46 protein-coding genes, 1 pseudogene and 1 riboswitch (2 of these 48 cut by a window edge) are annotated in these 57,671 nt (G+C 45.5%); of the genes and pseudogenes, 17 read left to right on the forward strand and 30 right to left on the reverse strand.

The features are described from left to right. Positions 1 to 66, forward strand: the 3' portion of a protein-coding gene (locus tag QZY95_RS10850) for a Y-family DNA polymerase (protein WP_290923333.1). Its footprint begins 1,233 nt before the window's first position; only the last 66 of its 1,299 coding nucleotides appear in the window; its start codon lies off the left edge, out of view; it ends in the stop codon at positions 64 to 66. A gap of 77 nt (positions 67 to 143) precedes the next feature. On the opposite strand, the gene cobI is transcribed toward QZY95_RS10850, so the two are convergent. The 11 genes from cobI to QZY95_RS10905 all read right to left on the reverse strand — a co-directional run bounded on the left by cobI (position 144) and on the right by QZY95_RS10905 (position 14,663). Next, complete coding sequence (cobI, locus tag QZY95_RS10855) at positions 144 to 857, reverse strand: precorrin-2 C(20)-methyltransferase (protein WP_290923335.1); 714 nt, start codon at positions 855 to 857, stop codon at positions 144 to 146. Further along, positions 857 to 1,798: an ABC transporter substrate-binding protein gene (locus tag QZY95_RS10860; protein ID WP_290923337.1), complete on the reverse strand. Its 942-nt coding sequence runs from the start codon at positions 1,796 to 1,798 to the stop codon at positions 857 to 859. Before QZY95_RS10860 ends, cobI begins: the two co-directional genes overlap by 1 nt. After that, a complete protein-coding gene (locus QZY95_RS10865) occupies positions 1,731 to 2,546 on the reverse strand; it encodes an ABC transporter ATP-binding protein (RefSeq protein WP_290923339.1) in 816 nt (271 codons plus the stop codon). Before QZY95_RS10865 ends, QZY95_RS10860 begins: the two co-directional genes overlap by 68 nt. Beyond that, complete coding sequence (locus QZY95_RS10870) at positions 2,546 to 3,613, reverse strand: iron ABC transporter permease (protein WP_290923341.1); 1,068 nt, start codon at positions 3,611 to 3,613, stop codon at positions 2,546 to 2,548. The genes QZY95_RS10865 and QZY95_RS10870 overlap by 1 nt, the downstream gene beginning before the upstream one ends. Positions 3,614 to 3,615: 2 nt before the next feature. Then, a complete protein-coding gene (locus tag QZY95_RS10875; protein WP_290923343.1) occupies positions 3,616 to 4,509 on the reverse strand; it encodes a sirohydrochlorin cobaltochelatase in 894 nt (297 codons plus the stop codon). A 171-nt stretch (positions 4,510 to 4,680) separates the two neighbouring features. After that, positions 4,681 to 4,854: riboswitch (cobalamin riboswitch) on the reverse strand. A gap of 35 nt (positions 4,855 to 4,889) precedes the next feature. After that, positions 4,890 to 5,969: a nucleoside recognition domain-containing protein gene (locus tag QZY95_RS10880; protein ID WP_290923345.1), complete on the reverse strand. Its 1,080-nt coding sequence runs from the start codon at positions 5,967 to 5,969 to the stop codon at positions 4,890 to 4,892. Between the two features lie 484 nt (positions 5,970 to 6,453). Further along, on the reverse strand, positions 6,454 to 8,145 hold the full coding sequence (locus tag QZY95_RS10885) for a sigma-54 dependent transcriptional regulator (protein ID WP_290923346.1): 1,692 nt from the start codon (positions 8,143 to 8,145) through the stop codon (positions 6,454 to 6,456). Between the two features lie 3 nt (positions 8,146 to 8,148). Beyond that, positions 8,149 to 9,744 carry an ATP-binding protein gene (locus QZY95_RS10890; protein WP_290923348.1) on the reverse strand — a complete coding sequence of 532 codons (1,596 nt, stop codon included), beginning with the start codon at positions 9,742 to 9,744 and terminating at the stop codon, positions 8,149 to 8,151. Between the two features lie 52 nt (positions 9,745 to 9,796). Continuing rightward, the gene (gene amrB, locus QZY95_RS10895; protein WP_290923350.1) at positions 9,797 to 10,630 is read right to left on the reverse strand and encodes an AmmeMemoRadiSam system protein B; all 834 of its coding nucleotides are present in this window, start codon (positions 10,628 to 10,630) and stop codon (positions 9,797 to 9,799) included. Positions 10,631 to 10,667: 37 nt separating this feature from the next. After that, the gene (locus tag QZY95_RS10900; protein WP_290923352.1) at positions 10,668 to 13,544 is read right to left on the reverse strand and encodes a tetratricopeptide repeat protein; all 2,877 of its coding nucleotides are present in this window, start codon (positions 13,542 to 13,544) and stop codon (positions 10,668 to 10,670) included. Positions 13,545 to 13,637: 93 nt separating this feature from the next. Beyond that, positions 13,638 to 14,663, reverse strand: coding sequence for a sigma-54 dependent transcriptional regulator (locus tag QZY95_RS10905; RefSeq protein WP_290923353.1), 1,026 nt, complete (start codon positions 14,661 to 14,663; stop codon positions 13,638 to 13,640). Positions 14,664 to 15,370: 707 nt separating this feature from the next. On the opposite strand from QZY95_RS10905, the gene QZY95_RS10910 reads away from it, so the two are divergent. Both QZY95_RS10910 and QZY95_RS10915 read left to right on the forward strand, forming a co-directional pair. Continuing rightward, positions 15,371 to 16,150 carry an IclR family transcriptional regulator gene (locus QZY95_RS10910; protein ID WP_290923355.1) on the forward strand — a complete coding sequence of 260 codons (780 nt, stop codon included), beginning with the start codon at positions 15,371 to 15,373 and terminating at the stop codon, positions 16,148 to 16,150. Continuing rightward, a complete protein-coding gene (locus tag QZY95_RS10915; RefSeq protein WP_290923358.1) occupies positions 16,150 to 18,585 on the forward strand; it encodes an acetate--CoA ligase family protein in 2,436 nt (811 codons plus the stop codon). Before QZY95_RS10910 ends, QZY95_RS10915 begins: the two co-directional genes overlap by 1 nt. Positions 18,586 to 18,958: 373 nt before the next feature. On the opposite strand, the gene QZY95_RS10920 is transcribed toward QZY95_RS10915, so the two are convergent. The 5 genes from QZY95_RS10920 to QZY95_RS10940 form a co-directional block, all read right to left on the reverse strand. Then, positions 18,959 to 19,981 carry a tRNA-dihydrouridine synthase family protein gene (locus QZY95_RS10920; RefSeq protein WP_290923360.1) on the reverse strand — a complete coding sequence of 341 codons (1,023 nt, stop codon included), beginning with the start codon at positions 19,979 to 19,981 and terminating at the stop codon, positions 18,959 to 18,961. Positions 19,982 to 19,989: 8 nt separating this feature from the next. Then, positions 19,990 to 20,535 carry a phosphodiesterase gene (gene yfcE / locus QZY95_RS10925; protein ID WP_290923362.1) on the reverse strand — a complete coding sequence of 182 codons (546 nt, stop codon included), beginning with the start codon at positions 20,533 to 20,535 and terminating at the stop codon, positions 19,990 to 19,992. Positions 20,536 to 20,557: 22 nt separating this feature from the next. Then, entirely contained in the window at positions 20,558 to 20,920 is a 363-nt protein-coding gene (locus tag QZY95_RS10930; protein ID WP_290923364.1) for an Hsp20/alpha crystallin family protein, read from the reverse strand. 5 nt (positions 20,921 to 20,925) lie between these two features. Beyond that, on the reverse strand, positions 20,926 to 21,339 hold the full coding sequence (locus tag QZY95_RS10935) for an Hsp20/alpha crystallin family protein (RefSeq protein ID WP_290923365.1): 414 nt from the start codon (positions 21,337 to 21,339) through the stop codon (positions 20,926 to 20,928). A gap of 97 nt (positions 21,340 to 21,436) precedes the next feature. Then, the gene (locus tag QZY95_RS10940) at positions 21,437 to 21,640 is read right to left on the reverse strand and encodes a Trm112 family protein (protein ID WP_290923367.1); all 204 of its coding nucleotides are present in this window, start codon (positions 21,638 to 21,640) and stop codon (positions 21,437 to 21,439) included. Positions 21,641 to 21,891: 251 nt separating this feature from the next. Between QZY95_RS10940 and QZY95_RS10945 the strand changes: the two genes are divergently transcribed. Both QZY95_RS10945 and QZY95_RS10950 read left to right on the forward strand, forming a co-directional pair. After that, positions 21,892 to 22,758 (forward strand): PHP domain-containing protein, encoded by an 867-nt coding sequence (locus QZY95_RS10945; RefSeq protein WP_290923369.1) that lies wholly within the window; start codon positions 21,892 to 21,894, stop codon positions 22,756 to 22,758. Between the two features lie 11 nt (positions 22,759 to 22,769). After that, on the forward strand, positions 22,770 to 24,008 hold the full coding sequence (locus QZY95_RS10950) for a peptidase U32 family protein (protein WP_290923370.1): 1,239 nt from the start codon (positions 22,770 to 22,772) through the stop codon (positions 24,006 to 24,008). A 231-nt stretch (positions 24,009 to 24,239) separates the two neighbouring features. Here the strand turns inward: QZY95_RS10950 and QZY95_RS10955 are convergent, their stop codons facing one another. Then, complete coding sequence (locus QZY95_RS10955; protein WP_290923372.1) at positions 24,240 to 25,634, reverse strand: DEAD/DEAH box helicase; 1,395 nt, start codon at positions 25,632 to 25,634, stop codon at positions 24,240 to 24,242. A gap of 207 nt (positions 25,635 to 25,841) precedes the next feature. Between QZY95_RS10955 and QZY95_RS10960 the strand changes: the two genes are divergently transcribed. Beyond that, entirely contained in the window at positions 25,842 to 28,337 is a 2,496-nt protein-coding gene (locus QZY95_RS10960; RefSeq protein ID WP_290923374.1) for a glycogen/starch/alpha-glucan phosphorylase, read from the forward strand. A 60-nt stretch (positions 28,338 to 28,397) separates the two neighbouring features. Here the strand turns inward: QZY95_RS10960 and QZY95_RS10965 are convergent, their stop codons facing one another. The 5 genes from QZY95_RS10965 to QZY95_RS10985 all read right to left on the reverse strand — a co-directional run bounded on the left by QZY95_RS10965 (position 28,398) and on the right by QZY95_RS10985 (position 33,830). Further along, positions 28,398 to 29,285, reverse strand: a complete 888-nt coding sequence (locus QZY95_RS10965) for a DMT family transporter (RefSeq protein WP_290923376.1) — start codon at positions 29,283 to 29,285, stop codon at positions 28,398 to 28,400. Positions 29,286 to 29,466: 181 nt separating this feature from the next. Then, positions 29,467 to 30,660, reverse strand: a complete 1,194-nt coding sequence (tyrS, locus tag QZY95_RS10970; RefSeq protein WP_290923501.1) for a tyrosine--tRNA ligase — start codon at positions 30,658 to 30,660, stop codon at positions 29,467 to 29,469. Between the two features lie 92 nt (positions 30,661 to 30,752). Further along, on the reverse strand, positions 30,753 to 31,526 hold the full coding sequence (locus QZY95_RS10975; RefSeq protein WP_290923378.1) for a TIGR00282 family metallophosphoesterase: 774 nt from the start codon (positions 31,524 to 31,526) through the stop codon (positions 30,753 to 30,755). 15 nt (positions 31,527 to 31,541) lie between these two features. Then, positions 31,542 to 32,780 carry a gephyrin-like molybdotransferase Glp gene (glp, locus tag QZY95_RS10980; RefSeq protein WP_290923380.1) on the reverse strand — a complete coding sequence of 413 codons (1,239 nt, stop codon included), beginning with the start codon at positions 32,778 to 32,780 and terminating at the stop codon, positions 31,542 to 31,544. Positions 32,781 to 33,212: 432 nt separating this feature from the next. Then, positions 33,213 to 33,830, reverse strand: a complete 618-nt coding sequence (locus QZY95_RS10985) for a LysE/ArgO family amino acid transporter (RefSeq protein WP_290923382.1) — start codon at positions 33,828 to 33,830, stop codon at positions 33,213 to 33,215. Positions 33,831 to 34,067: 237 nt separating this feature from the next. Between QZY95_RS10985 and QZY95_RS10990 the strand changes: the two genes are divergently transcribed. From QZY95_RS10990 to QZY95_RS11000, 3 genes are all read left to right on the forward strand, one after another. After that, a complete protein-coding gene (locus tag QZY95_RS10990; RefSeq protein WP_290923384.1) occupies positions 34,068 to 34,955 on the forward strand; it encodes a LysR family transcriptional regulator ArgP in 888 nt (295 codons plus the stop codon). Between the two features lie 277 nt (positions 34,956 to 35,232). Continuing rightward, positions 35,233 to 36,549: an HD family phosphohydrolase gene (locus QZY95_RS10995; protein ID WP_290923386.1), complete on the forward strand. Its 1,317-nt coding sequence runs from the start codon at positions 35,233 to 35,235 to the stop codon at positions 36,547 to 36,549. 193 nt (positions 36,550 to 36,742) lie between these two features. Continuing rightward, on the forward strand, positions 36,743 to 37,141 hold the full coding sequence (locus QZY95_RS11000; RefSeq protein ID WP_290923388.1) for a desulfoferrodoxin family protein: 399 nt from the start codon (positions 36,743 to 36,745) through the stop codon (positions 37,139 to 37,141). A 257-nt stretch (positions 37,142 to 37,398) separates the two neighbouring features. Here the strand turns inward: QZY95_RS11000 and QZY95_RS11005 are convergent, their stop codons facing one another. Genes QZY95_RS11005 through QZY95_RS11015 form a run of 3 tightly spaced genes read right to left on the reverse strand, consistent with a single transcriptional unit; the run spans position 37,399 to position 40,859 of the window. After that, entirely contained in the window at positions 37,399 to 38,664 is a 1,266-nt protein-coding gene (locus QZY95_RS11005) for a dihydroorotase (RefSeq protein ID WP_290923390.1), read from the reverse strand. Between the two features lie 2 nt (positions 38,665 to 38,666). After that, complete coding sequence (locus QZY95_RS11010; RefSeq protein WP_290923391.1) at positions 38,667 to 39,620, reverse strand: aspartate carbamoyltransferase catalytic subunit; 954 nt, start codon at positions 39,618 to 39,620, stop codon at positions 38,667 to 38,669. Between the two features lie 45 nt (positions 39,621 to 39,665). Then, positions 39,666 to 40,859, reverse strand: coding sequence for an amidohydrolase family protein (locus QZY95_RS11015; protein ID WP_290923392.1), 1,194 nt, complete (start codon positions 40,857 to 40,859; stop codon positions 39,666 to 39,668). A 441-nt stretch (positions 40,860 to 41,300) separates the two neighbouring features. Between QZY95_RS11015 and QZY95_RS11020 the strand changes: the two genes are divergently transcribed. Together QZY95_RS11020 and QZY95_RS11025 are read left to right on the forward strand one after the other, a co-directional pair. Continuing rightward, positions 41,301 to 43,394 (forward strand): methyl-accepting chemotaxis protein, encoded by a 2,094-nt coding sequence (locus QZY95_RS11020; protein ID WP_290923394.1) that lies wholly within the window; start codon positions 41,301 to 41,303, stop codon positions 43,392 to 43,394. A 231-nt stretch (positions 43,395 to 43,625) separates the two neighbouring features. Continuing rightward, positions 43,626 to 44,792 (forward strand): metallophosphoesterase, encoded by a 1,167-nt coding sequence (locus QZY95_RS11025; protein ID WP_290923396.1) that lies wholly within the window; start codon positions 43,626 to 43,628, stop codon positions 44,790 to 44,792. 1 nt (position 44,793) lies between these two features. Here QZY95_RS11025 and QZY95_RS11030 read toward each other — a convergent pair whose 3' ends face one another. Next, complete coding sequence (locus QZY95_RS11030) at positions 44,794 to 45,750, reverse strand: aldo/keto reductase (RefSeq protein WP_290923398.1); 957 nt, start codon at positions 45,748 to 45,750, stop codon at positions 44,794 to 44,796. A 237-nt stretch (positions 45,751 to 45,987) separates the two neighbouring features. On the opposite strand from QZY95_RS11030, the gene QZY95_RS11035 reads away from it, so the two are divergent. After that, the gene (locus QZY95_RS11035; protein WP_290923400.1) at positions 45,988 to 46,917 is read left to right on the forward strand and encodes a DUF2333 family protein; all 930 of its coding nucleotides are present in this window, start codon (positions 45,988 to 45,990) and stop codon (positions 46,915 to 46,917) included. A 118-nt stretch (positions 46,918 to 47,035) separates the two neighbouring features. Here the strand turns inward: QZY95_RS11035 and glpQ are convergent, their stop codons facing one another. The 3 genes from glpQ to QZY95_RS11050 all read right to left on the reverse strand — a co-directional run bounded on the left by glpQ (position 47,036) and on the right by QZY95_RS11050 (position 50,645). Continuing rightward, positions 47,036 to 48,130 carry a glycerophosphodiester phosphodiesterase gene (gene glpQ / locus QZY95_RS11040; protein WP_290923402.1) on the reverse strand — a complete coding sequence of 365 codons (1,095 nt, stop codon included), beginning with the start codon at positions 48,128 to 48,130 and terminating at the stop codon, positions 47,036 to 47,038. Between the two features lie 154 nt (positions 48,131 to 48,284). Then, a complete protein-coding gene (locus QZY95_RS11045) occupies positions 48,285 to 49,358 on the reverse strand; it encodes a glycosyltransferase (RefSeq protein ID WP_290923404.1) in 1,074 nt (357 codons plus the stop codon). 9 nt (positions 49,359 to 49,367) lie between these two features. Then, positions 49,368 to 50,645 carry an O-antigen ligase family protein gene (locus QZY95_RS11050; RefSeq protein WP_290923406.1) on the reverse strand — a complete coding sequence of 426 codons (1,278 nt, stop codon included), beginning with the start codon at positions 50,643 to 50,645 and terminating at the stop codon, positions 49,368 to 49,370. An 818-nt stretch (positions 50,646 to 51,463) separates the two neighbouring features. Between QZY95_RS11050 and QZY95_RS11055 the strand changes: the two genes are divergently transcribed. Beyond that, entirely contained in the window at positions 51,464 to 52,651 is a 1,188-nt protein-coding gene (locus tag QZY95_RS11055) for an iron-containing alcohol dehydrogenase (RefSeq protein WP_290923408.1), read from the forward strand. A 507-nt stretch (positions 52,652 to 53,158) separates the two neighbouring features. Here the strand turns inward: QZY95_RS11055 and QZY95_RS11060 are convergent. After that, entirely contained in the window at positions 53,159 to 54,082 is a 924-nt protein-coding gene (locus tag QZY95_RS11060) for an amidohydrolase family protein (protein WP_290923410.1), read from the reverse strand. An 865-nt stretch (positions 54,083 to 54,947) separates the two neighbouring features. Here QZY95_RS11060 and QZY95_RS11065 point away from each other — a divergent pair. The 4 genes and pseudogenes from QZY95_RS11065 to QZY95_RS11080 form a co-directional block, all read left to right on the forward strand. Next, on the forward strand, positions 54,948 to 55,778 hold the full coding sequence (locus tag QZY95_RS11065) for a cupin domain-containing protein (protein WP_290923412.1): 831 nt from the start codon (positions 54,948 to 54,950) through the stop codon (positions 55,776 to 55,778). A 14-nt stretch (positions 55,779 to 55,792) separates the two neighbouring features. After that, complete coding sequence (gene pta / locus QZY95_RS11070) at positions 55,793 to 56,773, forward strand: phosphate acetyltransferase (RefSeq protein WP_290923414.1); 981 nt, start codon at positions 55,793 to 55,795, stop codon at positions 56,771 to 56,773. A gap of 56 nt (positions 56,774 to 56,829) precedes the next feature. Then, positions 56,830 to 57,102 (forward strand): ethanolamine utilization microcompartment protein EutM, encoded by a 273-nt coding sequence (eutM, locus tag QZY95_RS11075; protein ID WP_020000567.1) that lies wholly within the window; start codon positions 56,830 to 56,832, stop codon positions 57,100 to 57,102. A 40-nt stretch (positions 57,103 to 57,142) separates the two neighbouring features. After that, positions 57,143 to 57,671: pseudogene (locus tag QZY95_RS11080) on the forward strand (SLBB domain-containing protein) (its annotated part continues 410 nt past the right edge of the window); the annotation flags it as partial.

Consider the following 57,671-nt stretch of genomic DNA (forward strand, 5'->3'; position numbering starts at 1 on the left):
ATGAAGCAGGAGAACTTGTCCCCTAAGTATACTACAGATTGGAGTAAGCTTCAGGAAGTGGAGTAGGAAATATAGAGAAAAAGGCTGCCGTGAAGAAACACGGCAGCCTTTTTTAGGAAATACATACGGTGCGAAGAGTACTGTTACTTTTCGACCGGAATAAGCATGTGAGAAAAGTAGTGTGGTTTTTCTGGGGCATCATCAATATTACGAGCGATGATTTCTCCATCCATTCCAAGGCGTGATATGAAGATTGCAGCATCTTTTCTGTTTGTTTCCTGAAGAAGACTTTTGAGTTCTGCAAAGTTTTTATATGTCTTCAGGATAACAGCGTTGTCCACATGGCGGAGCAGTTCTTTTGTATCTTCAGTTGCACGTACGCCGGAAGCAAGCAGTAAGTTTTCCCCAGATTCGCAAAGAATGGTTCCGGTTCGGGCTGCTGATGCCTGATATGATGTGATCCCCGGAATAACAGAAATTTCAAACGAGGTATCAATGGCTTCAAGAGTTCGTTTGAGGTAGCCGAATGTTGAATAGATAAGAGGATCGCCAAGGGTAAGAAATGCGCAGTTTTTTCCCTGTTTCAGCAGGTCAGCAACAACTTTCGCATTGTGTTCCCACGCCTTGAGTAAAACCTTTTCATCACGAGTCATCGGGAAGCCTAGGTGTACTACTTCTACATCATTCTGCATATGCGGTTGCGCAATTGAGAGAGCCGTAGAGTAGTCGTTTTTTGTGGATGACGCAGCAAGAACAATATCAACATCAGCCAAAACTTTAGTGGCTTTTATGGTGAGCAGATCTGGATCACCGGGGCCGACCCCGATGCCGTAAAGTGTGCCAAAAGAAGCGGGCATTACATGTCTCCTGAACTATGGGAAGCCGGTTGCATTCGTGTCGGGTGCAGCAGCGTAGCCAGCTCTTCTACCGCGGTAACCGCACGTGGGCCGGGGCGGGAGTAGCTGGATTCATCAATAACGTAGACGCGGTTGTTTTTCACAGCAGAGATGGTGCGAAAATGGTTGCGGCTTTGTATTGGCTGAGGATTCGGATTCATGGCACCTTTTTGAATAAGGTACACTTCCGGATTACGCTTGATGACTTCCTCTTCGTTTATGCGAACCAATTTTACAGAGGCATCCATACTGTTGATGCCACCTGCATGGTTGATAATATCATTAACAATAGAGGCGGTTCCTGCACCGAGTAGGTTTGGATACCGTACCTCAAAGAAAACAGATGGCTTGTGTTCAACGACTAAAAGTTGCTGTTGAACATGATCAAGCCGTGCTTGCAGGGTGTTGCAGACACGTTCTGCCTGTTTTTCGGCATGGGTAAGCGTGCCGAGGCGCTTGATTACAGAAAAAAGTTCTTCAAAGGTTGTGATGGAGAAGAAAGCAACCGGTATATCAAGCTGTTCAAGCATGGTGACAGATTCCAGAGCCTTTTTCCTTCCTCCCATTTGAAGGACAATGTCCGGCTTTAGCCCCGCCACAAGTTCCGGATTGGGACGCATGTGAGTGCCGATAGACGGCTTGGCAAGAATAGAAGGCGGCAACGTATCTGCCTTAGTACGGGCAATGATGACATCTTCTTTTCCCAGCTCGGACAACATTTCGTTAAAAGCTCCATACAACGCGATGATTCGAGTTGCAGGGCGTTGCAACTCAATCGTCCTGCCAAGATCGTCTACGATTTTGACAGGTGCGGGGCGGGGTTCCGATGAGTTTTTATTCGCCAGTGCTGTGCCTGTTAAAAGCAGCAGCAGAACCGGGAGTAAAAAAAGCTTGAGGCGCATGGGTAACCGGATGCTTGAATGTATGGATTGGTGTGTCATAAATTGTTGTTAAGTTTTCGTCGGTAAAAACATCGTCGACAGTACCGTCAAGAATGACATGCCCCTGCTTGAGGAACACAAGGCGGGTGCAGTACAGAGCGGCAAGGTTGATGTCATGTATGGCTGCAACAACGGTAGTACCATTGTTATGGCGTTGTTTCAGCAGGTCAAAAATTTCAATTGTTCTGGCAATATCCAGACCGGATGTTGCTTCGTCCAGCAGTATAGTCTTTGCCTGTTGTGCAAGCGCACGGGCGATAAGTACTCGTTGAAATTCTCCGCCAGAAAGATCCCGCGCTGATCTGTACGCAAAATCATATGTAGCTGTTTCCTGCATACAGGAAAGGGCAATCTTCTTGTCATGATCACTGTAGCCACCAAGCGCAGAAATATATGGGTAACGTCCCATAAGTACCAACGAAAGAGCTTCAATATCAGGTGTTTCTCCTGTATATTGGGGAACAGAAGCTACCTGTGCCGCCCTTTTTTTGGGCGGAATTTGCAGCAAGTTTGTACCGTTCAGAGATACTGAACCTTCAAGTGGTTTACGCACACCGGACAGTGACATAAGAAGCGTTGTTTTTCCGCTTCCGTTTGGCCCGAGCAGCCCTACCATTTCACCCTTGGAAATCGACAAAGAGACATTGTGCAGGACTGGTGTTTTTCCGTATCCGGCAGAAAGATTTTCTATGGCAATGCGTGCAGACATTATCTGCTGCTCCGTTTCATTGTTCGATGGAGAAGCAGGCAGAAGAAAGGTCCCCCGAGAAGTGCGGTAACAACTCCTACGGGAAGCTCTGCACCTTCCGGTAAAATTGTGCGCGCAAGTACATCAGACCAGAGAAGGAGCAAGCCTCCGATAAAAGCAGAACTGACAAGCAGAGGACGGTGTTCTCCGCCTTGAACAAGTCGGACAAGGTGCGGCACGACAAGACCTACAAAGCCGATAACGCCGGACACTGCGACTGATGCGCCGGTAATCATACTGGCTCCCACAAGTAACCAGAGTCGGACACGGCTTGCGTTCATGCCCAATTGTTGTGCCTGTGTTTCTCCAAGAGACAGGATGTCCAATTCTCTCGAGAATCGCCAGATGATAGCCATTCCGATTGCGTACCAAGGAAGGATAAGTTGAACGTGCTGCCAAGTTCGACCTTGCAGGCTTCCCATGATCCAGAAAACAATTGATGCGACAGAATCTTCATCAAGAGATTTTACCAGAGAAATAAGAGCTGCGAGGAAGGTAGCCACAACAACACCGGCAAGTACCAGTGCGTCACGTTTTAACTGTCCGCCCATACTACCCAGAGTTATGACTGCTCCAAGGGCGAGCAGCGCTCCGGTTAGAGCTGCAAAAGGTACAATGCCTAGTCCGGCAAGGTAGGGCACTGTACCGGAAAATCCAAAAAATATTGCGACAGAAGCTCCGAAGGCAGCTCCACTGGAAACACCTATGGTGAACGGATCAGCCAAGGGGTTTCGCAAGATTCCTTGAAAAACGGTTCCGGCAACTGCTAGTCCGCTGCCGATAAGCAAGGACAGAATAATCCGGCTGAATCGAATTTCCCACACAACAATAGAGTTAGTCGTTTCAACGCCCTGAATTCCGGTAAAAATATGGTGAACCAGTGTATCGAGTGTTTGTTGTAGCGAAATATCGAGCGGCCCGTATGCTGAAGCCAGAACAGCAGACACCACACAGGCAACAGCTGTGATGCCTGCAAAGAAGACGCTGCGTTTGAAGCGGCGCTGAGCGATGTCTGCTGTTCCAGTCATAATTACATTGAGTCCAGAGCCTTAAAGGCCTCTTTAAGGTGTGCTACCCATTGGGCAACAACAGTATCATATTCCCCTGTACCCTTGAGGACAGTTTTAACGTTGAAGCCTTCTTTTGTGAGAATAGACTTCCAGCTGTCGTCTTCAGGGCCAGCCATATCGTTGCGTGCGTGGTCGCCGGCAACAGACATCAGAGGCATAAGCCAAACTTTTTTAATTCCTTTGGCTTTCAGCTTAGGGATGATGTTATCGAGAGCAGGGTATCCTTCAACAGTACCAACGTAGATGTTGGAGTCTTCTTCCTGAAGGTAGGTTGCAAGTCCCGGGTAGTAGATATTGCCCGGATCGTGAGTGCCATGCCCCATAAAGATTACTGCTTCGTTTTTCTTACGATCAGCTGGAACAGTCGCAGGCAGAACTTTTGCCATTGCAGCTAAGTCGTGCGGAGACGTGAGCAGCGGAGTGCCAATAGAAATGTGGCTTATGCTTTTAGGGATACCGTCAAACGCTTTTGCAGTCTTAGTAAGATCTGAAAATTCTTGTCCTGGAATGGTGTGCAGGGACTGTACTGCAACATGAGTGAATCCGTCATCGCCCATCTGTGCAAGGGCGGCAGCAGGGGAAGGAACGTTCATGTTTTCAGTGCGCTTAATTTTATTACGGATGATTGCTGCGGAGTATGCCCAGCGAATTTCAGTGTCCGGAAATGCTTTGGCAACTTTTTCACCAATGTTCTCTAAAGAGACACGGGCTTCAGGTACGGATGTACCGAATGCTACAAGCAGAATACCTTTTTTAGGGGATTCTACTTCTCCGTGACCTGCAAAGGCAGGACAGATAATAGTAAGAGTAAGCGCAGCAGCGAGTATGAGTCGTAAGGAACGACTGCGGATCATGGCAAAAGCCTCCAATGTTTTGGGGCGGGGATATGGCGCATGGACGGTGCACAGTGCGCACCGGTAGCGAAGTGTGTTTTGCAAGACAAGGCCCCGTGTCTGCTAAAACGTGCCTGATATCCACGTCTGCCGAAAGGAAAGGGGTTAGAATTCGAAGGCAGGTATGGTGTGGATATCTACAATGTTTCAGGCAGGTCTTCCGGCTTGTTCCTCTTTCTCCACCTTCCCGGTAACCCAGTGGTATATTGAAGAAAGATTGAATAGAACTTACGGCGGCGGGACCGCTCCCGACTTTAACGGGATTCCCTATTAGGCTTTATGAGCACCTGAAGTGAGGCACTGTACACGCAATAAAATTGAGCGGTCAAGGAGTGATATTGCTAACCTGCAAACCAAAGATACAGGGCTGTTACCAGAATAAGACTGCTGATGCGTAATGCTTGACTGGTAAGTAGCATTGGGAAGCCGATTTTAAAGGAGAAAACCCCAGTCTGTGATGGTAGTTGATGACGAAGTGCTCGAATAGGGGTGGCAACAATAGTACCCAGAACGAGTGCAAGAACAAGTTGGGAGGTCGTGAGCGCACCGCCGTCCAGCAAGGCACCTGCGGCTGCTATACCTGTTGTGAACTCTGCTGCTACGGCAAAGACAACAACGCTGACTGCTTCTACAGGAAGGTAGGCCGAGGTAACCCATCCGGCTGCAGCTGTGCGCAGGTATTCAAACATTCCAGCTTGATTGAGAGCATAAATTAAAAAGTAGACTGGAGCGGTGATGGTACAGATGCGTGTGAATCTTTTTTTGAAGGCACGCATAATTTTTGCCGCAGAGGTGGTTCGGTTGGCGCGGGCTTCTTCCGTTTGAGTTACTTTGGCTTGGGGGGCTAATGTTATTCGCGTCCAGATGAGTAACAGCAGAGTGCGCAGCAGCGCAGCAGCACCGTTTAATGACAGATAAATAATGCCCGCGGTACGTGTCATGGGGACGATAATAAAAAAAGTTGTGGGGAGATGCAGAAGAAATACCGGAAGCCCTGTATTAATGAGGTAGCTTAGCTTCATTTCCTGTAAGGAGATTTTTTCTTCTTTCCAGAACGTCATCAGCATAGTGTTGGCTGCAGTTCCAGAAAAAAAAGCAGTGGTGAATGCTGCGCCGGATTCGTCTTTTAAGTTACCGAACTTCATGACAGGGCGAACTAATGTCGCAAGAAGGGGAGCCCAGCCCATACCTTCAACTGCAATACCAACGATAAGACCTATTCCGAGAAATCCGAGCATCCGTAAGAGAGGACGGATGAGTCCGGGCCACGCTTTGTTCCATGACAGTAATGTTGGGTCATTGGATAAAATGACAGCAAGCGCTGTTAAGCAGCAGAGTGCTGCGATGACAAGTGCTTTAACTGGGCTTTTCGGCTTTCGCTTGCGTGGGGCGCAAGTGGTGGTTGCAGGTTTTTGTGACATGGAATCTCCTTGAGGAGGTGGTACGCCACACGAATAGGAATTTCAAGTAAGCATGTTGATAAGGCTGGATGTGTGTGGTTGGGAATAAAGTCTTTTCAGATGAAATGCTGTTAAAAAAAATCGCGCTACAGCATGCTGTAGCGCGCATTTTTCAATCGACAAAGCGATCAAGTAACCGGATAGCTTTCGCCGGTTCGAAAAAAGAAGTTCCCCCTAACTTTGTCCTACACACGGGGGAAAACCTTTTCAGGAGCAGACCATTTCTCCTGCACTGCCCTTCTCTATACCAAGAAGCGTGCCATTGTGTATAGTGTGCTGATATTAAACAGTAAAATATGATTTTGTGCTAAGTGATAATTGATGTCATCGTCTCGCAGGTAAAAAAACAAATTTCTGTCCGTAATAGAGGACTAATTTGTCCGCACTTGCGGACAAATTGTATTCTTTTATACGGAATACCGGAACGAGAGTAAAAAGTGATCTCTTATTTTAATGAATACTTCTTAAGAAGATCGTAGAGATAGGATCGTGATAGTCCGGATAATTTACACGCAGTCGCGACTTTCCCGTCGGATAACCTCATAAGATTTTGAAGGTATTGAGTGAAAACTTCATCTCGGAATTCAAAAAAAGGTTGAACGGTGTCTTGTGCGGAATGCATGTCCGCAATTGCGGACGAATTGTGTTTTTTGTCCGTAATTGCGGAAAGAGTACCTTTATGGTCAGTGCCAGAGTGCGAGTATATTTCAGTTGCCCCCGCCCCCTCATGGTTCGGGGGCATCGGAGTTTTTGAAATGTGATATTCACGATTTTCTGAAGAGACTTCAGCGGGTACGGCAGTCGGATTTATCTGCGTACGTTTTTGCACCGGCTGTGGTGGTGTTTGTACAACTGGTGAAGTCGCAAGACGGGCAGTATAGCTGTCTGAACTGTGTTCTGCCTCGGAGAGTGTGCAGAATGCTCCCTTGTGCAGTGGTATTTCTTCACGGTGGGTTCTGTCGACTGCTGCCCGTGCGATATTGATACGGATATGGTCAGGAAGGTGTCGGCTGAAAATTTTCGGTGTATCTTTAGCTGCAAGTACTGCTCGTTCCAAAGTATGAATGAGCTCTCGCACGTTGCCAGGCCATGAGTACTCTCGTGCAAGATCAAGAAGATCTGGTGAGATGCCTTTGGCTGGCATACCGTATTTACCACAAAGCTGTTTTACATAATGCTCGATAAGACGTGGCAGGTCATCGGTTCTGTCGCGAAGGGGAGGGAGTGCCATCACAACAGTTCGAATACGGAAGAGAAGATCACTTCTGAATGTTCCGCGTGCTACCATTTCATCAAGATTTCTGTTTGTCGCACATATCAGACGGAAGTCTGATGTTTTTTCTGTTCTCGCACCAACAGGGCGAAAGCGATGTTCTTGAAGTACTCGCAAGAAAATTTTCTGCATGGCAAGCGGCAGTTCACCCACTTCATCCAAGAAGAGCGTTCCGTTGTTCGCCTGTGCAACAAGTCCCTCTCTGTCCTTGTCCGCACCGGTGAATGCTCCCTTGCGGTGGCCGAAAAGGATTGAACTTGCGAGAGTTCGTGACATGGAGGCACAATCTACGGCGACAAAAGGCCCGTTTGCACGAAGGCTGTTTTCGTGAACTGCACGGGCAAAGACTTCTTTACCGACTCCTGTTTCACCCAGAAGCAGTGCTGATGCATCTGATGAAGCAGCTTCTGCTACAAGAGACAGGCATTTTTTGATTCCCGCACTGTCGCCGATGATTCCGCTACGCTTTAGCTTTACTACCCCGTTCTTTGCTGGACGCTTTCCTCTATAATCGATGGCACGGATGAGCGGAAGCACCATACGATCTACGGAACTTTGTTTTTCAACATAATCCCATGCACCGTTGCGGATAGCCTTTTCAGCTCCATCCGGAGTCGGTGTTCCTGTCATCACGATAATTTCAGGATGTCCGCGCATGGCGTTAAGTTGGGCAATGGCAAGCAATCCGTTTCCATCTGGCAGTTGGGTATTTAGATAAACAATATCCGTGTCATGCTTCCTGCCGGATGCAAAAGCTTCAGCAAGAGATTTTGCCTGTTTGCTGCGATGCCCGAGACCTGTAACGATGGATGCGAGAGTTTCGGAAAAAACCGGATCATTATCGATGATAAGAACGCGAGCCATTATCTACTCCTGAGAATCTTCAAGTGCAGATTGCACGAGCTGGAAAATATGGTTTGTATCTAGAGGCTTGTGTGTCAGTGTTAAGACGCCTGCACCAAGAGCAATTTCATTGGTGATAGGGTCAGCCGGATCAGCACACAAAACAAGTCTTGCTGAAGGATGCACACCAAGCAGAATACGTGAAAACTCAAGACCATTCATTTGCGGCATAGCAAAGGTAGAAACGATAAGGTCGAAAGAATCCGGTGATTCTAAAAAGAGGCGTAATGCTTCAACACTGCCGGAGACAGCTTCGATTCTATACCCAAGAGGGACAAGTAGGCTGCGCCATTTTCGAATTTCCTGTTCTTCGGGAGATACAAGCAGGATACGCTCACTGCCAAGGCGTGGTGACGGTGCAATTGGTTGAGATTGATCGACTTCCTGATCATAAAAAGGAATGTATAGGCAGAAGGTCGAACCAAGTCCTTCTTCTGAAAGAACTGTAATACCTCCGTCATGAGCACGGGCAATGCCATGTGCAACGGCAAGGCCGAGCCCCTGAGCTTTGTGGGAGCCGCGTGTGGTAAAGAATGGGTCAAAAATTCTTGGAAGTAATTGTTCAGGTATGCCTACGCCGGAATCCTGTACTGTGATGCGCAGATATTTTCCCGGGATCAGGTCTGCACGGAAGGCACCGGTACGTTCATCAAATTCCACTTCAGCCATGCGCACCATAATTTTACCGCTTTCTGGAATAGAAAGGCGTGCGTTTTCGAGCAGGTTGTCGATGATTTGGCGAATTTGTCCAGCATCAGCAAGTACCGTACGGTTATTGGCACTGATCTCTTCCAAAAGCTCTATATGTTCCGGAAGGGTAGAACGAAAATCGCTCAGCGCTTCATCAAGTACAGGCTGTAGTGTTGTTGGGCGCATTTCGCCCTGTCCTTGCCTACTTATAGTCTGGAATTGTTTAATTAGTGCCATAGCACTGTTGGCTGCACCAAGAATGGTGTTCAGATTACTCTGTACTTGTTCGTTACCGGAACTTTGCTTCAAAGCAGATTCTGTGCTGCTTACAATTGGACGGATAAGTGTGCTGAAATCCGAAGCAATGCCGCCAGCAAGGATGCCTATAGCTTCCATTCGTTGAGACTGGCGAATTTGTTCATCAATAATGGCTTGTTCGGTCTCAGCATCTTTACGCTGTGTAATATCTACAAGGGTTCCTTCGTAATATTTGATGGAGCCTTTAACGGTGTAGACAGTGCGGGCGTTAATAAGCACCCACATAAGCAGGCCGTCACGTCGCCTGAATTGCATTTCAAAATTTTTGACTTCCCCTTTATTTTTCAACTCAGTGAGAAGGTCTAGAAAACGACCGGCGTCGAGAGTCACCTTATCTTGATCGAGGGGAAAATTACGGATCATTTCTCCGGGGGAGGCATATCCAAAAATTTTTGCCAACGCAGGGTTCACTAAAATAAAGCGACCGTTGCGAGCCTTGCGAAACATTCCTTCAACTGCATTGTCAAAAAAACTGCGCAGTTCATTATCGTCCTTTGGGGAAGGACGTACATGAATATGACGGGAAGAATTATTTGAAGCGTTGCTTGACATAGGCGCACAATACGCACCCTGCCAGTACATGGCAATGCCGTAGATTGGCGGGTTACGGCCTGTCTATAACCACACCGGCATACCCGACAACTTGTGACAAGTCGCCTGTGACCGCGCCGGAGGAGGTATACTCAAGAATGTCAGCCCGTTTTGCACCAAGGGCTTCGCAGGCAATAAGTGCGGCTGTCATCGGCAGTACACCGCACATGCTGATGTTGTTTTGGGCAACAGTGTTTAGCAGCCCTTGAGCATCTACGGACTGAACATAGGAGAGGGCGAGTGCATCAAGTTTTTTTGCTGCATCTGCTGAAATATAGTGGCTCATATCTGAGCTTACGACGATGGAACTGTTGCTGTTTTGTTGTAAAGCCCCACCTAGCATGGCTCCGACAAACGCAAGCGTTTCCTGATTGCTGGTAGCAATCGCTATGGGAACAATGGTCGCTTCGGGGTTAGCAACTTGAATAAATGGAAGAAGAACTTCTAGAGAATGTTCGTTGATGTGCGCTAGTGTATCGGCTTCAAAAAACGCGCCTGAAGCGAGCAGGTTGTTTCTTGCAGAAATATTGATTGGTACAGTGCCGAGCGGAGTTTCCCAATCTCCGCCGCTCCAGACAGAAACAGGAGCTCCCCGACCCGTATGGTTCGGGCCGAAGAGATATATTGTATCGCGTAGATTACTTGTGCCCAGAGTGTATCCGGCTGTTTTGCCAGAATACATATAACCGGCATGGGGAGCCATCGCTAGAAGAGTGCTCGCTGTGCGTTTTGATCCGCGCTCAAGGTACGTTTCTACTTCAGCACGCAATTTTTGCGGATTAGCTGTGTAGAATTGTCCTGCAACAACAGGGGAACGTCTTGTTGCGGTTGCATCAGCACTATTCATGTGAGAACTCCTTATCTTTTTCGGTTAACTCCGCAGGCTACAAGTTTCCTGTAGGTGAGAATGAAGAAGCATCAATTGACAGGTTTTGTGTTGTCAAATCTGATTGAGCCATTCTACCGTACAGAGATTTAGGGTTGGCTTCTACGAGTTGTGTAAGGATATTTTTCCATTTCTCGGAGTCGCCAGTTTTTTTGTAAAGCGAAGCAATTCTGTAACGCATTGCTGGGTATCCCGGATCATTTTCCGGAACAGCAAGGGACAGTTCACGAGCCCATTCAAGAGCTTCCTGTGAACGACCTGTACGTTCTGTAATATCCATAAGAGAGTTTAACAAATCCCTTATTTTTTCATTATCAGCTTTTTCAGGATTTTTTGCAGCAAGTTCTTTAAAGGTACGTAAAGCAGCCATACTTAATTTGTAAGCAGGCTCGAACTCCTCACGTCGCTCGGCATCACGGGCGAGGAAGTAGTTGATGTAACCTTCTTTTGCACGCGGCATGTCCTCTACACCTTTGAGGCGGCTCCATAATTGAACAGCTTCTTCTGGCTGGTCGAGGTTCTCGTGTGCAAGAGCTACTGCATAATCAAGCTGATTCTTGCTTTCATCTTTCAGTTCCCACAGTTCAACACGGCGTGCCAGTTCGATGATGTCATTCCAACGCTCGTTATCCACGTACACAGAAAGAGCCAGACTTAAACCCATCTCTGAAAATTCAGGGATTTTGAGTTGCTGGAAGAACGGATCAAGAACTTTCAGTGCCTGACTTGGTTTATCTTTTTTCCACATGGAAAGAGCCAGAGCTACACGGCTTTCAGGAGTGAGTTTTGGTTCCTGATTGTGCACTATAGGGAAGTCATCCCAGATCTGAAGGATCTTTTCGTAGTTCTCTTCTTTAATGTTGTTCGCTGTCAGTACGCTGAATGAGCGCATGGCAACTTCTTTCATTCGTGGTGCAAGCTCATGGGTTGGGTGCTTTTCCATAAAAGAAGAAGCAGTAGCCAGAGCTTCAGGATGCTGGTTGTTCCACAGGTACCAGATAGCCTTTTTCAGTCGGGCAAGTGGAGCAAGCCTGCTTTGTGGATATTCTTTAATGATCTTAGAATAGATTTCCAACGGTTTCAGACTGTACGGTTTGTCGAAAACAGAGAACATGTCAGAAATAGTCGGAGTATCGTATTTCCCTTCTTCTGCTAGGCGCATAAGGGATACAAGACCACCATCTCGATCTGGGAATTTGCGTACGGCCTCTTCGTAAATCTCACGAGCCGCATCAAATTCTTCTGTTTCAAGATAGATGTCACCAAGACGGGCAAGCACCATATCGGCATCATCACCATCAGGATCAATGTTGTAGTATGTCCAGTAGTGCATACGAGCTTCATCTGCTTTGCCCAGACGGTACGCAACGTCACCCATTTGACTGAGGAACGGCGGGTAGTCGAGGTAGAAGCGAGGCCAGCGTTTTCCAACATAGTCAACAATCTGGTAAGCCTGATCGTAGTAAGCGAGTTGGTATAAGGATTTTGCAAGTCCTACACCTGCTTCACGAACAAACTTGGTATCCGGATATTTTTGAACAATGTATTGGAAATTATCCGCAGCTTTTTGCCATTCCTTTTCCTTGAAGTAGTGCTCGCCCCAGTAATAGTAAGTTGCTGGCACAAGGTCGTCTTTAGGATGGTTACGGCGCAGAATGTTAAAGTACGCTCCTGCTTCGCGGACGTTCCCGATTTTCAGATTTGTATAGCCGAGACGCAGCAGGTGGCTTGGAACTTTCGGGCTTTTTAAGTCGAAGTTCATTGCTTCTGTAATCGCGGCAATGATGTTTTCGTAGTTGTTGTCGAGATTATTTTTACCCATTGCATATAAGGTATCTGCAATGCCGTTCAGAACCTCGTCACGCTGTTCTTTGGTTAAGGTTGGTACACGCTTCAGCTCTTTGTATGTATCAAGAGCCTCTGAGTATACTCCATTGTTCAGCGCAGTTTTTGCTAATTTCAAAAGTCGCTTTGGGCTTGGCGGCGGGGCCACCTCGTTTCCGTTTTTATCCACCCATACAACTTCTGTTTTTTCTTCTTCAGAACTGACAACTTTTTCTAATTTTTTTTCAGGAACTGCAACTTTGCCGACTGGCGGCATAGGTTCTTTTACAGCTGCCTTTGTATTACTAGCCTGAAGAGGTTGCACTGTGTTCTGCTGCTGGGGAGCAGGAGATGTTGACGCTGGATCAGCTATAGGCTGAGCCTTTGACGGCTGTGCAATCCAAGTTTCCGGCCCACCTTTATTGATGCGTGATCGGAATACATTTTTTGGAGTATAAAAGGGTTGTTTTTCACCTGTACGGTTACGTGCCGCTTTAATGCGGGATTGAGCAGGCTGTTTTTCGGCAGCTGGGGAATTTGCACGTGCAGGCTGTGCTTTTGGCGAAGCAGGCTGAACGGCAGGTGCCGATTTTTTGGCAACAGCTTTTTTTGCAGAAGGCTTTTTACTGGTCGCAGGAGGAGTATATTTACCTTTGCGATCCGGATAAATATCAATTGCGATTTTGTTGTTATCTGCCCGGCTAGTTCTGAAGCGGAATCCATTGAGTTTTGTACGGATGCTCAATGTTTTTCCAGCATCTTTCGGGGCGGCAAGATAATCGGCTGTGTGGATACGACGCCCGTTCTTAATGGGCTTAAACGATTTGACAGCCTGTCTTTTTTGAGGCGTGACAAACGTAAGCTCATTTTTACCTGTACGGGTGAGCGTAAAATTTTTGACTGGGGAGTCGAACGCAATAACCAAGCGTTCAAACTTTGGATGTTTTCCCCAATACCACGATGCAGCCTGTGTTTCTGCGGGTAGAGCAACCGACAGAGATCCTACCGCTACTATGAGCCAGATAAGTCTGGGACGAATTTGTTTTATCACAGCTATCTCATTGCAATTAATGTGCAAGAAATGGACGCATGGCACCCTGAAAAATTAGTACGGCATAAAGAGTACGGCAACTGATTATAAAAATTAATCAATTTTTTTCTTTTTTAGTTTTTCAATAAGGGTGGTGCGTTTTACACCGAGGATTTCTGCTGCTTGGTTTTTAACGCCATTAGCTCGCTGAAGAGCTTCGAGCAGTAATTTTTCTTCAACAGTGTCGAGAAAATCTTTAAGCGGGAGCTTTTGTTCATTCAGATCCTGAATGCAAGGCCAACGGAATCCTTCCTGCTGAGTACGGATAGGTTCCGGTGATGCCGGTTCAGGTAATTCAGCAACCACACCGACCTGATCAAGGATCTTATGAGGCAGGTCTGCCGGAGTAATAGAGTTCGAATCGCATAGAATAGTCATGCGTTCCATAAAGTTCTCTAGTTCACGGACATTGCCCGGCCAGCTGTATGCGGCAAGAATTTTTCGAGTATCAGGAGATAACGAAAGACGGGGGCGTTGTTGCTTTTCACTGAATTTCTGTAAAAAGTGTTCGCACAAAAGCAAAATGTCGCCACCACGTTCACGTAATGCAGGAAGCTGAAGGGGAATAACGTTGAGACGGTAGTAGAGGTCTTCTCTAAAACGACCGGCTGCAACTTCTGCTTCCAAGTCACGGTTGGTTGCTGCGACAATGCGTACATCAACATTTTTAATAGATGAACCGCCGACTCGTTCGATTTCTTTTTCTTGAAGCACTCGCAAAATCTTAACCTGAAGGGTCAGGTCCATTTCACCAATTTCATCAAGAAAGATTGTTCCGCCGTCTGCTAATTCAAAACGGCCGGGACGTGAACGAATAGCGTGAGTGAACGCGCCTTTTTCATGGCCGAAGAGCTCGGATTCCAGAAGATCGCGTGGGATTGCACCGCAGTTAATGGGAACAAAGGGTGCTTCTTTACGGGTGCTGTTTGCATGTAGGGATCGTACAAGTAATTCTTTACCTGTACCTGACTCACCCGTGACAAGTACTGTACTATCTGTTGGGGCAACTTTGGCAAGAACGCTGAAGACATCCTGCATGGCAGATGACTGTCCGATCGTTCCAAGTTTGTTCAGACTCATTTCCTCTCCGATTGATTACGTCCCCCCTGCTAACGCATCCCCCTCAAGACTAATGACTGTCAACTTAATGACAATTAGTCAATAAAAAACTTCCCAACGTATATAGAGGCTTACCTTATTTGAAAATTTGAGTAAGGCAAGTTTTTTGTTGCACTAGCAGGTGATTTGCTTACTACTTCCTGTAAAAAATTGTTTTACACTCAAAAGGAATAGAAAAAGAATGTAGTAAAAATAGTGTGAAACAGATTGTACAGATTTCAAAATGTAAAATGCAAAGGAACTGTAATTGTTGAATAGATAACTACGGAAAAAACTATATTTACGCTGTGTAGTAAAAAGGGGTGAGTGTAAACTATAGCCCTGACAGTATAAATAATTGTGCGACTCTTTTTTATCGTAGTCTATTGTTTTCGAAAATCAGTTGTATAACAATGTTAAATTTATGCTACTGTAGAGAATGCAGACTAGTATAATTCATTTATTTCAATACAACAGTTTTTGAATGGTATTTTTATGAACGCAAAAAACAGTTTTTCAATGCCGTTCGTGTTAGTGAACCATGTTTACAAAAAAGGCAAGATATTCTCTGAGTTATTGTCTTTGGTCGAATTTTGTTCTTATGTTTCATCTAATGCAGTTTCGTTGACAGCAGTTTGAAGGAATGTATACTTTTTCGAAAACAATTCGATAATGTCGAGGAAGAGGCTATGTCCCAACAATCTATTGAAAGAGCAACCCGCGTTTTGGGTTTGTTTACATTTGAACGTCCAAGCTGGCGTGTGAGTGATATTGCAAAGACACTTGATCTTGCTATCGGCACTACACATGGCATTGTAAAAGCCTTGGCTAATAATGATTATTTGTCGCAGGATGCTGCGACTAAAGAATATAAATTAGGTTTGAAGCTTATGGAACTCGGTTCATTGCAGTCTGCAACATATGAGCTGAATCGTAAGTCTGCCACCCCCGTTACCTACCTTGCTCAGCACTCTGATACTATTGGCAGGGTCGGTGTGATGTACCATAATGCTATTTTAACAACGTTAAGTACCGATCATCAGGAATGGCACCCGTCATCATATATTGGTCCAACCGTTCCCGCTTATTGTACGGGGATGGGCAGGGCTATTCTTTCTCAGCTTCCTATGCGAGAGCTTGTGGAGCACCTTGCTACAGTCCAGTTGCTTCCATATACCCCGAAAACATTAACCGATCCTATCGAATTGCATGAAGAAATTAGTGCGACTCGTGAAAGGGGATATTCTTTGGTCTTCGGTGAAACTCTTATTCACCTTAATACCATCGGTGCACCGGTTTTCGGTGCAGAAGGAAACGTTATCGGTGCTATTAGCGTAAGCGGCACAAGTGATATTATTGGTCCGGAAACAGATATAGTTGGGTTTGCAAACCGGCTCTTAGACGTTGCATCAGAAATTTCTGTGCAGATGGGTTACAGAGCGCAGCCAAAATTTGTGGATGAAACATAATGCAGAATTACGACGCCTTTTCGCACGCGAAAACTACAGCTCAGATTAATTTTGACGCGATTACTGAAATCTTTTCACAGGCACATAGTGAAGGTCGAACCTCTTTGTATGAGCACGAAGTATATCGTGTGATGGAGAGTATCGGATCAGAAACACCGCCACAGGTTAAATTGATTCCACGGGGAACCCGTCCGTCTGATGACGAGCTTATGAGTATTCCCGGCAAGAAAGTTGTATTAAAGATTGTATCTCCGACAATTGTTCATAAGACAGAAGTTGGCGGGGTGCGTATTGTAGAGCGCGAGCCAAGTAAAATTCGTTCTGCATGGCGTCGTATGATGTATGAAGTACCTGAAAAGTACGCCCGATGGATTGAGCGTCATCCTGAAGCGGCTCCTGCTGAGTATGCGGGGCTTTCCGACACGGCACTTGAAGAAGCTATTGCGTTGGATCTGAAAGGCGTATTGATGGTGCAGTTCATGCCGCCGGATTCTGATGCATTCGGCAATGAACTGATTGTGGGTATCCGTCGCACCCGTGAGTTTGGTATGGTACTCAGTGCCGGCCTTGGCGGTACCGATGCAGAGCTGTATGCAGAGCGATTCAAAAAGAATCAGGCAATTGTGGCGGCGTCAACAAAATTGACAGATGGCGAAACCTTCTTCAGCCATTTCCGCCAGACTATTTCTTTTGAAAAGCTTGCGGGGCGTACTCGCGGTCAGGAGCGTATAGTTTCTGACGACCAGCTTCTTGAATGCTTTGATGCTTGTATTTTGTTAGCGAACTATTATTCTCCGACAAATCCGGATGCACCGTTCATCATTGATGAGTTTGAGATTAACCCGTTTGCATTCACCGATTTTCTGATGGTTCCGCTGGATGGGCTTTGCCGTTTTTCTCTACCGGAAAAAGGGGTGACGCCGCGTCCCGTAGCGAAAATTAAGAATCTTCTGCACCCAGAAACAATCGGTATTATAGGCGTCTCTGCTTCCCGCGAAAATTTCGGACGTATTATCCTGCGTAACGTACTTGCTGAAGGATTCCCGAAAGAGCAAGTGCGCATCATCCGTGACGGCTGTGACGAAATTGACGGGGTACGTTGCATTCCTTCTGTGAATACAGACGGCAAGCTTGATATGCTTGTTGTGGCTGTTCCTGCAAAGCATATTCCTGCTGTTGTGGACGATGTTATTCAAAAGGACGCAGCAAACAGTGTAATGCTCATTGCTGGTGGTCTTGGAGAGACTGAAGACAGTCAGGAACGAGCGCAGCAGGTAATTGCTGAGATTAACAAGGCGCATGAGATCAGTGACGGTGGCCCAGTTTTCATTGGAGCAAACTGCATGGGCATTGTTTCTCGTCCGGGTGGCTACAATACGTGGTTTATCCCTGAGAACAAATTCCCGCGTAACGGTTTGGGAACACCTCGTCGTGCAGCGTTAGTGAGCCAGAGCGGTGCATTTATGCTCTTTGGGCTCAGCAGATATCCTCACCTTTCTCCGAACTATATGATTTCTATGGGGAACCAGACTGATTTGACTCTTGGCGATATGGTTACCTATCTGAAAGATGATGATAATGTAGACGTGATTGCAGTATACGCGGAAGGGTTTAATGATCTTGACGGATTGGCATTCTGCCGTTCTGTTCGCGAAGCTGTAATGGCTGGAAAAGAGGTTGTCTTCTATAAAGCAGGCCGTACGCCTGAAGGAAAGTCTGCAACAAGCGGGCACACTGCCTCGTTGGCTGGCGATTATATGGTTGCTGAAAGTTGTGTGCGGCAGGCTGGTGCTGTGGTTGCGCAGACCGTTGAGCAATTCCAAGACCTCTTCATGCTTGCTGAAACATTGCATGGCAAAAAAGTGGAAGGCAATCGTATTGGTGCTATCAGTGGTGCAGGCTTTGAAGCTGTGAGCATGGCAGACAGCATTGATGTTGGCACGTTCACAATGAAGCTGGCACCGTTCTCTGATAAAGCGTCGAATAAATTCCGTGCGTTGCTTAAAGAAAAGCGTCTAGAATCACTTGTTTCTATTTCTAACCCTATGGATGTAACTCCGGCAGGTGATGATGAATTGCATGTAGAAGTTGCAGACATCATGCTTAATGAACCGACGGTTGATGCGGTCGTTCTTGCTCTGACACCGTTGAGTCCGATGATGCAGTCTTTGGATACAGAAAAAGGTGATCCGTTCAGCATGCATAATGAAAAAAGTATCTTATCTCGTGCGTTGGAGCTTGCGAAGCAATCAGATAAGCCGCTTGTATGTGCATCTGATGGTGGTGCGTTGTTTGAGCCGATGCGTGAAGCGTTGAATGAAGCAGGAGTGCCGGTTTTCCAGACCGCAGATAGAGCCGTAGCAGCACTTGCACGGTATATTCAGTCACGTTTGCACGCCAAATCTATTCGTTGCGGTGGATGCGGTATCAGGTAATTTGTGTCTGTCTTCGACGGACAGGCGCGTTTTTCACCTTTTCTCTCTGAAAGAACACAGGTTCCTTACGTTGTTTAGGAGTTGTCCTCTCGGAGTAAGTGTGTCTTTTGTAAAGTTGCGAATTTTACCGCTGGTGCATTGATGGTGTTTTCTTTACGAAGTGCGGTATCGTTGCAGCAAATGGCACTTAGTTATGTAGATAGTAAAAAGGCTGTCCTGAATATTCAGAACAGCCTTTTTTTATTGAATTAGAAGAGCGTATTTGGGCGAATGGTGCTGTCTGGAAGTTTGAGAAAATTCAAGAATAAAAGCGGAATGCTTCCAGAGTAGGCACAGTTTTTTGTGAGGGGCTCTAGATAGGTAAGACGGCTGGCTATCGGTTCATCATGAGAGCATTGAGGCTTTTAGAAACCTGCGGAATCCGGTCGCCGAAGCAGCGTTCTGCGTTTTCGCGCATCTTTTCCATAGAGTCACCTGCGATAAGTTGCCCAAACAGCTTGTTTCCGTAGAGGAAGTTTGCAGCAAAATACATGCAGTACTTTTTATACAGCTTAATTGCCCGTGTCGGGTCGTACCATTTTTCAATTTGATCCAGAAACATAAAGAGTGTTTCCTTGTACGTTTCCGGTGTCGGGATAAAGCCTTCTGTCAGTTCTGCAAACATCCACGGTTTGGATATGGCTGCACGTCCAATGGCAAGTCCGTCGCAGCCTGTACGGTTGACCATTGCTTCGGCGGAAGCGGCATCCCATACGTCTCCGTTTCCAAAAACCGGAATGGATACAGCCTCTTTTACCAATGCAATATCGTTGATACGGGGACGTTTTGTACGTCTGTCCGGTGCAACACGCGGGTGGAATGTCAGTGCATCAGCTCCGGCTTGTTCCAGCATTTTTGCAAAGGCAACAGCTGGTTCCGGTTCGTTCTGCCAACCGGTTCTGAATTTAACGAACAGTGGGATATCAAGAGTCTTACGTACTTTTTCAACCATTTCGCAAGCACGGTCTACATCACGCATAAGGTCTGCGCCGCATTGCCTATCAACGATGGGAGAAACGGAGCATCCCATGTTGATGTCTACACCAAAAAAGTTTTCTTCTTGAATTCGCTCCGCAGCGGCAGCCATGTCGTCAGGGGCTGCTCCAAAAAGTTGGCAGACAAGGGTCGGCAGTTCTTCATCCTGCCAGTTGAACACTGGGGATTTATGGCGGTTTTCTGTAGGCACAGCACGTGCACTGCACATGCCGGTAAACAGTAATCCGTATCCCCCGTAGTGTGCCGCAATAGCTCGGTAGGCTATGTGTCCTAAGCCTGCCATGGGGGCAAGGCACAGGCGGTTCTGGATGGTTCTACCGCGCAACGTTATCGGCGCGGAGAAAGATTCAGCAGCGTGCATGTGCTCCCCTACAACGTTTGTTCAAGGATACAGGTGTCGTCTAATTCGAAAACGCGGAAGGTATTATCTTCGTACACAGCGTAGGTAGGGCGGTCACTCTGTTTTGGCAGAGAGCAGGAGCCCGGGTTCCAGATATGAATGCCGTCTTCATTGGTGTATGCTTTCGGACGGTGAACGTGTCCGTACACAAAGGTGTCACCGGCGCACAGTGGAGGCATGTTTTCCGGATTCCACAGGTGACCGTGGGTGAGGAAAATACGTCGCCCGTCGGCAATTAACCACGAGAAATCAGACATAATTGGGAAGTCCAGAACCATCTGATCTACTTCAGCATCGCAGTTACCGCGTACTGCAATAATTTTTTCTTTGTAGCTATTGAGCAGAATAACAGTTGCTTTGGGATCGTGCCCAATTGGCAGCGGGTTGCGGGGGCCATGGTAGAGTAAGTCTCCAAGCAATACGATGCAGTCTGGGGTAATAGTTTCTGCCTTGTCCAAAACAGTTTTTGCACGGTCGTATGAACCGTGCAAATCTGAGATAAATAAAATTTTCATTAAGTAGTGTGTCTGTAAAAGGTTAGAGAACGTCTATTCGAATGCGCTTGGGCGGTACTTCTTTCCTCTTAGGGAGGTATATGGTGAGCACGCCGTTCTCAAATTTGGCGCTTACTTTTTCTTTATCAACCAGCTCGCTTACTTCAAAACGCGCGCAGTACTCCACTTCCCCGAATTCCATAGAGTGTACGCGTTCTCCGGCAACGAGGCCGAAGTTGGATTTTGCCTGTACTGAAAGTTTGTCATCTTCAATATCCAGTATAAGCTTTTCTTTTTCTACTCCCGGCATATCGAGGTAGAGGTAGAACCCGTCTTCACGTTCAACAAAATCTGCCGGAGGTTGTACCCGTGGTCTTTTTCCAATTCTGTTAGGCATCTGCTGCATAGCTACTACCTTGGTTGAATATGGATTGTACGCGGCTTCATTGCCGTGGATTTAGGGAGCTGAACAAACAGCATGCCGGATTTCATGGTGGCGGTGATACCGTCTTTATGGATTGGGACGTTGATTTTTACCAACCGTTGAAAAGAGCCTGTGGGTCTTTCCTGCTGGTAGTATTTTCCCTGAATTGGTTTCAGTTCACCTTTGATGACAAGTGTGTTGTCTTCAATAATCAACTCAATGTCTTCCATTGCTGCACCTGGAACCAAAGCCCTAACAAATACATTTGTTTCGTCTTCGCTGATATAGAGCGGGGGAAACGTAGCGCGTCGGGATGCAGTTGGTTGCGGGTCGTGCAAGTCATTCATCAGTTTATCAAACAGATGAGGGAAGTCGTAAAACGATCCATAATTGATAACCATAATCCGGCTCTCCTTTCAGATGTATCATAAGCAGAGACAGCAATCCGTCAAGATTGGCAACTACGGCGTGTGTATTACACTGTAAGCGGGAATAACATTATTTACGAGCGTCGCGTGTGCCGTTGTCCCATGCTTCCTGAGCAATAGCTTCTTCAACGAGCATAACGGGAATTTCTTCGCGAATTGGATACACAACGTTGCATTTTGAGCAGGAAAGTCCGTCTTTATCATCAGTGAGTTTGAGGGAATTCTTACATTTTGGGCAGGCAAGAATTTTCAGTAAATCAGCTTGTACAGTCACAGTGCGACTCCTTGAAAAAAATATACACACCTAGTGTGCAGGTTGGGTAGTATACGCAGTTACTGTACGCACAGCAACAGGAAGCGGCGTAGTATAATTTTCTAAAAAAAGAAAATAAGTACAAACAAATTTACCATGATACGTACTGTAACCCATTCGCCATTTGACAACCCGCAAATCGCGGGCGTATTTGTGATGATGAAAGAAACAACTACAGACACTATTACATAGTTCTCTATATGGAAGGAATTATGGCGCGGACATTTATTGATTTACATACACATTCTACAGCCTCCGACGGAAGCGATTCTCCTGAGGAACTGGTAAAGCTTGCTAAAAAAAGTAATGTGACCACACTTGCTTTAACGGATCACGATACTGTTGCAGGTGTTGAAGAGGCAATGGAGACGGGCAAAGAGCTCGGGGTTGAGGTTATTTCGGGATGTGAACTCGGTGTAAAAACAGATTTCGGAGAAATTCACTTACTTGGGTTGTGGCTTGATCCCAAGGCTCCAAGGCTTCAAAAGATTATGAGTGAGCTTCGCAGTTACCGTTCTGAGCGTAACAAGATAATTGTTGAAAAGCTCCAAGCTCTCGGTATGGACATCACATATGAAGAGGTTTTGCAGGCTGCCGGTGACGGCTCTGTTGGCCGTCCACACATTGCTCAGGTGCTGGTAAACAAAAAATATTTTAAAAGCGTAAAAAAAGTTTTTGAAGACATGTTATGTGACGGCGGCAAAGCATATGCTCCTAAGAAAGTTCTTAGCCCAGTGGATGGAGTGAAGCTTTTGAAAGAGGAAGGAGCCACCGTTTCATGGGCGCATATGTGTATTCATGGTCAGTCAGAAGAATATCTGAATGATATGATTGCTACGTTGAAACCGCACGGTCTGGATGCATTGGAAGCCTATCATAGTGAACATGGAGATGCTTCTACACGGCTAGTTGTGGAGCTGGCTTCCGTACACGGACTTGCACTCACCGGCGGTTCGGACTATCACGGCGCGGTGAAGCCTAATATTGCGCTCGGTCGCGGTAAGGGTGGATTGTACGTGCCGCACAGTGTGCTTGATAATTTAAAAGAACTACGCCGTAAGCAGGGGCTTCCTGTTTAGTTGAAAATATTATGACAAAAAAATTGCCAGAACTGCTTTGTCCGGCAGGTGATATGGACAGACTCGACTCCGCACTGCTGTATGGTGCGGATGCTTGTTATCTTGGTGGAAAAAAACATAGCCTTCGCGCAAGCTCAGGCGGTTTTGACTGGGAAGAGTTGGAAGTTGCCTGCGCAAAAGCGCATGCAAAAGATGCTTCTATTTACTATACGCTGAACATTTTGCCACATGAACCGCATCTTGCCGGTGTTCAGGAATCGTTGGAGCATCTTGCTGAATCCAGTGTTGACGGGTTGATTATTGCCGATCCGGGTGTGCTTCGTATGGCGCGCCGCATTGCGCCGAATAAATCTATCCATTTAAGCACGCAGGCAAACACCTCCAACAGCGAGGCTGTCGGGTTCTGGCATGATCTGGGTATTGAACGTGTAAATGTTGCCCGTGAACTTGGTGCTCATGCGATCAGCAAATTGACCAAGGCATATCCGGATATGGAATTTGAAGTTTTTGTACATGGAGCAATGTGTCTTGCATTATCCGGTCGCTGTCTGCTCTCATCTTGGATGAGTCAGCGTCCTGCCAACCTTGGTGAATGTACACACCCTTGTCGCTTTGAGTACAAGGGGCTGACTGTTCAGGATATGCGTCTGACAGTGGAAGAAGGGATGCGTGAAGGTCCTACATGGGATGTAACCCATGAAGGTCCCCATAGTGCCTTCTGGGCACCTGAAGACTTGTGCCTCGTCAAATACATGCGTTGGTTCTACCAGAACAATGTTGCTTCATTGAAAATTGAAGGACGCATGAAAACTCCAAGCTACGTGGCACACGTAGTGGATGTTTACAGAACTGCTATCAACGATGTGGCAACCGGACAGTTCCGTTATGACGAGTACATTCGGGAATTGCAGAACACTGCTTCCAGAAATTTAAGCACGGGCTTCTTCCTGCCAAAGGGACACAGAAAGTCTGTACCTCCGTTACCGAAAAAAGACTGTACTCCGATTGTTGCTAAATTAGTTCAGAAAGAAAATGACAGTAAGTGGCAGATTGCCGTGCGCTCACCTTTCAGAGCTGACAGGCCGGTACAGATTATGGTTCCCGGTCTTAAACGTCCTGTTTTGCCGGTGGGAAGTTTCCAGCTTGAAAACCATCGCGGTGAAGATGTTGACGTCGTTCATCCGGGTATGTTCGGATTCATTCGATGTGAAAGTGAACACTTTGCGGAAGGACTTTTCTTGCGAGGCTAACACTCGAAGCATCTTGCTAATTATGATTGGAAAAAGGGTTGTCCTACTGATGTAGGACAACCCTTTTTTATTAGTTCGATTTATCGTGAAGGGAGGAAGCATTTTCTTAGAAGAAGCGCTCGTAACCCTCTGTATTGAAAAGCTCTATTAGTTTGACTTTTGAACGCAGCTGGAAATGGCTGTGATCTTGTTGGTAAAAGAGCTTTTTTGAAGATTTTGTCTTTAAAAGACCTAACGCTTGCGACGAGGTTTTGCACCCCGAGAACCTGCATTCCCGCCAGATTTTTTGCCGTTCGGTTTTTTACCTTGAGGTTTGCGTTTAAAGGACGGCTTGCCTCTGGAATCATTGCGGCTATCGTTTTTGTTGTTACCGGAAGGCTCGTTGTAATTGAAGTTGCCGAGCTTTCGCATGGCAAACGATTTACCGATTTCCTGTTCCATTTGAAGCATGCGCATGAGCTCTTTTTCACCGAGCAATGTGATTGCTGTCCCTTTCCGGTAAGCACGAGCGGTGCGTCCTACACGGTGAATGTACTTATCCGGACTGTCCGGTGTGTCATACTGGATAATATGCGTGATGTGATCAAGATCAATACCTCGGGCAACAAGGTCTGTTGCAACGAGAATTCTTGCTTCACCGGTTTGCATTTTTTCAAGCATTTTATTGCGTTTTGACTGTGAGAGGTCACTGTGCAGTGCGGCAACTTCTCCAAACTTGCTTGCTAATGTGCGCTCAAGAGCGCGGCATGTTTCTTTTGTGTTTGCAAAGATAATGATGCCGCCGTCAGCTTTTGAATGCGGGCTATGCTCTGCACGCTTCTGCTTGCTGACAAGGCTGTCTGAATCATTAAGAAGCAGCGGCATAAGAGATAGCAGCAGTTTCTTTTTGAGATGCGGTGGAACAGTAAACAGTTCATGAGAAATGTCCGGCTTTGCTTCTTCAGTACGCACATCGATTACTTTAGGATCTTTTGTATAGGTGCATGCCAACTGTTCAATCGGTTTAGGCATGGTTGCAGAGAAGAACGCTGTTGTTCTCTTGGATGGAACGCGATCTAAAATTTTCTGAATATCCGGCAAAAAGCCGAGGTCGAACATGCGGTCAGCCTCATCGATGATGAGAGTATCCACACCGCCTAAACGGATTTCTTTTTGATCCATAAAGTCAAGCAGTCGTCCCGGTGTTGCTACAATAATAGTAGATGCCTTGGCGGCTTTTTTTTGTGGAGCAGCACCGGCACCGCCGTAGATTGCCCCGCATCGGTACCCTGTTTGTTGTCCAAGTGCGATGCAGCTTTTTTGAATCTGTAACGCAAGCTCGCGGGTCGGGGCGAGGATAAGTGCACGAACTGGACCACGCTTTAATGCATCCTCTGAAGCAAGGTGTTGGAGAAGCGGAAGCAGGAACGCAGCAGTTTTTCCGGTACCTGTGTTAGCGAGTGCAATGGTGTCTCGCCGTTCCAGAAGAATTGGAATAACGGACTGTTGCACCGGAGTAGGCGTCGTGAATTTAGCTGCTGCTAACCCAGAGCGGATTCGCTGATCAAAAGAAAATTGATCAAATGAAGCCTGCTCGGTTTCTGCATTAGTGTTTTGTTCGTTTGTATCGTTATGGGGCGTGGTCATGGAAATCCTCTATAGTTCGACATTATGTTCTGATGGTCATGGTAGTATAAGAAAGGATGCGCTCCCGCAAATGAAAAGTTTGAACTACAAAAGCTGAGTTGCCGAATGACCTTTATCATGTCTGCACAGTAGGCATCCTCGTATCATACTACGTTAGCACAACAATGCAGCTTTTTACTGCTGCGGACAGATAAGGACGGGGATCTCATGTCGAAAGATGTAAAAGATTATCTACACTTACTTGATAAGCCGCTTGATGAATCCAGTGCTCCGGAAGCGCGTAATTCTGCGCTGGGTGAAGATGCGCTGTGGCATATATTGTATTCATTAGGACGGGACAACACACATCCTTCAAAACATAAATGTTATTGGGGGTTGGTACTTGCTGTGCGTGATCGCATGCTGGAAAAGTGGGCAACGCTTCAGCGCCAGTATTATACGAACGATGACAAGAGGCTTTATTATCTTTCACTGGAGTTTTTACCCGGTAAGTTTCTTCGCAGTAACTTGCTTGCTCTTGGACTTGAAAATGAAGCCCATGAATTTTTACGGGAACAGGGGTTCTCTCTTGACGAAATCATAGATCAAGAATGTGAACCGGGGCTTGGTAATGGCGGGCTGGGTCGGCTTGCTTCATGCTATATGGACTCAATGGCAACATTAGGTTTGCCAGCATACGGGTATGGGATTCGTTATTCGTATGGTTTGTTCAGACAAGAAATCCGAAATGGACATCAGGTGGAACAGCCGGATAACTGGCTGCATGAAGGGAACCACTGGCTTATTCCTCGTCCGTATGGGCAATATCCGATCCGTTTTTACGGTAAGGTTCATGAGTGGCTGGATGATGACGGGATTCTGCGTCACGACTGGCGCGGCGGTGACCTTGTTATGGCAATGGCGAATGATGTTTTTGTTCCCGGATATCGGAATGGCCATGTAAACTGCATTCGTTTATGGGAAGCTCGTCCGCATAAAGAATTTGTTTTGAGCTCGTTCAATGCCGGTGATTATATCGGTTCAGTACAAGAGAAGATTTCAGACGAAAACATTTCGATGGTACTCTATCCGAGTGATGACGCTCCGGAAGGTAAAACGTTGCGTCTGAAACAGCAGTACTTCTTTGTTGCAGCAACAATGCGGGATCTTATCCGTCGTTTTAAAAAGCTAAATAAACCTTGGGATCAGCTGTCAGAAAAGAATGTTGTGCAGTTGAATGAAACGCATCCGGCAATTGCAATTCCAGAGCTAATGCGTGTGCTTGTCGATGAAGAATTGCTGGGGTGGGAAGAAGCATGGTGTATTTGCCAAAAGCTTTTTGCCTATACCAACCACACGATTTTGCCTGAAGCTTTAGAAACGTGGACAGTGAGTCTTATGGAGAAACTGCTTCCGCGACATATGCAGATTATTTATGAGATTAACCGGAGATTTCTTGAAGGGGTACGTCTTCATTTCCGTGATGAGCCGGAGTTGCCTTCAAGAGTTTCGCTTATTTCAGATGATCCTGAACCGAAAGTTCGTATGAGTCATCTGGCAATTGTTGGTAGCTTTAGTATTAACGGCGTATCCGCATTGCATACACAGATTCTTCGGGATCGTGTGTTCCATGACTTTATTCGGATTTTCCCTGAACGGTTCAATAACAAAACAAATGGAGTGACTCCTCGCCGATGGCTACGACAGTGCAATGTTTCGTTGTCGTGGTTGTTGAGTGAACATCTTGGATGTGGCTGGGTTACAGATTTAAATCAAGTTGAACATCTTCGGGAGTTGGCGGACGTTGATGAATTTAGGCATGATTGGGAACAGTGCCGTTTGACAAATAAGAAACGTCTTGCTGATTACATAGAGAAAATGAATGGAATTACGGTGAACCCACATAGCATCTTTGATGTTCAGGTGAAACGTTTCCATGAATACAAGCGGCAGTTGCTGAATATTCTGCATGTGATCACCCTGTACAACAGCATCAGAAAGAATCCGGAAGTTAAAATGCAGCCGAGAACTTTTATCTTTGGCGGAAAGGCTGCGCCGAGTTACTGGATGGCAAAAGATATAATCTATTTGATTAATGCTGTTGCCCGCCGGATAAATTCTGACCCGAATACCCGTAATTTCTTGAAGGTAGTTTTCCTCGCGAATTACAATGTTTCATTGGCGCAGTTACTTGTTCCAGCTACAGATGTTTCCGAGCAGATATCCACGGCAGGGTATGAAGCGTCCGGAACAGGAAATATGAAATTTGCTTTGAACGGTGCGCTGACTATTGGTACGAGAGACGGTGCGAACATTGAGATTGGCGAGCGGGTCGGTGATCCAAATATTTATCTGTTTGGTCTGTGTGAGCAGGAAGTTCTTGATATGAAGAAGCGCGGGTATGACCCGTGGGATATTTATAAAAATGACAGTGAACTTCGAGAAGTGCTCGATATGATTAATTCAGACCAGTTTACTCCGGGGAACCCTACGGCATTTAGCGGGATATTCAACTCCCTATTAAGCGGTGGAGACCGGTTTATGGTACTGGCTGATTATCGGGCATATGTTGAAACGCATAAGCGAATTGCTCATGAATATGTGGATCGTGATCTATGGATTAAAAAATCCATAATGAATACAGCGGGTATGGGCTTCTTCTCCAGTGATCGAGCCGTACAGGAATACATAGACGGAATCTGGCATGTGAAGCCGGATGTTTAGTGAATAAATAAAAAAAGGCTTATCAAACGATAAGCCTTTTTTTGTTGTGAAATTTTCCTGTTAGATGAAGAGAAGGGCAGAGCCACCGCAGGCTGTTAAAACACTGGCAATGACACGCCATGACGGGGTTTTCTTTTCATGCACTGCTGTGATCATAATAATAGCGAGTGGGGTAAGACTGATAAGTGATGCTGCAATGCCTGCTTTTGCATATTTCATGGAGAAGAGGGCAACCCAGTTACCCAATGTTGTTCCCACAAAACTTGCGACGAACACAATTTTCATGGCTTTGGCCATGTTTGCTTTTCGTTCCATTATCTTGTGGTGGTAGCCAAGAACGCCGGCAGCTATCCATGCACAACTTGCTGCTGCTGCGATTCGGAGAATACTGCCCATTAACGGATCAAGTCCGTATGAAAGTCCTTTTCGGATACATACGTGAGATAAGCCTAGTGCAAGAACGGATACGAGAACGAGTTTGAAGCCATATCGCCATTCTTTGGGGTCTACCTCGGTGTCGCTCTGTTCATCTTCCTTTAGGGTGATAGATATTACTGAACCGATGATGATTAGCATTCCGGCAATGTTAATAAGAGTGAGTGACTCTCCTAATGCAAAGAATGCAATGACTGCCGTGACACATGGTGTCATTTGCCACAGAATCGAACCTGTGCGAGCGCCGATACGAGTGCAGCCTTCATAGAACAAGGTGTCGGCTACCCCGAGTCCGAGAACGCCTGAAAGCAGAATCCAGCCGACTGACTGGCTCGGGAATACCCATTCCGTTCCGATAATAAGCGCAATGCAAATGTTGTAGAACAGTACAAGGGGGGTGCGGCATAAAGTGAGTGGCCATGCCCCGATGAGTTTTGCAGCATTTGTATGCATGTAAGTAGAAAGCCCCCAAAGGCACGCTGTGCCGAGTGCTGCTATTTCCCCTACAAACATTGGTGTCTCCTTGTTGGAACCCCGTGTTGAATTTTTGCAACATAATATGCTGTTTTATAAGAAAAAATATAGTTCACCCCTAGGCTCATTTTTTGTGTTTTACAATACATAATATGGCTGAAAACAAAAAAAGCCCCGCAGAAAATTCTGCGAGGCTTTATATATCAATGGTAGCTGGTCGTTACTTCACAAATAATTTGAGGAAACGTTTTTTACCAAGCTTAATGACGTATTCACCGGCTGCGAGTGCGTCTTCAGCAGTGCATTTTTCTCCATCAATAGAGAGAGCCCCCTGCTTCATGAGACGACGTGCTTCGCCGCGGGATTTTGTGAGCTTTGCATCTGTAAGGAATACAGGAGGCATAGAAGCGTCACCGGATTCACAAGTGTGTTCCGGCATATCGTCCGGAAGCTGGCCTTTTGCGAAAACAGAGTTAAATCCAGTGCGAGCTTTAGCAGCTTCTTCTGCACCGTGGTACTGTTTTACGATATCTTCTGCCAACTCTTCTTTAGCGGTTTTCGGGTGAAGTTCACCGGATTCCACTTTAGCTTTGAGGTCAGCAATTTCTTCAAGAGACTTGAGAGAAATAAGTTCGTAGTAGCGCCACATGAGTTCGTCGGAGATGGACATAAGTTTGCCGAACATATCGGCAGGAGCTTCGTCGATACCCACGTAGTTGCCGTAGGACTTGGACATTTTGCGTACGCCGTCAAGACCTTCGAGGATAGGCATGGTCATGATGCATTGCGGGTCCTGACCTTCCTGTCCCTGAAGTGTACGACCCATCAGCAGGTTGAACTTCTGGTCAGTGCCGCCAAGTTCAATGTCTGCTTCAAGTGCTACGGAGTCGTAACCCTGAACGAGTGGATACAAGAATTCATGGATAGCAATAGGGGTGTTCCCCTTATAGCGCTGCTCAAAATCGTTACGTTCAAGCATACGTGCTACTGTATAGCGGGATGCAAGACGGATGAAGTCTGCCGCACCGAATTTGTCGAACCACTCAGAGTTGAAGCGAACTTCGGTTTTTTCAGGATCGAGGATCTTGAATACCTGTTCTTTATATGTTTCCGCGTTAGCGAGAACGTCTTCACGGGTAAGTGGAGGACGGGTGTCGGAACGACCGGAAGGGTCACCGATCATACCGGTGAAGTCACCGATAAGGAATATGACAGTGTGACCGAGTTCCTGAAAATGACGCAGCTTGTGGATTGCAACACTATGACCAAGGTGCAGATCCGGAGCAGTAGGGTCGAAACCCATTTTTACGCGCAGCGGTTTGCCTTTTTCGAGCTTTTTCTTAAGCTCATCGGCATCAATAAGCTCAGCACAGCCGCGCTGAATGATTTCGAGCTGTTTTTGAATATCCATAATTCTCTCTTTTACAAAAAAATATGTTGTAACTTGGTGTCTGTTACAAAGAATTGGTGAATTGTCAAATTGTACGATTTTGTCAAAAAGTGAGGCTATTCCCGAATTAAGCGGATATCATCACACAGACCGGTTTCTTCATTCACGTCCATGAAGAGTCCGTTGATATGAGCAGTGCCTTTTGCAATTTTAAAGCGCTGAGGCAGGCCGGTCATAAATCGGTCAATAATGACTTTGGGATCCATACCGAGGCAGGATTCTTCGACACCGCACATTCCGGCATCAGTAATATAGCCCGTACCTTTTTGCAGAATCATAGCATCTGCTGTTTGTACGTGGGTGTGCGTGCCTATAACTGCTGAAACTTTTCCGTCTACATAGAAGGATAATGCCTTCTTTTCGCTGGTTGCTTCAGCATGAAAATCAATGATTCGAACCGTAACATCTTTTGGGATAGTCGCCAGCAGTGTGTCTGCCTTAGAAAACGGGCAGTCGATGTCATCCATAAACGTGCGTCCAAGCAGGTTCATGACAGCAATTTTTCTGCCGTCTGGCAGTTCATGGATTACCAGTCCGTTTCCCGGAGCTCCATGCGGATAGTTCGCAGGTCGGATAATTCGCGGTTCGTTGTTCAGCAGGTTGTACATTTCTTTGTGCTTCCAGATATGATTGCCGGAAGTGAGAATGTCTATGCCCGCGCCAAAAAGTTCGCGCATTGTGTCTCCTGAAAGACCAATGCCGCCAGAGGCATTTTCCCCGTTTGCAATAACAAGGTCTGCCTGATGTTCTTCTCTTAGAGAAGGAAGGCGTTTTCGCAGTACAAGTCTGCCCGGTTTGCCCACAATGTCACCGAAGAATAAAATTCGCATGACGCTTCCTATAATTTAAAAAAACAGTACGTCAACAGTTGTGCCTTCGTAGATGCCTTCACTGTCTGCGCCAATGCGGGCAACTCCGTCAGCCTGCAACATTGTTTTTAACAGACCGGATTTTCCGAGAACAGGTGTTGCCACTGTTTTTCCATTTATTTCAGATACTGAAACCCGCACATAATCTTCGCGTCCCGGTTTAGAGGCAACGTTGCGGCTGAGTACAGCAGGTTTTGACGCCCAGCGGGATTGGTCAAAAGCCTGAACGTCGCCGCCGAGGTATCGCAGGAACGGCATACCGAGGACAAACATAACGACCTGCGCAGAAGCAACCTGTCCCGGCAAACCCCAGATAGCTTTGTTTCCACATTTGGCAAGAATGAGAGGTTTCCCCGGACTGATAGCAACGCCGTGGTTGATAAGCTCTGCGCCTTCAATTTGTTCAATAGCTCCTACGGTAAGATCTCGCACGCCAACGGAACTTCCACCGGAGAGAAATACTACGTCATTATCTTTGAGGGCGTTTTCTAAAGCATTCTTGAGCGACTCAAGATTATCTTCAACCAGTCCATAGGTCGTTGCGGCGGCACCTGCTTGTCTTGCACATGCTGCCAATGTGTAGCTGTTAACATCGCGCACCTGACCCACGACCGGTTTTTCAGAAACTGGAATAAGTTCGTCACCTGTAGAAATAATTCCTACACGCGGTGCATTGTTTACAGGAACTTCCAGAATGCCGAGGGCTGCAAGTATACCGATTTCCTGTGGACGGATTCTTGTTCCGGCTGTGAGTACAGGATTGCCTGTAGTGGCGTCTTCACCTTTCAGCATGACATTTTCGAACGGAGCAAGAGACTTACGGATTTCTACAGTGCCTGCACCCAAAGATTCTGTGTGCTCAACCATCACAACAGCGTCTGAACCTTCAGGGAGGATTCCGCCAGTGACTATACCGGCACACTCTCCGCTCTGCAGAGTAAAGCTTGCTGGTTTTTCAATATCAATATCGCCGACAGATTCAAGGTAGGCGGGGTTTGCCTCTGATGCTCCGAATACGCTGGAAGCATTAATGGCATATCCATCCATACATGAACGACTGGCAAGAGGGAGATCTTCAGGAGCAATAATATCTTCGGCAAGCATGCACCCAGCCGATGTTTCAAAAGGAACAGTATGAGAGGGAAGAGGAGAAAATGCGTGTAGCTGTTCGATGAACTCTTGTACGCTGAGTACATTGAAGAAATCTTTTTTCATAGTGAAACCTCGAGTCAAACTATCTATAAGTAGGCGCCGGAATCTGATAAAGGTTGTCCGAGTGAGACATGATAACGGGTCGCAGGCGCACCGGAATTTGTCGTATATATTGTCACAAAAGTGTGACTGATAGAGTTAGCAGAGTAGCTTGTTACTCTATGTGGTGCAAGGCTGCTTCATAGTAAAGGGGGAATTGCATTTTCCAGAGTAGAAAAAAACATCCGTCTGGACCTGGAGAAAAAGGAAGGTACGAAGTTCTTTTTCTCCGAGTTCAAACGGATGTGCGGTGCTTTATAAATGCCCCTTCGGGAAAAGGGGCATTTATTATGGGATAGGACGTGTATTAAACAAATTTTTTTCTGGGAGCGCAGGGAATACGCGGTGTATTGTCTAATACCGGTACGGGAAAGCTACCAGCGTCCTTAGGGTGCATTACAGAAGCGCTATACCTTGTTTAATCAGCCCTGCGGCTATGAGCCACATGACTGCGCACACTGTGCCATCAAGGATTCGCCATGAAGAAGGTTTGCGGAATAAAGGTGCAAGAGCCTGACCTCCGAAAGCGAGTGCGCCGAACCAGATTGCGGAGGCGCAAACGCCACCGATCCAGAAATAAATTTTACCGTTACCTATGAATTGTCCGCCTAGTGACCCCATAAGAACGACTGTGTCCAAATAGGTATGCGGATTTAAAAAGGTAACTGCCAGTGTTGTAAGAACAACACTTCGCAAAGAACGAGTTGCATCAGATGAAGTTGTCAGTACTCCCGGTTTACATGCAGATCTGAACGCACAGAAGCCGTACCAGAGTAAAAACGCTGCCCCGAAAAAGGTGGCAAAAACTTTTATTTCAGGTGAAGAGGCGACAATTCGTCCTACACTGAAAACGCCGAGCCCGATGAGGAGCATGTCGGCCATGATGCACATGAGCGCGATAGTAAGGTGGTGGTTTTTCCGGACACTCTGCGAGAGCAGAAAAGCATTCTGCGCCCCGATTGCCATAATTAATCCACCGCAAGTACCAAATCCTTGAAAAAATGGAGCGAGCATAGTTTTTTCCCAATCCTTGACTGCATTGTAAGCAATATAATCTGTTATTTTCGGTCAATGCAGAAGGCGTCCCTTCAGCAGACACATGGGAAGTTCAGTGAGCGCTGTAACGGCGGGATACGCTCAACACCCCGCCATCACATCTGGAACTTGTTTGCGAACACTTATGTAGAAGAAAATTTTCTAGAAGTGAAATTCATTGTTTTGATGTTGCATAAGTTTTGCTAATATAGAGGCATGATCGATTACAAACAGCTCGAAGCCTTTGCCGCCGTAGTAGAAAATGGTGGTTTTGAAAAAGCGGCGTCCGTTCTGCATATCACTCAGTCGGCAGTTTCTCAGCGTATCCGGTTGCTTGAGGACAGGATCGGCGCAATGCTTATTGTGCGTTCAACCCCAGTGCAGCCGACAGCCATGGGGCAGAAACTGCTCGGACATTATAAACAGGTGAACCTGATGGAGCAGGATCTGTTTGAGGACACGTTAGGCAAAACTGCTGAGGACTATATTACCGTTCCAGTGGGGATTAATGCTGACAGTTTGGCAACTTGGATTCCAGACACGTTGCAGGAGCTTTTGACCACTACAAATATTCTTGTAGATATTCGTTTGGGCGATCAGGACAAAACACATGATATGCTTAAAAACGGGGAAGTGGTAGGGTGTGTCAGCTCTCAACCCGGACCTATGCAGGGATGTAAAACTGTATACCTTGGGAAAATGATCTATGTGTGCTGTGCGACACCGGAGTTTGCTGCTAAATGGTTTCCTGAAGGATTTACTTCGGATGCTGTACGGGCAGCTCCTATCCTTACATATGATCGCACAGATGAAATGAACAACGAGATGTTGAGCCGATACGGCATTCGTGCTGGCGAATTTCCAACACACTATGTGCCGGACTCCCATATGTTTGTAGACATGTGCAAGAAAGGTCTTGGTTATGGAATGATCCCGAGTTTGCAGATTGAGGAAGAGCTTAATAGCGAACAGTTGATACCTATTGTCGGTGACTACTCTGTGACAGTAAGACTTTACTGGCACTGCTGGAACTTGCAGACAAGGCACATTGCAATGTTAACGGATGCCTTTGAAAAAGTAGCAAAACTGCATCTTTCTCGGTAAAATTTTGCTTTTTGCAAAGAGTGCAGCAAGGGAATTAGAAAAAAGACGAAAAGTGGCAACACTTCACTGTACAAACAGGTCATTCGTAATTACCAGTATCGAAGACATATTGTCACTTAAAGAGTGCCAATGGTTATTTGCGTGTCTATTGAGCATGTGTTATATTTCACAATGCAAGTTGACTTATTAGAATATCAAAACGCTATGTTCTAACGATAGCATATCATATTGAGACTATGCGGTCCGGTTTATTACCGGTTCTGCAATTGGAGGATGAATGACTCAGCCTTTTAAAGATGCCGTTGGCATTTGTAAGACTATTATGCGTAACGGCTTTGATGCGTATGTTGTTAACGCTCAGCTTCAGCGCGAACTTCTTGAAGGTGCAAACGAAACTGAGTTGGATATTGCATGTGAAGCCCCGTTCGATGAAATCCAGCGCATGTTCCCTAATGTTTCTGAAGGATCTGAACGCGGAGTTATTGCTCTACTGAAAGAAGCAGATGTTACCTACCGTTTTTATCCTACAGATGTAGAAGACGCGTCTCACCCAGAAGAAAGCATTGCCCGTATTACTCCGCACCTGCTTAAACGCATGGAAGAGAAATTCGGTAGTATTCCTACCCAGTATGCTTGCCCATACGTTCCGGGTTCAGAAATGTACGAAGGTTTCGAAGACATTTCTTCCGGCGTTGTGAAGTTCACAGGTATTCCTGATGAAACACTCCGTCGTAACTACCTGTTGGGTATTCGTGCGTTACGTTTTGCTGCAAACTACGATCTTCCAATCGAGCAGAATACTTGGATTGCTATTGTGAAAGGTACTTCCCGTATTCTTGATTACGTTCCTTCCCATAGCATTATGGAAGAATGGCGTAAGGTTGAAGCAGAAAACATGTGGCGCTTTGTTGAACTTATGTTCGACTCCATGATTCTGCATGGTCTTATTCCGGAAATTGCTGCACTTTCCCGCTGTACTCAGATTAAAAATGAAGAGACCGGTGAAGAGCAGGATGTATTCCAGCATACTCTTGATACCATGCGCCACTACCCAGAAGAACTTCCGTTTGACTGGTTCGGTACTTTTGCTGTTCTTTGCTGCAACGTAGGTAAGCTCTACACTGCTGAGTTCAGCGATGAAACATGGACATTCAACCAGTTCTGCCGAGTTGGTGCTAAAGTAACTAGAAAAATCATGGGACGCCTGTCATTCCTGCCACAGGATATTGACCTTGTGTGTCACCTTGTAAAGCATCATCAGTTCTTCCACAGCATGCTTACAGATAAAGGTATCCGCCGTTTCCGTGCTCTTGATGAATACCCGCGCCTTATTGAAATGGCTCGTGCAGATGTTAAAGCCCGTGACATTGCGTTTACTGCATTCAACCACAACATGAAGTGGCTTGAGCGTGCTGATACTCCTGAACAGATGGTTGAGCCGTTCCTTAACGGTAACGAAATTATGGAAGCAACCAGTCTTAAGCCTGGTCCTCACGTAGGTATTCTGCGTGATGAGCTTCTGAAAGCACAGATCGAAGGTAAAGTTAATTCTGTAGAAGAAGCGATTGCCTTTGTACAAGATTACAAAATGTAATTTATGTTAATGCAGCACACTGCTGTGTTACCTTTTTGCTATTCAGGCCGGACAACATTTGTTGTCCGGCTTTTTTTGGGCATTAAGATATCATTTAACTTGTTGGCGAGTTGTTTGATTTTATATCAGGACTGTCCTTTTTTAACCTGATGCCAAGATTCTCTTGGCGGCAAATATGACAGGAAGGTATAGAATGAGTACTCGTAGACAATTTTTGGCTGGTGCGGCTGTGCTTGCCGGTGCTTCAGTTGTAAAGGCTGTTCCGGCATTTGCTTGGGATTTCACAATGGATAAAGGCATTATCTACACCGATTCTCAGTTAGGAATGTGGGAAGGCAAACAAGCAACACATGTGCCGTTGGTAGAAACAAATGATATGGAAGTTGTTGTGACTACCCCGCACCCAATGAGTGAGGAGCACTACATTGTTCGCCATACAATTGTTGCTGAAGATGGTGAAGTGGTTCATTCAAAAACGCTGACTTGGAAAGATGATCCGATCTCCAAAGCAGTATTGAAAAAGAAAGGTAAATACCTTGCTACAAGCTTCTGTAATCTCCACGATATGTGGGTAAAAGAGTTCATGTTGTAAGCAGATCAAAGACGCAAATGTTACTTTCTCATTAGCGCATAAGCGGGAGGTGGGAAAAGCATTTGTTTTTAAGAACGCAAAAAGGGAATTGAAGACGTGGTAAGACGTTTTCAATTCCCTTTTTTATGGATCAGTATTTCATGAGAGTGGCAGAATAGTTATTCAGATCGACTCTCATAGGTAACAGTTTTTAGAAAGACAGTGCTTCCTTGGTATGCAGAAAGATAGTTCGTGCATACCAAGATAACAGCTAGTTTCTAGACAACACGTGTACCGCCAAGCCAGTGGGCTTTGACACGACCTTTTAATGTGTTGTTCAGGAAAGGAGTGTTTTTGCCTTTTGAATGCATGGCTTCTTCAGTCAACGCCCACTCTTCCTTAGGATCAAAGAGGAAGAAGTCTGCAATGTCACCTTCAGCAAAGGTATTCAGCGGCAGCTTGAAAATCTCAGCAGGCTTTTCTGCCCACAGTTTGATGAACTCATCTTCGGAAATTGTGCCGTCTTCAACCTGTGTCCAAGTTAACGCCACAGCGCTGTCCAGTCCGGAGATTCCATTTGGGGCACCTTCAATCGGGTGCTCTTTTTCGTGGTCAGCATGTGGTGCGTGGTCGGTAACAAAGATATCAATAGTGCCGTCTTTTACTGCTTCTTTCATGGCAAGGCGGTCTTCTTCGCTGCGCAATGGCGGGTTAACCTTTGCTGCTGTGGAGTAGTTGTTCAGAATTTCATCTGTAAGTAACAGGTAGTGCGGGCATGTTTCTGCAGTAACTTTGACGCCTCTGGCTTTTGCCCATCGGATAAGGTCAACAGATTGTTTGCAGCTTACGTGTGCCAGATGTACTGGCAGGTTAAGGAATTCTGCGAGCAGAATATCACGTGCAACCTGCATAGATTCTGCAACGACTGGCTGGCCTTTTACACCGATTGCCTCGCTGACAGTGCCTTCATTCATATGGCAGTCTTTAGCAAGTGTAGGATCTTCGCAGTGGTCGATAACTGTAAGACCATATGTTGCAGCATATTCCATGCAATGGCGGAACATTTCAGCACCGCCTACAGGAACACCATCGTTGGAGATAGCTACACAACCTGCTTCAGCAAGTTCACCCATCGGGGCAAGCTCTTTCCCCTTCAGACCGATGGTGGCGGCGCCGATTGGGTAAAGGTATGGACCGTTCGGCCATGTTTGCTGCGCACGTTGAAGCATTGCTTCTGTTACGGAGGCAGAGTCGTTTGTGGGGTTGGTGTTAGCCATAGCCATAACACCGCCGAATCCGCCGTGTGCTGCTGCAGCAAGGCCGGATTCAATATCTTCTTTGTATTCAAAACCCGGTTCACGAAGGTGAACGTGGCAGTCATAGAAGCTTGGGAAGACGATGAGACCTGTTGCATCAACAACTTCTGCATCTTCCGGTGCTGTGACTTCGCCATGAGGGGTAACGGACGTAATGGTGGAGCCGGAAACAAGAATATCTACTGGGGTTCCACGAAGCAGACCATTGGAGATAAACAAATTCATCATGGCTATGCTCCTTTGTCTTTACGGGTTGCGTGGAGGTACAGGATGGCCATGCGTGTGGCTACACCTGCTGAAACCTGATTAAGGACGCGGCTGTCTTTGCAGTCCGCAAGGTCAGATGCAATTTCCAACCCTCGGTTCATTGGACCCGGATGAAGGATTTTTGCGCCTTCAACTGCCATTTCCATGTGTTTTGCGGTGAGGCAGTAGGTGCGGGCGTATTCGCTGAGATCCGGAAGCAGACCTGACTGTTGGCGTTCCAGTTGTAAGCGCAGGCACATTACAGCATCAACACCTTCAACAGCTTTGTTCAAGTCATGAAATACTTCAACAGGCCATGAATTTACGGTGTGCGGTAATAATGTACGCGGTGCACATAAACGAACCTTAACTCCCTGACGGGTCAAAAGGTTGATATTTGAACGTGCTACACGGCTGTGTTTTACATCGCCGAGAATCAGAATAGTTTTTCCTGCATACTCGTTATTCCATGCTCTGCGAAGAGTGAAGTTATCCAAAAGCGCCTGTGTCGGGTGGGCGTGACATCCGTCACCCGCGTTGACAACAGCGCAGTCCAGACGTTCTGCGATAAACTGTGATGCGCCGTTTGCTTTATGACGCAGTACAATTACATCCGGATTCATCGCTTCCAGAGTCAGAGCTGTATCTTTTAGGCTTTCACCTTTTGTCAGACTAGAACTACTGCTGGAAAGCGAGAATGTATCGGCAGACAAACGCTTGCCTGCAACGTCAAATGAGGTTTTTGTCCGCGTACTAGGCTCAGCAAAAAATAGCACAACGCTTTTACCCTTAAGGGTTGGAACCTTCTTTACAGGGCGCTGGTTGATTTCGTGAAATTGCTCGGCTGTATCGAGAAGATGAGAGACTTCTTCGAGTGACAGCTGACTAACGTCCAAAAGGTCTTTGTGCGGCCAGATGAAGTGTTTTTCTTGTGGCATTTCATTTTCTCTGGTTTGCGGGCAACGCCCATTATATTTGGATGACTAAAAGTCTTCCGGCAAAATAGCATACTGGAACCGCTTGCCTTTTGACAGGGTTCCCAGCTCATTCTCAATTCCCAGTGCTTTTGCACCTGCTATTGTAAGCATACGCAATAAAGCACCGGTTGGTATATCGAAATTGTCGCGCAAGAAGCGCGCTTCATTCCAAAGGTTAAGGTCATGGTTGGAAGCAAGACTGTCTGTACCGATGGTCAGTTGGAGTCCGGCTTCTAGAAAATTGCGAACTGGAGCAGTACCAACCCCTATCAGTTCGTTTGAGCGTGGACAAAGACATACGGTTGTCCCGCTTTCTTTTAATATCGCAATATCTTCTCGTGTACAGTGCACGCAGTGTACTGCCAGTGTAGAAGCATCAAGCAGCCCCAGATGTTTTGCATAGGGGACAGCACGCATTTTAGGCGGTGTAAAATCTTTCGGTAGAACTCTTCGGGAAAGTTGTTCTTTAAAACGGCCTGTTCCTTTGGTTAACAGCTCTTCTTCTCCGGGGTGTTCTGCCAGATGGACAGAAAAATACCGCTCATGAGAGCGGCACCATTGTTTTGCAATAACCAACGCATCAGGGCTGGTAGAATAAAGAGCGTGACCGGAAAGGGTCATCCATCGTTTTTTAGCTTCAGCTGGCAAATTGTCAGCAGTAGAAGGAAACAGGTCTTTCGCACAGAGGGTGTCACCATTGCGTTTTGGGAAAGAATAACCAAACACTTCAAGCTGGATGTGGCAACTGAGGTGTCGGGCTGTAACGGCTTCATAGACTTCCAGAGGAGCACGTCCGTTTACATCGGCAATGTGAGCAGTTCCACTGAGCACCATTTCATCAACTGCTTTTGCAAGACTGTCTGAGTCTACCGGTGTTGCCATAAAAGGCAGGGCGGATTCAATCCAACTTTCAAAACCCTGACCAAATGTTGCTTTGCCCTTCAAGTGAGCAAGCTCTAAATGGTTGTGGCAGTTGATGAGTGCAGGGGTGAGGGTAACGTCGCCGAGATCTGTTACTTCGATGGTGTATTTTTGTGAAAAGTCGCTGAACGAAAGAACGTCCACAATAGTTGAACTATTGTGGACGATAACGCCGTCTTCAATGACATCTGGAAAAGAGTAATACCCCGAATCGGTTCGGGGGGAAGTGTTATGGCCTTCCATAGTGAGAATGCGACGAGCGCGGATGGCATTGAGCATTGAAAAAATCTGTTGGTTAGATGTGGTGAACTTTTTGGCGTACCGCCACACATTCGAATCACATATGTTCTCTTCTTTGTAAAGAAGAGAATGAAATTGGTTTATAGAAAAAAGATAATTCTCTTGTGTGCCTTTGGTATGATGGGAGTGGTGTCGTGACTATACATATAATTATGTAGTGAAATATGTTGATAGGTTGAGACTTATATTTGTGCGGGTAAACACTGTAACTCTACATGTGTGAACTTATGTTTTGAGAAAAAATTAATCTGATTAATTCTAATGCCGAAATATAGAGAAGGCAGATCACATATAAAAGATCAAAATTCGGTGGAATCAGGGGTGCTTTTTTAAGTAAATTAGAAAGAAATGCAGTCTTATTGTTTTGTTTTTTATCAAAATATGAAGAAAATTTAATGGAAACTGCATATTGGGGGTAAAATGTTTAAAAGTATTAAAGCAAAAGTAACTGCTTTAGTCATGTTTGCAACGTTGTCGTCTGTGCTTTTAGTTTTGGTTATTTCAAATGCGATTGTTCGTGAGGATGCTGTAGAGGCTTTTACAGCGTCATCGAAGACTGATGCTGCTCTTGTTGAGAATATCGTAAGCCATTTTTTTGCTGGTGCCATTAATACCACGAAGGAAGTAGCGTTGCTTGAAGATATCCAGCAGGCAACGGGAACGTATGTCTTTAACAGCACAGTACAAGTGGATATGAATTTTGATGTAAAAGAATTGCCTCCTATAGAAGCACGAATTTCCCGTGTAATGCATAACGCTCGTGCCACGCATAAAGGATATGAGCTTGTATATTATGGAAGTAATACAGGTGGTTTTATTATGTCAGACCCAACATTGCTTCCAGCTGGGTATGATCCTCGACAGCGTCCGTGGTATCAGGCTGCTGTGAAAGCGCCCTCGGGGTCAGCCATCTCAAAAGCCTATCAAAGCACAACCGGAGTGCCTGTAGCGAGTGCTATGACTGTTGCCAGAGATAAACAGGGTGGTATTCTTGGAGTAGTCGGTATTGATGTTGAATTGTCGATGCTGGTCACTCTGATGCAGGAAATCAAGATAGGAGAGACTGGGCGGGTTCTGCTTTTTGAAGAAGACGGAACTATCCTTGCTGCTCCCGGGTTCACTGATGTAGCGATGAAGCGACTCGGTTCTACAGGGAATAAAGTTTTAGATTCCATTGCAGGAAAACAAGATGGGATGTTTGAGCTTGAAGTAGATGGAAATTCAATACTTGGGCGCATGCATACCGTTAAAGAGACTGGTCATCGCCTTCTTATTATTAAGGATAGATCTGAAGTTGTTGCGTCTGCAGATGAGAGCCTTGTTGCTACAGTTCTTTCTGGTGGTGGCGTAACACTTCTCATTGGTTTGCTTGCGTACTTTTTGATTCTTCGGATGCTTAAGCCGTTATACAACGTCGTTGATTCAGCAAAGGCTGTGAGTCAGGGAGATTACTCCAAGGTAGATTCTAATATCCGTATGACAGGCGAGTTGTTTGATTTACAGTGTGCTTTAAAGGAAATGGTCGACAGTCTCGTTAATTCAATCCAAATGGCAGACCGTAAGACTGAAGAGGCGGAAGAGCAGACAATGAAAGCCAACGAGGCATTGCAGGCAGCGGCTGAAGCACAGGCACAGGCTGAAGTAGCTCGAAAGGAAGGTTTGAATCAAGCTGCGGGACAATTGGAAGCAATTGTAGCTGAAATCGGCTCTGTTTCTGAGGAGCTCTCTTCACTGGTTGAGGAAACTAGACGTGGTACAGAGCGTCAGGCTGCTCGAAGTGGTGAAACAGCAACGGCTATGGAACAAATGAATGTGGCTGTTATGGATGTGGCTCAGAATGCATCCGATGCCGCACAGCATTCTGAAGTGATGCGTGAAAGCGTAGCCCATGAAGCAGAAGCTGTAAAAGAAGTTGTAACTTCAATTAATGATGTTGCTGTTCGCTCTGGTCAGATGACCGAAAGTCTTGGAGAACTTGGGGAGAAGGCTCAGGGGATCGGGCAGATCATGGATGTGATTTCAGACATTGCTGATCAGACCAACTTGCTTGCGTTAAACGCTGCGATTGAAGCGGCTCGTGCCGGTGAAGCCGGGCGTGGCTTTGCTGTGGTTGCGGATGAAGTGCGTAAGCTTGCAGAAAAGACTATGCAGGCAACTTCTGAAGTTGAAAAAGCAGTTTCCGCTATTCAGACTGGAACTTCAGCAAACATTGATGCAATGAAACAGGTTAGTGATGTTGTCACTAACTGTACAGGGCTTGCCAGAGAGGCTGGAGATGCTTTGGTGAGTATGACTTCAATGATTGAGCGTTCCACCGATATGGTACGTGTTATTGCAACAGCAGCAGAAGAACAGTCAGCGACAAGTGAAGAGATCAATAGTAGTGTGGAAGAAGTAACTCGTTTAGCGGATGATATGGCATCTTCTGCTGGCGATTCTGCACGTACGATGGGAACACTTGCAAATCTGTCTGACGAATTACATCTGGTAATTAAAACGCTTAAGCAAGAATAGTTATTGTACAGAATTAACAATAAGTAAGGGCTCTTTCCTTTGGGATGAGCCCTTTTTTTAATATTACTACTTTTTAATGATGTATATTCAACAGGTGTGGTAAATACTATTGGACAATTAGTTTTGCATATAACAGTAGGTAGAGTTGGGATCATTGGGGTTTAGAAGTACTCTTTAGATAATAACCAGTTGTAAAATATATTGTTTTGGCGTGAGCAAGCCGGAGGAAAGATGAAAGATCAGATGACGATATTTTCGATCGTAATGACATCGGCCTTACTGATTTTGTGGGGCGTTGTGTGTTGGCGCATGATTGCGCCGCTGCGAACTCGCCTGTGGGTTAAGCTGCTACTTGCTTGCGGTCTTCTAGCTGCACTTATTTTGTATTATATTTCGAGAATGTTTGTCCGGGAAGGGCTTCCTGTAGAAGTAAATACATCGTTGCGGTGGGTTGGTTATCTTTCTTTGGGGTTTATTTCTCTGACTATTCCGTTTCTTTTTGTGAAAGAATTTATTCAGGCTGGTTGCCGTTTCGGAGCTGCCAAGAATAAACCTGTTGATGGCGCACGCAGAGCTTTTCTACATAATGCTGGAAATGCTGCGGTGATGGCTGCAGTTTTGCCTACAATGGCTTTTTCTGTGCGCGAAGCATTTCAAAAGCCAGAAGTGAAGAAGAACTTACTCCGTATAGCAGGGCTGCCTCATGATCTTGAAGGGGTGACCATTGCGCAAGTCTCTGATTTACATATCGGGTCCATATTGGATCGCGCATGGCTTCAAAAGATGATGGCACAGGTAAAGGAGCTACAGCCGGATATTTTTGTTGTTACTGGGGATGCAATTGACGGTAAGGTCTCTCGTGTGGGTAAGGAGCTTGATTCTTTGCAAAGCTTTACCCCGCCGTTAGGCAAATTCTTTGTTACAGGGAACCACGAATTTTATTCCGGTGTGGACGGATGGGTAGAACAGATGCGGTCGTTGGGATTTTCGGTGTTGAATAATCAACATCAGTTGATTCAAAAAGGAGAAGGACGGCTCTTAGTTGCCGGAGTTTGGGACTATCATGGAGACCGCTTTGGGGAAAAATATGTTTCCAACCCTTTTGAAGCAAAAGAAGGTGCGCCAGAGCATGATGTTTCCATCCTGTTAGCGCACCAGCCAAAAAGTATATATGAAGCCAACAAGGCTCATTTTGATATCCAACTTTCAGGACATACCCATGGTGGGCAGTATTTCCCATGGACGTATGCAATTCACTTGTTTCAACCATATGTGAAAGGCTTGCATAACGTTGGCAAAAGCCAGCTGTATGTGAACACCGGAACCGGTTTTTGGGGACCTCCTATGCGTTTGACTGTTCCCCCTGAAATTACGCTTCATACACTAACCGCGAGCTAGGTTAGCGTTCGCCGTCCCAGATGTTTTCTTTCGTGTATGGTGAATTATATAAGGTGAAAACATTACCGTCGATTATGCGTGCTCCCATATCAAGTTCGCGTATGGCAGTCATATCATTTAAATCTAGACAGATATCCAGAGCACCGGCGTTTTCGTGAATTCGTTTGGGAGAGATTGATTTTGGTATAGCAACAACGCCTTGCTTCATTATCCAAGCAAGCAGTACTTGTGCTGGTGTGCAGCTATGCTTATTGGCAATGGTTCTGATCAAAGGATGTTTCAGCAAGGGCGGAGGAGTGCAGCCATCGGGCGTTGTCATATGTGTTCCCATTGAGCCTAAGGGGCAATACGCGGTCAGTGTGATCCCATGCCTGTGAGCAAATGTTCTTTGCATTCGCTGTTGTTGATAAGGATGCATTTCAATTTGGTTTATTGCTGGTGGAATTGCCGCTGTTGAAAGGAGTGCCTGTAACTTTTTGGTGCTGAAGTTGCTTACTCCGATGTTTCTTACAAGCTCTTTGTCGGCGCAGTCCTCCATTGCCTTCCATGTGCTTCGAAGAGGGACTTCTTCAAGAGCGATGTAGTCGTCATGGCACTGAGGAAGTTTGACTCCGGATTTTAGCGCTACAGGCCAATGCATAAGATATAAATCCAGATAGTCTACTCCTAGATCGTTCATTGTTTTTGTTAGAGCAGGGAGTACTGCTTCAGGCGCATGTGAATCACACCAGAGCTTGGAAGTTATCCATAATTCTTCTCTAGGATATTTTTTAAATGCCTTTTGGAGTGCTGCGCCAATTTCCTTCTCATTTCCATAAATTGCTGCGCAGTCTATGTGGCGGTAACCTGCTTCAAGAGCAGATAGGATTGCTGTTTCTATTTTCTCTGGTGGGCTGAGGTACGTTCCAAGCCCTAGCATCGGGATATTGTCACCAGAAGGTAATTGAACATGTCTCATGAAATGCCTCCATCCTGCATCTTGACTGAAAAAGTAAGAGTGTTGATTTAGCATAGCAGAGATAACGTACATGTAAATGTGATGTTATCTGTCAGTGTGATTTTGCGGAACAGATTAGGGTTGTATCTTTCCTTTCGCAGGTGTGGACAAGGCGTAACTCCTTGACGTATCAGTGATATACGGCAACCCAAAGAAGTAATAGAATTTTCAATAAATAGTCATAGTAGGAGACAACACATGTCACGATTAGGGCTTGGTTCTTTGAAGCAGCTTTTTACCAGTAAAAGCGGCTCAAGGTCTCTCATAGTTGTTTTAGTTATCTTTGTTTTGATTGTGGGTATCAGCTTATTAGGCACACGGGCTCAGGTGGCAGATCAGCCTGTCATGCCAGTTCCTGAAAAAGTGGCTGAGGGAGATATTCCATCATTAGTATTTCAGGCTGGTTACTACTCTTTAGATCGAGAGTTGAACAACTCTACTGTGGGTTGGTTGCCAAACGATTTGCTTATTTCTCCTACGTCATGGTTGGACAATAAGAAGAATCTTCAGCGCGGGATTATTTTTGCTACTCGTGGTGTTATAAATGTGTACACCACGAATTTTGCTCGAAGTGGTTCTGGCGAAGAGATAAATAAATACCTCCTCAAAGCTCAGACCTCTTCTTTTCCATATTCTGAAGATGTTTGGATGTTTGCTTCTTCTGAGAGCAGATACAATGAAGGTATCAAGTCCATTAATAAGTATCTGGAAGACGTCAAAAATGGCAAAGCGATTTACAATGTAAAAACAGACGATTTGTACACACTGATTGACACTCTTGAATCTTTGATTGAGATGCCGCAGTCACGTTTGAAAACTGGTATTTCTTCTCATTTTGAAGCAGATGATGCCATTTACTTTGCTAAGGGTGTCTGCTTGGTCGTTCGTGATGTATTAAACACCGTAAACAGTGCTTATCCTGAGCTTATGAATAGAGGTGGAGAGCAAAACGTTACCGTAGCTCTCGAAACTTTGGATGTTATCGCAACATTTAATCCGCTGTATGTTTTTGCTGGTGGTAACGAAGTTGGTGACTCTATGTTGCCTAACCAGGTTCAGGCATTAGCATCTAAGCTTGATATTACTGCGAATAGATTGCGAGATGTAAAACAGGCATTAGATAAATAAAACAACCTCTTGCCAGTAAGCATTTTCTAGAAGAGCACCCGTTGTGTGTTCTTCTACATATAGAAAAAGAAAAGCCCGTCTCAAATGAGACGGGCTTTATTATTAACGGGAGTAGCTGTTATAAGCCTTGGCGCTGGTATTCAGCTCGGCGAAGGAAGTTCACAGCACGGTCTGGGAAGTCTGTAAACACACCATCAACATCTACTGTGTAGTAGAAGATATCAAGCATGTCTTCAAAACTTGCTGCGTATGGCGGGATGCGGCCATTGTCTAAGCGAAATGTATATGGATGTACTTCCATTCCGTTAGTATGGGCATCTTTAACCATATTAGTAATGATGAGTTTACTACGGGTAGATTCATTTTTTACGAGCATTGGTTTCCAAGGGCCAATACCGTCTGCGTATTCAGCGATACGCGCCATGCCGCCTTTTTCAAACATCCAATCATAATTATAAGGAACAAATTTACCGTTTTTCTTTTCCATGGTTTCGTTCCAACTAGTTTCTGCGATGAGTTGAACCAGTTTTAACTGCATACCTAGTTTTGGGAAAAGTTCCTTGCTGATACGGCGGGTTTCATTGGGGTCAAAGCACTGGAGATATACTTTGTCCTGCTTTGTTGTGTAGCCGTATTTTTTAAGCATGTTCAGAGCAGCCATGCTGATATCTTTACCCTCGGCACGATGGAACCAAGGTGCTTTAATTTCAGGGTAGATACCGACATTTTTTCCGGTGGATTTATTGAGTCCCTGAATTAACTGCAACTCTTCTTCAAAAGTTGGTACTTCAAATGAAGAAGAGAACATTGGAAAACGTCCAGAAAATCCCTGAATTTTTTTCCCGTCTTTAATGTTAAACCCTTCGGTAACTTTAAGCGATTTAATTTCAGCAAGAGTAAAGTCGATGGCAAACCAGCGCTTTTCACCATTTACTTTGCGGAAACGTTTAGGGAATTTTTCCATAACGTCTGTGATACGATCAAGATAATGGTCATGTAACACCACTAGCTTGTCGTCTTTTGTCATAACTAAATCTTGTTCGATGTAGTCCACACCCATGAAATAGGCGGCAGCTTTTGCTTCAAGGGTATGTTCTGGAAGATAGCCAGATGCTCCACGGTGAGCGATGACAATTTTATTGCTGCCGGCAACGGCAGCACTTGCGTCCAACACCATGATGGCAAGAAGGCAAAGTGACAGCAACTTTTTCATAATAACTCCTTAAAATATTATACGCTTACATATCATAAAGTTACGGAAAGGCAAGTTGAGATACCGCTTACAAAGAGAAGGAGTAAAGAACTTTTGTGTCTTTTGTGTTAAGATAATAGGCCATTTTACAGCAGATTGTTGATATAGAGGCTTTCTAGTTGCCAGTTGATTGTACGACCTTTTCTAATTCATCTACAAGCTTTTTTGCCTGCTGGTTAATGTTGAAATGAGTGTCAATGTGTTGTTTTACCAGACTCTTGTTTTTAATTACTATATCGTCTGGAGTCGTCATTAAGTGATATAGCTTCTCAGCCCAAATAGTAGCATCCGCATCTTGATCAATAAGCAACTGGTTGAGCTCATTCGGCCATGCTTCGTGAATCCCGCCCACATTTCTTGCTACCGGAATAAGTCCGCAACTCATTGCTTCGAGTAACGTGTTTGGAAGTCCTTCAAAGTAGGAAGGTAACAGGAAGCTGTCCGCTTTTTCTAAAAGAGAAAAGACGTCTTGTGTCCAGCCATGCCAAGTAATGCTTTCTGATAGGTTTAGTTCAATAGCGCGTTTTTTAAGCACTGCTTCTTCAGTGCCCGTACCTACAATATGCCAATGAAATTGGACGCTTTTTGTTGAGAGGATATGCATAGCATCCATGAGTTCGCTATGCCCTTTTCGTTCATTTAATTGGCTTGTGCTTATAAATTGAAACGGCTTTGAGGGCGATGAAATGGAAACTTCACGACAGGGCTTACCCGTATGGACAACGGTAGTCTTATTTTTTTTGACGAAAGGTAGGTGAGCAAGCATTCCATCTCGGTTATAATAGCATGGAAATAAGTAGTGCGGGGTTAATACCGTATCAAGAAGCTGAACTTTTTTGCAGCATTTCATATCCTTTGGGAGGCCTATACGTTGCACTAGTGGTATTTGTAATAATTTAGCCGCAAAGCCAACGGTTCGTAATTCTTTGCTGACGTTTACGATTACCACGTCTGGTCTTTCTTTTTTTAAAAAAGATAAGAATTTTACGATGCTGATGGGGCTAAAGTCAGACCCGAATTTGGTTGTAATGGCCCGTATATTTTTTTGTTTTGCACGAATTGCGAAACGAGTATCTTTGCCTACGAGTATAGTTTCATGGCCTTGGAGTTGAAGCTGGGCTGCTACATCTATGGTCCACGACTTTACTCCACCCCAATTCGTTGTGGCATTAAAAAAAGCTATCTTCATAGTAAACTGTTATTTGTTTGAGTCACAGATTTTAGTTTTTAGAGAAAAAGGTGAGCAAGTTGCACCGATAATTATACCAAGCATTGTCATTCCGATTGTAAGCCACCATGGCCTGAAGAAATCGTGAGCTGAAATCCCAGTTCCTAGATAGGCAATGTATCCCCCTAAAAAAAATGTAGTATAGCGCCAGTAATAGCTAGTGGATTTTTCTTGTATTTCTACCTTTAAATTAGGCTTTATTTTTTTGATTACAAAAAAGAGCAGACCAAAAAGAAAGAATATACAGGCACTGAAACCAACGATTCCACCATCAACTAAGAATTGAAGGTAAATATTGTGAGGATGTGGAATTCCGCTATGAGCAATAACGTGTTTTAACCCTAAGAGATCGCGTGCTGGAGCAAATGTTTTGAGACCAGTTCCGAATATTGGAAAGTTCTCGAAAATTTTTAGAGAGAACGACCAAATTTCCCATCTTGGGTTTTTCAAAAGAACATCAAATGAAACTCTTGAAGGTCCAAATAAGAGAACTAGAGAGGCGAAGCATGTAGGAATAATAACCTTGTATAACTTAAAGGGGGGCCAGATGAATAACCATATGGAAAAAAAAGCTATGGTTAGGCCGAGATAACCACTTCTTGTATGGCTAAATAGTAAAAGAAAAAGGGCTGGAGAGAGAAGCAAGGTGCTTAAAATGGACCCCCATTTTATTTTTTTTTGTTTTGCAAAAAAGATAAGTCCAAAAGCAGCTGGAATAATGATTGCCATGTAGTTTCCGACTCGAGGAGTTTTCATTGATCCAGTAAGCCTATTTCCATAAATATTGGTCTGGTGAATAATATCGTACCCAGTGTGATATTGCCATATACCATCTAAGCCTTGAAGGAAAGCTGCACCTGCAAAAGCCAACATTAACTTACGAAGATCTCGTTCTGATCTAACTAATTCTATGGCAATAAAAGGAATAAGGAAGCTTTTCCATATGTTTCCGGTGATGGCACGGTAGGATTTGTCTGGCCATTCAGAAAGTAGCACATTCAGGGCTAAGTAGAGAAAAAAAACGATAAAGAATTTTTTCCCCTTAAATCTGCTTAAGTTGGTATTGTGCATTCCTTTGGCATAATATGCCAATAGAAGTAGGAGAGAGCCAATTTGTCCGATTTGGATGAAGATGCGACCAAAAGCAAAAAGAAGCATATAACAACAAAATACGGCAACTAGCGCTTCGTGAATTCTTTCTTGTGGAAGCTGAACCCATTTCTCGTAAATTTTTTTTTGAAAGCCCATATTTAAACCCCAGTAAAGTTCGTTAGATAGATACCTAAGCCATTATTTGTACGAGGAAGTAGTTCCAGTGTTTAGCCGGAATATACATACAACTTGCTATTTTCGTTCTCTTTTCTAAAAAGAGATATCGACCAATATAGGTATAGCGCTAAACGCGTCAATCATTTTGTAACAGACCCCCATCTCGTAAAAACATTTGCATGTGATAGGTGTGAATGTTGTTTTTTTGCATCATGACTCGGCTGAAAGCGATTCGAAAAAATGCATTGTTACAGCTAGCTTGTGAAAAATAGAATAAGTTGCCAGTGCTGCTAGATAGCTAAAGTGCAGTGCTAGGTTAGACTGATGTTGCATTAATGCATCTTTTTTGAGGCATGTTGCATAACAGATTCAACGGTAACGGTTTCATTCTTTTGATAAAGGAAGTGAAACAGTAGAAAACAAAAGTGTTGTGTGTGCATATAGTGCAAAATTACAAATAAGAAAAAAAATGAAAAAAATAAATTTTTTATAATAGTCTGAATTTTAATGAAAAAAAATCATTAATAGTAATTCTTCCATTACTGCCTAATTAGAACTTGGTTGTTTGCACATTTATTGCTAAATGAAATTGCTTGTTAATTTTCGTACAAAGCACTTTTTGCTTTGCGTTAATTACTATCACAGTAAAGCGCTGTGAATAGTTTGCCGGAACAAACGAAGTGAAGAGCGTTTAAGTCGCAGGGGTAGTGACATGTTCTGGCGAAATTAAAAGGTTTTTTGGGTTACTGAATTTTATTTGGTGCAAACAGCAACTTTCATCACCGGAAGGAATTGAGATGAGCTTTCAGCAGACAGTAGCACCTGTCGAATTTTACATGCCGCCAGTCACAGTTATCGGATCTGGCGCAATTAAAGAGATTCCAGCAAGACTTGCGTCTCTGGGAGGTACCAAGCCTTTACTCGTAACCGATAAAGGTATGACGCAGCTTGGGGTTACCGCTTCTATCGTGCAGCTTTTACAGGGCGCTGGCATGCAGTGTGCTGTGTACGACGAAACTGTACCTAACCCTACTGATAAAAACGTAAGTGATGGCCTTACACAGTACTCCTCCAATGGTTGTGACTGCATCATTACCCTTGGTGGCGGTAGCGCACACGACTGCGGTAAAGGTATCGGCATTGTAGCAACAAACGGTGGCACAATTCATCAGTACGAAGGTGTAAACAAGGCTCGTGTGGCTATGCCTCCTTTCCTTGCTGTTAACACTACCGCAGGTACCGCGTCTGAGATGACACGTTTCTGCATTATCACTGATACCGCGCGTAAAGTTAAAATGGCGCTTGTTGATTGGCGTGTTACTCCAAGTATTGCTCTTGACGATCCTGAGTTAATGGTTGGTATGCCTCCAAGTCTGACTGCAGCAACTGGTCTTGATGCTTTGACTCACGCCGTTGAAGCTTATGTTTCAACCGGTGCGACACACATGACAGACGCAAACGCTGAAAAAGCTATTAAACTTATTTCTAAATATCTGCGTCGTGCTGTTGGTAACGGTCGTAACCTCGAAGCACGTGAAGCTATGTGTTACGCACAGTATCAGGCTGGTATGGCGTTTAACAACGCTGGTCTTGGTTATGTTCATGCAATGGCTCACCAGCTTGGTGGCTACTTGAACTTGCCGCATGGTGAGTGTAATGCAATCCTCCTGCCGCATGTTTGTGAGTTTAACATGCTCGCAGCAATGGATCGCTTTGCGGAAATGGCTGAGTTCTTCGGTGTTCAGGGTACAGCGCGTACCCAGCGTGAAGCTGCTAGCAACGTAATTCAGGCAATTCGTGATCTCATGCAGGACGTTGGCATTCCAGCAAGTCTTACTCTTCTCGCTAAGAAATACGGTAAGACTGTTAATCCTGAAGACTTTGAAGTTATGGCAGAGAGTGCAATGAAAGACGCTTGTGCAGCTACAAACCCTCGTGGCATGCGTAAAGAAGACATCATCGCAATCTACCGTAAGATTTTATAGTCTTTCTCTTTACTGAGTACGTTAAAAAAGCATCTGGCATTATATGCCAGATGCTTTTTTTTGTTCATAGAGAGTAGGGTAATTGCCCCCTTAGGGCTGTAGAACGAATAGCGAGGTTTAGTGAAAGTAACTGGGGGCGCGAACCTATTGAGCATAAAACAAAATGCCCTGATTTCCTGGCAAGGGAAATCAGGGCATTTGTGGGGAGTGTGCTCCCGTGCCCAGACAAGGCTTGAAAGATGAGGGACAAAAACTGGCTTAAGAAGCGGGGAGAATCTTAAAGCCGCGCGTGGTACCTGCGCTATGTCACCTCAAGCAGGGTTCGGAATGGAGTGTTCCGTATAGTAACCGGAGCAGATGAACAGCTTAGAGGCATGATCAAAGGAGGAGCTGATCAACTATCCGGTTCAAAAAAATATGTGGCGCTGTGTGCGCTGTAATTTCCAGATTGCGCATACGTGGAGTATGCGCAATCTGGAAAAATAGAAACAACGTAAGTTGTAAAGACTAGTTACCGAGGCGTGCGAGAACTTCAGTAACGATGTCTTTTACGAGGTCAGCAGAAGCTGCACCACCAGCTACGGAACCAGCAGGAGCGGTTTCGAGGCCGAGGAGTTTTGCTGCGTTGTCGTGCATAACTTTCTGGCGAACTTCAGGAGTGAAAGGAAGTTCACTGTAAGTCTGAAGTGCCTGACGGAAATCAATGAATGGGTGAGCAGATGCGTAAAGCAGCTTGTCAGAAATCATTGTGTTAGCAGCCTGAATGTAAGCTTCAGACATTGGGGAACGTTCGTATTCAGAAATTTCAATAAATACGTTTTTGTTACGTTCAGCAACAATGATAGCTTCGTTAACCCATGGGTAGCCGCCGTGGCTGATAACGATTTTGAGCTCAGGGAAGTCGCGAGCAACAAAGTCAATGTAGCGAGGTGCAACGTGGTCAACTACTGCTGCAGGAACGAGAGTAGCAGGACCGGTTGTGAATACGAGAGGGATCTCGAGTTCGCAACATTTTGCGTAAATTGGGTAGTACTTAGCATCGTTCGGGTAGAGCTGTGCAAGGTATGGGTCAACAGCAGCACCACGGAGACCGAAAGTCTGAACAGCGTGGTTCAGGTCGCGGATGCCCTGCATGCCTTTGTGTGGATCCATACCGAAGAAGCCGATGAACTTCTCTGGGTGTGCCTGAACAAAGTCAATAACACTCTGGTTGTTAGCTTTGGAACCGTAAGTGGTTTCACAGTCACGACCAGTGATAACAGCGCGTACAACGTTGTTAGCAGTGAGGTCCTGAACACACTCAGCTACGGTCTGAGCTTTCATTTTAGAAAAGTCAATGTGCTGGCAGAGACCTTTGAACATAGAGCTGTTCTGGATTCCGCTCAGAGTTTCCGCAGTGTTAGGACGGAAACGGAAGTCAATCACGTTCATTGCAAATCCCCTATGGGTTTTCATCCATCGCCAGAAACATAACAATATGCTTCATGGCGTTATTAAAATAATTTGGTAGAATATAAAATACTGCCAGCAGTGTAACAGCAAGTAGAATGCCAGAACGTACTAAAACAGCCTTGTGAAAAGAAGATTTTGCTTTTTTAGGGCAGGGGAAAGTGCTTGAATGCGAGGGATTAACCAAATGAATCTATAGCAAAACTAGAAAAATTAGGCGAAACGAATTGATTAGTTAATCAAAGTTTTTCATGAAAAAACACCTAGCTAGAGGTCTTAGAACTGGAAAAAAAGGGGTGAAATTTGATGCGTACTTGCAGCATTGAGACGAAAAGTAACCTAATTGTACGGAATGCAATGCTTTGCGAGAAAAATGACGATGTTGCATGTTGGCATCTTAAGTAAAATTGTTACTTACTGTTAGTAAAACTGAAGAATATAACTTGTTGAAATGATATAACTAGACTAAATTATTAGTAATCAATATCGATTAAATCTTTATGTTGTAGAAATGCATCCTGTTTATAATTCCACTGAGTAAAGTGGTTTTGCTTCTCTCTTGTGTTATAAATCACAAAGCTTTTCTTCTTTTCTTTTTTTTCTTCCTTTCTCTCTCAACATGCAGAAAACAACAGTTTATTTGTAAACGTCTCCATTCGTGACAAGTCTTTTAACATTATGTATAGAGACACGTCTTTTTGTGCACAGTTGTTGCATGAAAGCGTAGTGCCTGCTCTCATTTTGCAGGTCTATATAAATGTTACGCACAGGTTTTTTCTTAGCCTGGAAAAACTTGAGCAAATGACTGAAAGCCCCATACTAGAACAGCCAACACTGGAGGTACTGCATGGGAAAACGGATAGTCACCGAGGCTGACGTTCACAAAAGTATTGAAAGTGGGTCTAAAACTCTTAGACTTAACCTTTGTGAATGCATTATTACTCCACAGGCTCAGGATCAAGCTGAACTGCTTGGAGTAACTTTCATCGATTCTTCTCTTGAAGATGCTGCGCCTGCACAGGCTTGTAGCGCATCTGCTCCTGAAGCATGTGCCGCTCCAGCTCCTGCACCAGTAGAAGCTCCAGTAGCAGCCCCGGCTGCACCGGTCGCTCCGGCAGCACCAGCTGCGCCGGCACCGGCTCCAGAGTGCTCTGAAGCTGATATTGTTGTGCTGCAGGTTTGCGCGCTCCTGCAAGATAAGCTTCCGGCAGGAACAAGCCTTGATGTTCTCGAGGCCATTGTACGCCGTGTTGTTACCGCTAAACTTGGCGAAACACCATGTGCTACTGATACTCCTGCTGCACCAGCTTCTGCCGCTCCGGTTGCTGAACCGGCTACTGGCAATAACGGTGTTTGCTTTATCGACGGACAGCGCTTGCAGAAACAAGGTTCCAGTCCTGTAGCAGTTGACGAGCAGGTATTTATTGCAGACGCAATTGGCGCATGTGATAATGCTAAGCTTGCTGGCGGTTACATGGAATGGGAACGCGCTTCCTTTACTCGTACTGTAGAATCCCCTGAGATTGGTATTGTCCTTGAGGGCGAATTACATCTTACCATCGGTTCCGAGACTAAAATCGGTAAAGCCGGTGACATGATGTACTTCCCTGAAGGTGTTGAAGTTACCTACAGTACTCCTTCTTCTGTACGCATTGCTTGCGTAAACAACATCCAGTAATCACGGAGATTGATGTGAGCATTCTGGAACGTTGTAAAGAAGCATGTAGACAGAATCCTAAGACTGTTGTGTTCCCGGATTGTCTTGACGAGCGTGTGTTTGAAGCCGCAACCCGCCTTAAGGCGGACGGCCTTTGTGAACCAGTGCTTGTTCAGTCCCCTTTTGCTGTTCGCAGCAAAATGCGTGAGGCTAAAATCCGCACTTCCGGTTTTACCGTAGTTGACCACACCAGTCCTACACTGCTTGAAAAAAATGCAACCGAGTTTTTCGCAATGCGCGAAAAGAAAGGCAAGCCGATCACAATGGATGCTGCTGTAAAAGCCATGCGTTGTCCGCTTGCTGGTGCTGCCATGATGGTTCGCCGTAATGAAGCACAGCTTGGTGTTGCTGGTAACCTCTCCTCTACTGGTGATGTTATCCGCGCCGGGTTGCATATGTTGCCAAAACAGAAAGGTCTTAAAACCGTTTCTAGTTTCTTTTTCATGATTGCCCCTGAAGGTGGTAAGGACTACATTTTTGCAGACTGTGGCGTTGTACCTGCTCCTAACGCAGCTACACTTGCAGATATCGCCATTGCATCTGCGGATAAAGCCCGAAAGCTTCTTGGTGAAGAACCAAAAGTTGCCATGCTCTCTTTCTCTACTAAAGGTAGTGCAAAGCATGATCGTGTAACTCTTGTTCAGGAAGCTTTGGTAAATGTCCGTGAACGTGAATCTGATCTTCTCATTGATGGTGAATTGCAGCTTGATGCTGCGATTGTACCAAGCGTTGCTGCTTCCAAGGCTCCTGAGAGCCCAATTAAAGGTGAAGCTAACGTACTGGTATTTCCATCCTTGGAAGCAGGAAACATTGCATACAAGCTTGCACAGCGTCTTGGCGGTTACACCGCATTAGGACCGCTTTTGCAGGGCTTCGCTGCTGGTTGGCATGACCTTTCCCGTGGCTGTAGTGCAGATGATATTTATAAAGTTGCCGTAGTAGGCCAGTGCCTCTAGTCCGGCAAACAAAGTAAAACATACGTCAGTTACTGACTAATTAATTGGAGGATACAATGGACGCATTAGGAATGATCGAAACTAAAGGTCTTACCGCACTTATCGAAGCTTCTGACGCAATGGTAAAAGCTGCTCGTGTACAGCTCGTTGGTTACAAGCAGATCGGTGCTGGTCTTGTTACTGCAATCGTTCGTGGTGACGTAGCTGCTTGTAAAGCTGCTACCGACGCAGGTGCAGCAGCTGCACAGCGCATCGGTGAAGTTGTAGCGGTTCACGTAATTCCTCGTCCTCACGGCGACCTGGAAGACGTTTTTCCTTTTAAACGCTAATAGCGCTCTTTGTAGCCCTTAACGCACAAAGAAGAATGTCATGGACAAAGTAACACTTATCCGTTCGATCCAGAATGCTGGTGTTGTCGGAGAAGGCGGGGCCGGTTTTCCGGCCCACGTCAAATACGACGCACAAGTAGATACGGTCATTGCCAATGGTTGTGAATGTGAACCATTGCTCCATACTGATCAGTACATCATGAAGTCCCACGCTTCTGACATCATTCGTGCCATGCAGGCTGTTGTAGCAGCTACAGGGGCTACACGTGGTGTTATTGGCATTAAACGCAAATATACTGAACTCGCAGAAATTTTTGCTAAGGGTATTGAAGGTACTGGCCTTGAGCTTGCACAGCTCGATAACTTTTACCCGGCAGGTGATGAGCAGATTCTGGTTCATGAAGTAACCGGAAAGACAATTCCTCCTTTGGGATTGCCTAAAGATGTAGGCGCTGTGGTTGCTAACGTCGGTACTCTGCAGACTGTTGCAGATGCTATGGACGGCAAGCCGCTTACTCATAAGGTGCTCACAGTTACCGGTGATGTAGCCAAACCTTCTGTTATCCGTG

The organism is Halodesulfovibrio sp., assembly GCF_015482765.1.
Lineage (GTDB): Bacteria > Desulfobacterota > Desulfovibrionia > Desulfovibrionales > Desulfovibrionaceae > Halodesulfovibrio.

Coding starts and splice junctions, on each gene's coding strand:
- cobI (WP_290923335.1), bottom strand. CDS start 857: ATGCCCGCTTCTTTTGGCACACTTTACGGCATCGGGGTCGGCCCCGGT.
- QZY95_RS10860 (WP_290923337.1), bottom strand. CDS start 1,798: ATGCGCCTCAAGCTTTTTTTACTCCCGGTTCTGCTGCTGCTTTTAACA.
- QZY95_RS10865 (WP_290923339.1), bottom strand. CDS start 2,546: ATGTCTGCACGCATTGCCATAGAAAATCTTTCTGCCGGATACGGAAAA.
- QZY95_RS10870 (WP_290923341.1), bottom strand. CDS start 3,613: ATGACTGGAACAGCAGACATCGCTCAGCGCCGCTTCAAACGCAGCGTC.
- QZY95_RS10875 (WP_290923343.1), bottom strand. CDS start 4,509: ATGATCCGCAGTCGTTCCTTACGACTCATACTCGCTGCTGCGCTTACT.
- QZY95_RS10880 (WP_290923345.1), bottom strand. CDS start 5,969: ATGTCACAAAAACCTGCAACCACCACTTGCGCCCCACGCAAGCGAAAG.
- QZY95_RS10885 (WP_290923346.1), bottom strand. CDS start 8,145: ATGGCTCGCGTTCTTATCATCGATAATGATCCGGTTTTTTCCGAAACT.
- QZY95_RS10890 (WP_290923348.1), bottom strand. CDS start 9,744: ATGTCAAGCAACGCTTCAAATAATTCTTCCCGTCATATTCATGTACGT.
- amrB (WP_290923350.1), bottom strand. CDS start 10,630: ATGAATAGTGCTGATGCAACCGCAACAAGACGTTCCCCTGTTGTTGCA.
- QZY95_RS10905 (WP_290923353.1), bottom strand. CDS start 14,663: ATGAGTCTGAACAAACTTGGAACGATCGGACAGTCATCTGCCATGCAG.
- QZY95_RS10910 (WP_290923355.1), top strand. CDS start 15,371: ATGTCCCAACAATCTATTGAAAGAGCAACCCGCGTTTTGGGTTTGTTT.
- QZY95_RS10915 (WP_290923358.1), top strand. CDS start 16,150: ATGCAGAATTACGACGCCTTTTCGCACGCGAAAACTACAGCTCAGATT.
- QZY95_RS10920 (WP_290923360.1), bottom strand. CDS start 19,981: ATGCACGCTGCTGAATCTTTCTCCGCGCCGATAACGTTGCGCGGTAGA.
- yfcE (WP_290923362.1), bottom strand. CDS start 20,535: ATGAAAATTTTATTTATCTCAGATTTGCACGGTTCATACGACCGTGCA.
- QZY95_RS10930 (WP_290923364.1), bottom strand. CDS start 20,920: ATGCAGCAGATGCCTAACAGAATTGGAAAAAGACCACGGGTACAACCT.
- QZY95_RS10935 (WP_290923365.1), bottom strand. CDS start 21,339: ATGGTTATCAATTATGGATCGTTTTACGACTTCCCTCATCTGTTTGAT.
- QZY95_RS10945 (WP_290923369.1), top strand. CDS start 21,892: ATGGCGCGGACATTTATTGATTTACATACACATTCTACAGCCTCCGAC.
- QZY95_RS10950 (WP_290923370.1), top strand. CDS start 22,770: ATGACAAAAAAATTGCCAGAACTGCTTTGTCCGGCAGGTGATATGGAC.
- QZY95_RS10955 (WP_290923372.1), bottom strand. CDS start 25,634: ATGACCACGCCCCATAACGATACAAACGAACAAAACACTAATGCAGAA.
- QZY95_RS10960 (WP_290923374.1), top strand. CDS start 25,842: ATGTCGAAAGATGTAAAAGATTATCTACACTTACTTGATAAGCCGCTT.
- QZY95_RS10965 (WP_290923376.1), bottom strand. CDS start 29,285: ATGTTTGTAGGGGAAATAGCAGCACTCGGCACAGCGTGCCTTTGGGGG.
- QZY95_RS10975 (WP_290923378.1), bottom strand. CDS start 31,526: ATGCGAATTTTATTCTTCGGTGACATTGTGGGCAAACCGGGCAGACTT.
- glp (WP_290923380.1), bottom strand. CDS start 32,780: ATGAAAAAAGATTTCTTCAATGTACTCAGCGTACAAGAGTTCATCGAA.
- QZY95_RS10985 (WP_290923382.1), bottom strand. CDS start 33,830: ATGCTCGCTCCATTTTTTCAAGGATTTGGTACTTGCGGTGGATTAATT.
- QZY95_RS10990 (WP_290923384.1), top strand. CDS start 34,068: ATGATCGATTACAAACAGCTCGAAGCCTTTGCCGCCGTAGTAGAAAAT.
- QZY95_RS10995 (WP_290923386.1), top strand. CDS start 35,233: ATGACTCAGCCTTTTAAAGATGCCGTTGGCATTTGTAAGACTATTATG.
- QZY95_RS11000 (WP_290923388.1), top strand. CDS start 36,743: ATGAGTACTCGTAGACAATTTTTGGCTGGTGCGGCTGTGCTTGCCGGT.
- QZY95_RS11005 (WP_290923390.1), bottom strand. CDS start 38,664: ATGATGAATTTGTTTATCTCCAATGGTCTGCTTCGTGGAACCCCAGTA.
- QZY95_RS11010 (WP_290923391.1), bottom strand. CDS start 39,620: ATGCCACAAGAAAAACACTTCATCTGGCCGCACAAAGACCTTTTGGAC.
- QZY95_RS11015 (WP_290923392.1), bottom strand. CDS start 40,859: ATGCTCAATGCCATCCGCGCTCGTCGCATTCTCACTATGGAAGGCCAT.
- QZY95_RS11020 (WP_290923394.1), top strand. CDS start 41,301: ATGTTTAAAAGTATTAAAGCAAAAGTAACTGCTTTAGTCATGTTTGCA.
- QZY95_RS11025 (WP_290923396.1), top strand. CDS start 43,626: ATGAAAGATCAGATGACGATATTTTCGATCGTAATGACATCGGCCTTA.
- QZY95_RS11030 (WP_290923398.1), bottom strand. CDS start 45,750: ATGAGACATGTTCAATTACCTTCTGGTGACAATATCCCGATGCTAGGG.
- QZY95_RS11035 (WP_290923400.1), top strand. CDS start 45,988: ATGTCACGATTAGGGCTTGGTTCTTTGAAGCAGCTTTTTACCAGTAAA.
- glpQ (WP_290923402.1), bottom strand. CDS start 48,130: ATGAAAAAGTTGCTGTCACTTTGCCTTCTTGCCATCATGGTGTTGGAC.
- QZY95_RS11045 (WP_290923404.1), bottom strand. CDS start 49,358: ATGAAGATAGCTTTTTTTAATGCCACAACGAATTGGGGTGGAGTAAAG.
- QZY95_RS11050 (WP_290923406.1), bottom strand. CDS start 50,645: ATGGGCTTTCAAAAAAAAATTTACGAGAAATGGGTTCAGCTTCCACAA.
- QZY95_RS11055 (WP_290923408.1), top strand. CDS start 51,464: ATGAGCTTTCAGCAGACAGTAGCACCTGTCGAATTTTACATGCCGCCA.
- QZY95_RS11060 (WP_290923410.1), bottom strand. CDS start 54,082: ATGAACGTGATTGACTTCCGTTTCCGTCCTAACACTGCGGAAACTCTG.
- QZY95_RS11065 (WP_290923412.1), top strand. CDS start 54,948: ATGGGAAAACGGATAGTCACCGAGGCTGACGTTCACAAAAGTATTGAA.
- eutM (WP_020000567.1), top strand. CDS start 56,830: ATGGACGCATTAGGAATGATCGAAACTAAAGGTCTTACCGCACTTATC.